At 64.5% G+C, this 51,443-nt stretch carries 43 protein-coding genes and 1 pseudogene (1 of these 44 only partly in view); 23 read left to right on the forward strand and 21 right to left on the reverse strand.

Annotated elements, in window-relative coordinates; genetic code table 11:
* The 5 genes from ftsA to recN form a co-directional block, all read left to right on the forward strand.
* Window positions 1-115, forward strand: partial view of a cell division protein FtsA gene (ftsA, locus tag PVW27_RS09615; protein WP_274557209.1) — the 3' end only. 1,220 nt of this gene lie to the left of the window's left edge; the window shows 115 of its 1,335 coding nt (coding positions 1,221-1,335); the start codon falls outside the window, past its left edge; its stop codon occupies window positions 113-115.
* Window positions 116-289: 174 nt separating this feature from the next.
* Window positions 290-1,960 carry a cell division protein FtsZ gene (ftsZ, locus tag PVW27_RS09620; protein ID WP_274557210.1) on the forward strand — a complete coding sequence of 557 codons (1,671 nt, stop codon included), beginning with the start codon at window positions 290-292 and terminating at the stop codon, window positions 1,958-1,960.
* A 232-nt stretch (window positions 1,961-2,192) separates the two neighbouring features.
* Window positions 2,193-3,113, forward strand: a complete 921-nt coding sequence (gene lpxC / locus PVW27_RS09625; RefSeq protein WP_274557211.1) for a UDP-3-O-acyl-N-acetylglucosamine deacetylase — start codon at window positions 2,193-2,195, stop codon at window positions 3,111-3,113.
* Between the two features lie 141 nt (window positions 3,114-3,254).
* Window positions 3,255-4,103, forward strand: coding sequence for an outer membrane protein assembly factor BamD (locus tag PVW27_RS09630; protein WP_274557213.1), 849 nt, complete (start codon window positions 3,255-3,257; stop codon window positions 4,101-4,103).
* A gap of 53 nt (window positions 4,104-4,156) precedes the next feature.
* Complete coding sequence (gene recN / locus PVW27_RS09635) at window positions 4,157-5,812, forward strand: DNA repair protein RecN (RefSeq protein ID WP_274557215.1); 1,656 nt, start codon at window positions 4,157-4,159, stop codon at window positions 5,810-5,812.
* Between the two features lie 66 nt (window positions 5,813-5,878).
* Here the strand turns inward: recN and PVW27_RS09640 are convergent, their stop codons facing one another.
* On the reverse strand, window positions 5,879-7,252 hold the full coding sequence (locus tag PVW27_RS09640) for an FAD-binding oxidoreductase (RefSeq protein ID WP_274557217.1): 1,374 nt from the start codon (window positions 7,250-7,252) through the stop codon (window positions 5,879-5,881).
* Between the two features lie 134 nt (window positions 7,253-7,386).
* Here PVW27_RS09640 and PVW27_RS09645 point away from each other — a divergent pair, with 134 nt between their 5' ends.
* A complete protein-coding gene (locus tag PVW27_RS09645; protein ID WP_274557219.1) occupies window positions 7,387-9,075 on the forward strand; it encodes a chloride channel protein in 1,689 nt (562 codons plus the stop codon).
* 106 nt (window positions 9,076-9,181) lie between these two features.
* Here PVW27_RS09645 and PVW27_RS09650 read toward each other — a convergent pair whose 3' ends face one another.
* The 4 genes from PVW27_RS09650 to cobS all read right to left on the reverse strand — a co-directional run bounded on the left by PVW27_RS09650 (window position 9,182) and on the right by cobS (window position 14,358).
* Window positions 9,182-9,526 carry a DUF427 domain-containing protein gene (locus PVW27_RS09650; RefSeq protein WP_274557221.1) on the reverse strand — a complete coding sequence of 115 codons (345 nt, stop codon included), beginning with the start codon at window positions 9,524-9,526 and terminating at the stop codon, window positions 9,182-9,184.
* Between the two features lie 58 nt (window positions 9,527-9,584).
* On the reverse strand, window positions 9,585-11,387 hold the full coding sequence (locus PVW27_RS09655; protein WP_274557222.1) for an aminopeptidase P family protein: 1,803 nt from the start codon (window positions 11,385-11,387) through the stop codon (window positions 9,585-9,587).
* Window position 11,388: 1 nt separating this feature from the next.
* The gene (gene cobT / locus PVW27_RS09660) at window positions 11,389-13,263 is read right to left on the reverse strand and encodes a cobaltochelatase subunit CobT (protein ID WP_274557224.1); all 1,875 of its coding nucleotides are present in this window, start codon (window positions 13,261-13,263) and stop codon (window positions 11,389-11,391) included.
* 108 nt (window positions 13,264-13,371) lie between these two features.
* On the reverse strand, window positions 13,372-14,358 hold the full coding sequence (gene cobS, locus PVW27_RS09665) for a cobaltochelatase subunit CobS (RefSeq protein WP_274557226.1): 987 nt from the start codon (window positions 14,356-14,358) through the stop codon (window positions 13,372-13,374).
* 350 nt (window positions 14,359-14,708) lie between these two features.
* On the opposite strand from cobS, the gene msrB reads away from it, so the two are divergent.
* Together msrB and PVW27_RS09675 are read left to right on the forward strand one after the other, a co-directional pair.
* Entirely contained in the window at window positions 14,709-15,185 is a 477-nt protein-coding gene (gene msrB, locus PVW27_RS09670) for a peptide-methionine (R)-S-oxide reductase MsrB (protein WP_274557228.1), read from the forward strand.
* A gap of 114 nt (window positions 15,186-15,299) precedes the next feature.
* Window positions 15,300-15,776 carry a MarR family winged helix-turn-helix transcriptional regulator gene (locus PVW27_RS09675; RefSeq protein WP_274557230.1) on the forward strand — a complete coding sequence of 159 codons (477 nt, stop codon included), beginning with the start codon at window positions 15,300-15,302 and terminating at the stop codon, window positions 15,774-15,776.
* Window positions 15,777-15,819: 43 nt separating this feature from the next.
* On the opposite strand, the gene PVW27_RS09680 is transcribed toward PVW27_RS09675, so the two are convergent.
* A complete protein-coding gene (locus PVW27_RS09680) occupies window positions 15,820-16,446 on the reverse strand; it encodes a J domain-containing protein (RefSeq protein WP_274557232.1) in 627 nt (208 codons plus the stop codon).
* Between the two features lie 75 nt (window positions 16,447-16,521).
* Between PVW27_RS09680 and PVW27_RS09685 the strand changes: the two genes are divergently transcribed.
* Entirely contained in the window at window positions 16,522-16,779 is a 258-nt protein-coding gene (locus PVW27_RS09685; protein WP_274557233.1) for a BolA family protein, read from the forward strand.
* A gap of 39 nt (window positions 16,780-16,818) precedes the next feature.
* Here PVW27_RS09685 and PVW27_RS09690 read toward each other — a convergent pair whose 3' ends face one another.
* The 3 genes from PVW27_RS09690 to gatB form a co-directional block, all read right to left on the reverse strand.
* Window positions 16,819-17,247, reverse strand: coding sequence for a DUF4177 domain-containing protein (locus PVW27_RS09690; protein ID WP_274557235.1), 429 nt, complete (start codon window positions 17,245-17,247; stop codon window positions 16,819-16,821).
* Between the two features lie 128 nt (window positions 17,248-17,375).
* A complete protein-coding gene (locus PVW27_RS09695) occupies window positions 17,376-17,855 on the reverse strand; it encodes a thioesterase family protein (RefSeq protein WP_274557237.1) in 480 nt (159 codons plus the stop codon).
* A gap of 24 nt (window positions 17,856-17,879) precedes the next feature.
* Window positions 17,880-19,391 carry an Asp-tRNA(Asn)/Glu-tRNA(Gln) amidotransferase subunit GatB gene (gatB, locus tag PVW27_RS09700; protein WP_274557239.1) on the reverse strand — a complete coding sequence of 504 codons (1,512 nt, stop codon included), beginning with the start codon at window positions 19,389-19,391 and terminating at the stop codon, window positions 17,880-17,882.
* 160 nt (window positions 19,392-19,551) lie between these two features.
* Between gatB and PVW27_RS09705 the strand changes: the two genes are divergently transcribed.
* Window positions 19,552-20,271, forward strand: coding sequence for a transglycosylase SLT domain-containing protein (locus tag PVW27_RS09705; protein ID WP_274557241.1), 720 nt, complete (start codon window positions 19,552-19,554; stop codon window positions 20,269-20,271).
* On the opposite strand, the gene PVW27_RS09710 is transcribed toward PVW27_RS09705, so the two are convergent.
* Window positions 20,250-20,684 (reverse strand): hypothetical protein, encoded by a 435-nt coding sequence (locus PVW27_RS09710; protein WP_274557242.1) that lies wholly within the window; start codon window positions 20,682-20,684, stop codon window positions 20,250-20,252. The two genes, PVW27_RS09705 and PVW27_RS09710, sit on opposite strands and share 22 nt — an antisense overlap.
* A gap of 55 nt (window positions 20,685-20,739) precedes the next feature.
* Complete coding sequence (pepN, locus tag PVW27_RS09715; protein ID WP_274557244.1) at window positions 20,740-23,292, reverse strand: aminopeptidase N; 2,553 nt, start codon at window positions 23,290-23,292, stop codon at window positions 20,740-20,742.
* 154 nt (window positions 23,293-23,446) lie between these two features.
* Between pepN and PVW27_RS09720 the strand changes: the two genes are divergently transcribed.
* From PVW27_RS09720 to PVW27_RS09745, 6 genes are all read left to right on the forward strand, one after another.
* Entirely contained in the window at window positions 23,447-24,964 is a 1,518-nt protein-coding gene (locus PVW27_RS09720) for an FAD-binding domain-containing protein (RefSeq protein ID WP_274557245.1), read from the forward strand.
* Window positions 24,965-24,969: 5 nt separating this feature from the next.
* The gene (locus PVW27_RS09725; RefSeq protein WP_274557289.1) at window positions 24,970-25,137 is read left to right on the forward strand and encodes a DUF2256 domain-containing protein; all 168 of its coding nucleotides are present in this window, start codon (window positions 24,970-24,972) and stop codon (window positions 25,135-25,137) included.
* A gap of 114 nt (window positions 25,138-25,251) precedes the next feature.
* Window positions 25,252-27,390 (forward strand): malate synthase G, encoded by a 2,139-nt coding sequence (locus PVW27_RS09730; protein WP_274557247.1) that lies wholly within the window; start codon window positions 25,252-25,254, stop codon window positions 27,388-27,390.
* Window positions 27,391-27,408: 18 nt separating this feature from the next.
* Window positions 27,409-27,831, forward strand: coding sequence for a GlcG/HbpS family heme-binding protein (locus tag PVW27_RS09735; RefSeq protein WP_274557249.1), 423 nt, complete (start codon window positions 27,409-27,411; stop codon window positions 27,829-27,831).
* A 164-nt stretch (window positions 27,832-27,995) separates the two neighbouring features.
* Window positions 27,996-28,769, forward strand: coding sequence for a gamma-glutamyl-gamma-aminobutyrate hydrolase family protein (locus tag PVW27_RS09740; RefSeq protein ID WP_274557250.1), 774 nt, complete (start codon window positions 27,996-27,998; stop codon window positions 28,767-28,769).
* A 102-nt stretch (window positions 28,770-28,871) separates the two neighbouring features.
* A complete protein-coding gene (locus tag PVW27_RS09745) occupies window positions 28,872-29,420 on the forward strand; it encodes a flavodoxin domain-containing protein (protein WP_274557252.1) in 549 nt (182 codons plus the stop codon).
* A gap of 125 nt (window positions 29,421-29,545) precedes the next feature.
* Here the strand turns inward: PVW27_RS09745 and PVW27_RS09750 are convergent, their stop codons facing one another.
* The 3 genes from PVW27_RS09750 to PVW27_RS09760 all read right to left on the reverse strand — a co-directional run bounded on the left by PVW27_RS09750 (window position 29,546) and on the right by PVW27_RS09760 (window position 34,945).
* Entirely contained in the window at window positions 29,546-32,044 is a 2,499-nt protein-coding gene (locus tag PVW27_RS09750) for a Hint domain-containing protein (RefSeq protein WP_274557254.1), read from the reverse strand.
* A 193-nt stretch (window positions 32,045-32,237) separates the two neighbouring features.
* Window positions 32,238-34,478: a xanthine dehydrogenase family protein molybdopterin-binding subunit gene (locus PVW27_RS09755; protein WP_274557256.1), complete on the reverse strand. Its 2,241-nt coding sequence runs from the start codon at window positions 34,476-34,478 to the stop codon at window positions 32,238-32,240.
* A 2-nt stretch (window positions 34,479-34,480) separates the two neighbouring features.
* Window positions 34,481-34,945, reverse strand: coding sequence for a (2Fe-2S)-binding protein (locus PVW27_RS09760; RefSeq protein WP_274557258.1), 465 nt, complete (start codon window positions 34,943-34,945; stop codon window positions 34,481-34,483).
* A 108-nt stretch (window positions 34,946-35,053) separates the two neighbouring features.
* On the opposite strand from PVW27_RS09760, the gene PVW27_RS09765 reads away from it, so the two are divergent.
* Complete coding sequence (locus tag PVW27_RS09765; RefSeq protein WP_274557259.1) at window positions 35,054-35,659, forward strand: TetR/AcrR family transcriptional regulator; 606 nt, start codon at window positions 35,054-35,056, stop codon at window positions 35,657-35,659.
* 59 nt (window positions 35,660-35,718) lie between these two features.
* On the opposite strand, the gene kynA is transcribed toward PVW27_RS09765, so the two are convergent.
* The 3 genes from kynA to PVW27_RS09780 form a co-directional block, all read right to left on the reverse strand.
* Window positions 35,719-36,555, reverse strand: coding sequence for a tryptophan 2,3-dioxygenase (gene kynA / locus PVW27_RS09770; RefSeq protein ID WP_274557261.1), 837 nt, complete (start codon window positions 36,553-36,555; stop codon window positions 35,719-35,721).
* A gap of 185 nt (window positions 36,556-36,740) precedes the next feature.
* Entirely contained in the window at window positions 36,741-37,934 is a 1,194-nt protein-coding gene (gene kynU / locus PVW27_RS09775) for a kynureninase (RefSeq protein ID WP_274557263.1), read from the reverse strand.
* A gap of 91 nt (window positions 37,935-38,025) precedes the next feature.
* Window positions 38,026-38,787, reverse strand: coding sequence for an SDR family NAD(P)-dependent oxidoreductase (locus tag PVW27_RS09780; RefSeq protein ID WP_274557265.1), 762 nt, complete (start codon window positions 38,785-38,787; stop codon window positions 38,026-38,028).
* 142 nt (window positions 38,788-38,929) lie between these two features.
* Between PVW27_RS09780 and PVW27_RS09785 the strand changes: the two genes are divergently transcribed.
* The 5 genes from PVW27_RS09785 to PVW27_RS09805 all read left to right on the forward strand — a co-directional run bounded on the left by PVW27_RS09785 (window position 38,930) and on the right by PVW27_RS09805 (window position 45,044).
* Window positions 38,930-39,883, forward strand: a complete 954-nt coding sequence (locus PVW27_RS09785) for an MBL fold metallo-hydrolase (protein ID WP_274557266.1) — start codon at window positions 38,930-38,932, stop codon at window positions 39,881-39,883.
* Window positions 39,884-39,886: 3 nt separating this feature from the next.
* Window positions 39,887-40,369, forward strand: a complete 483-nt coding sequence (locus PVW27_RS09790) for a methyltransferase family protein (RefSeq protein WP_274557269.1) — start codon at window positions 39,887-39,889, stop codon at window positions 40,367-40,369.
* A 125-nt stretch (window positions 40,370-40,494) separates the two neighbouring features.
* The gene (locus PVW27_RS09795) at window positions 40,495-42,069 is read left to right on the forward strand and encodes a Re/Si-specific NAD(P)(+) transhydrogenase subunit alpha (protein ID WP_274557270.1); all 1,575 of its coding nucleotides are present in this window, start codon (window positions 40,495-40,497) and stop codon (window positions 42,067-42,069) included.
* Window positions 42,070-42,081: 12 nt separating this feature from the next.
* Window positions 42,082-43,578: an NAD(P)(+) transhydrogenase (Re/Si-specific) subunit beta gene (locus PVW27_RS09800; RefSeq protein ID WP_274557273.1), complete on the forward strand. Its 1,497-nt coding sequence runs from the start codon at window positions 42,082-42,084 to the stop codon at window positions 43,576-43,578.
* Between the two features lie 185 nt (window positions 43,579-43,763).
* Window positions 43,764-45,044: a DUF3422 family protein gene (locus PVW27_RS09805; protein WP_274557274.1), complete on the forward strand. Its 1,281-nt coding sequence runs from the start codon at window positions 43,764-43,766 to the stop codon at window positions 45,042-45,044.
* Here the strand turns inward: PVW27_RS09805 and PVW27_RS09810 are convergent.
* From PVW27_RS09810 to PVW27_RS09825, 4 genes are all read right to left on the reverse strand, one after another.
* Window positions 44,980-46,041 carry a YeeE/YedE family protein gene (locus PVW27_RS09810; protein ID WP_274557276.1) on the reverse strand — a complete coding sequence of 354 codons (1,062 nt, stop codon included), beginning with the start codon at window positions 46,039-46,041 and terminating at the stop codon, window positions 44,980-44,982. The genes PVW27_RS09805 and PVW27_RS09810 overlap by 65 nt on opposite strands.
* 214 nt (window positions 46,042-46,255) lie before the next feature.
* The gene (locus PVW27_RS09815; protein ID WP_274557278.1) at window positions 46,256-47,170 is read right to left on the reverse strand and encodes an ABC transporter permease; all 915 of its coding nucleotides are present in this window, start codon (window positions 47,168-47,170) and stop codon (window positions 46,256-46,258) included.
* Window positions 47,163-48,170: an ABC transporter permease gene (locus tag PVW27_RS09820; protein ID WP_274557280.1), complete on the reverse strand. Its 1,008-nt coding sequence runs from the start codon at window positions 48,168-48,170 to the stop codon at window positions 47,163-47,165. Before PVW27_RS09820 ends, PVW27_RS09815 begins: the two co-directional genes overlap by 8 nt.
* Before the next feature lie 91 nt (window positions 48,171-48,261).
* Window positions 48,262-49,962 (reverse strand): peptide ABC transporter substrate-binding protein, encoded by a 1,701-nt coding sequence (locus PVW27_RS09825; protein ID WP_274557282.1) that lies wholly within the window; start codon window positions 49,960-49,962, stop codon window positions 48,262-48,264.
* A 295-nt stretch (window positions 49,963-50,257) separates the two neighbouring features.
* Between PVW27_RS09825 and PVW27_RS09830 the strand changes: the two are divergent.
* Window positions 50,258-51,334, forward strand: a pseudogene (locus tag PVW27_RS09830) (ATP-binding cassette domain-containing protein); the annotation flags it as partial.
* Window positions 51,335-51,443: the final 109 nt, after the last annotated feature.

Consider the following 51,443-nt stretch of genomic DNA (forward strand, 5'->3'; position numbering starts at 1 on the left):
GTGCCTGTTCGCCGCGCATCCGCAGGACGAGTGGTGGGACTTCGAGATTCCCGTGGATCGCTACCCTGCACGATCTCTCAAGAGGGCTGTAAAATGGTTCAAGGACAACTGGTAACCGCAATATCTGGCATGTTGAGCGAAATCCCGCGTGAGGCGAGCATTTCTTCGCCACATTTTGTGGTTAATTCGCGTTTTTTTGGTGACGTTCAGACCCACACAGGTTAACATCCGTGTGGATTAGGCAAAATAATGCCCGTGAATACGGGCCGAAACCTCAGGCGGACAGATCATGACATTGAACCTTTCGATGCCCGGACATGAAGAACTGAAGCCCCGGATCACCGTATTTGGTGTCGGCGGTGCTGGCGGCAACGCGGTCAACAACATGATCGAGAAAAAGCTGACGGGCGTCGAATTCGTGGTGGCCAACACCGATGCGCAGGCCTTGCAGCAAAGCAACGCCCCCAGCCGCATCCAGCTGGGCGTCAAGGTCACCGAAGGTCTGGGGGCAGGGGCCCGTGCCGCCGTGGGCGCCGCCGCCGCCGAGGAATCGATCGAACAGATCGTGGACCATCTGGCCGGCGCGCATATGTGCTTCATCACCGCAGGCATGGGCGGCGGCACCGGCACCGGGGCGGCCCCCATCATCGCGCAGGCCGCGCGCGAGCTGGGTGTTCTGACCGTGGGCGTGGTGACCAAACCCTTCCAGTTCGAAGGTGCCAAGCGGATGCGTCAGGCCGAAGAAGGTGTCGAGGCGCTGCAGAAGATGGTCGATACGCTGATCATCATTCCGAACCAGAACCTCTTCCGTCTGGCCAATGAGAAAACGACCTTCACCGAAGCCTTCTCGATGGCCGATGACGTGCTCTATCAGGGCGTCAAGGGCGTGACCGACCTGATGGTCCGTCCGGGTCTCATCAACCTCGACTTCGCCGATGTCCGCGCCGTCATGGACGAAATGGGCAAGGCGATGATGGGCACGGGCGAAGCCTCGGGCGAAGATCGCGCCATTCAGGCCGCCGAAAAGGCCATCGCCAACCCGCTGCTGGATGAAATCAGCCTGCGCGGCGCCAAGGGCGTGCTGATCAACATCACCGGCGGTCACGACCTGACCCTGTTCGAACTGGACGAGGCCGCGAACCGCATCCGCGAGGAAGTGGACGCCGATGCCAATATCATCGTCGGCTCGACCCTGGATACCGACATGGAAGGCATGATGCGCGTCAGCGTTGTCGCCACGGGCATCGACGCCGTCGAAGTGAACACCGACATGCCGGTCCCCCGCCGCCGCATGTCCCAGCCGCTGAGCCAGCCGACACCCGCTCCGGTCGAGGCCCCGGCGGCACAGGCCCGTCCGGCCGCACCTGCACCCGTGCAGGAACCCGCGCCGGCGCCGCAGCAGGCCCCGCAGCGCCCCGCCGCTGCCGCCCGCACGCCCGAGCCCACGTTCTTTGAAGATCTGGACGTGGATCAGGTCGCCGCAAGCGAGCAGATGGAAGACATCTTCGCCGACGACGCGCAGTATGACGACTCGCTGCCGCCGCCCGCCTATCAGCCGCGCCAGACCCAGGCCCCGGCTGCCCGCTATGAGGATGAGGCACAGAATTTCGTGGCGCCCCGTCCGGCCCCTCCCGGCACACCCTCGCCCGAGGCGATGGCCCGCCTGCATCACGCCGTCAACAAGGCCGCACCGCAGTCGCAGCGTCCCGTGGCCCAGCCCCAGCCGGAACCCGAGCAGCGCCCGCGCTTCGGGATCAATTCGCTGATCAACCGCATGACCGGCCATTCGGCCGAGTCGCAGGAACGCGCCCCCGCGCATCCCCCGCGCCAGCAGCCGCCGGTTCGCGCGCAGGCGCCGCAGGGCTATGCCCAGCAAGCCCGCGCCACCCCGTCCGAAGCCACGGATCCCGATCAGGAACGGATCGAGATTCCGGCCTTCCTGCGGCGTCAGGCGAACTGATCACGCAACATTTGCGTGACTGATCCGATCGCGAAAGACCGCCTCCGGGCGGTCTTTTTCTTTTTGTTTCATAGGGCTTTAGGTCTGTTCCGCCGCAGTGCGGCAACTATCCGCCCATCCCCTGCGCGGATGTTTCAAACCGTTACAAAGATTGAATTGTTACCAAAGCGTCACATCCCTATTTTCCTGTCACAGCGGGAGAACACCGCGACAGCAGACCCAGAGGCTTGACGTGCAGCATACTTTGAAATCGGCGATACGCTTCGATGGGGTCGGATTGCATTCGGGCCAGCCGGTCTGCATGGTGATCCGTCCCGCAGCGGCCGAGCACGGCATCTGGTTCCGTCGCAGCGACGTGCTGTTCGGCGATGCCATGATCCCCGCCCGCTGGGATTCCGTCCGCCAGTCGCCGCTCTGCACCTTTCTGGAAAATGAACAAGGCGTCAGCGTCTCGACCGTCGAGCATGTGATGGCCGCGCTTGCAGGATGCGGCGTGCACAATGCGCTGATCGAGGTGGATGGGCCTGAAGTGCCGATCCTTGACGGCAGTTCCGCCTCCTTCGTCCGGGCCATCCTGAACCGTGGCCTGCGCCAGCAATCCGCACCCGTGCGCGCGATCCGCGTTCTGGAAACCGTCGAAGTGCGTCGTGGCGATGCCTGGGCGCGTCTGTCGCCCGCCGATCGTCTGGTGATCGACTTCAGCATCAAGTTCGACGATGCCGCCATTGGCGAGCAGTCCAAGTCCCTGCCGATGTCCAATGGAAGCTTCGTGCGCGAACTCTGCGACAGCCGCACCTTCTGCCGTCAGGCCGATGTGGACATGATGCGCGCGCAAGGGCTGGCCCTTGGCGGCACGCTTGAGAATGCCGTGGTGGTCGATGGCGACCGTATCCTGACACCCGGTGGCCTGCGCCACAGGGACGAGGCCGTGCGCCACAAGATGCTGGACGCGCTGGGGGATCTGGCGCTGGCTGGCGGGCCGTTGCTGGGGGCCTATACCGGCCACCGCGCGGGCCATGCCCTGACCAATGATCTGCTGCGGGCGCTGTTCGCCCGCCCCTCGGCCTATAGCATGGTGGTCTGTGACGCGGCGATGACCGCGCGTCTGCCCGGTGTGGACATCCACATGGACGAAATTCCCGCAGTCGCATAGGCTGCATGCTGCCGTCATCGGACAGCATGGGACCGAGTATTTGCGCCAAAGGCGTTTTGCACCGGAATTTTCTGTGCTAGGACCGTCGGTAACGGCAGGGCAAAGACCTGCTGACGTGACCAGACAAGGGTGAGAGCAAGCATGACAGGCGGGTCCCGGGCAAAGGTGATCGGTGGCGTTCTACTGGCTGTTTGGCTGGCCGGATGCGACAGCGTGACGGAACGCGCAGGGCGCGGATCGATTCCCCTCGACGGTTTCACCGCCGAACAGATCTATGAGCGCGGCGAATTCGAGATTGACCGCAGCCGCCCCGAAGACGCGGCCTTCTATTTCGCGGAAATCGAACGCCTCTATCCCTATTCCGAATGGGCCAAGCGTGGCCTCATCATGCAGGCGTTTTCCTACCATTCCGCCCGTGACTTCGAAAACAGCCGCGCCGCTGCGCAGCGCTATATCGACTTCTACCCGGCGGATGAGGATGCGGCCTATGCGCAATATCTGTTGGCGCTGTCCTATTACGACCAGATCGACGATGTGGGCCGCGATCAGGGCCTGACCTTTCAGGCGCTCCAATCGCTGCGCACCGTGATCGAGGTTTATCCCGACAGCGAATATGCCTCCTCTGCGGTGCTCAAGTTCGATCTTGCCTTCGACCATCTGGCCGGGAAAGAGATGGAGATCGGGCGCTACTACCTCAAGGGCGCGCATTACACCGCTGCGATCAATCGCTTCCGTGTCGTCGTGCAGGACTTCCAGACCACCAGCCACACCGCCGAAGCGCTGCATCGTCTGGTCGAGGCCTATCTCTCGCTGGGTCTGACCCAGGAGGCGCAGACCGCGGGTGCGATCCTTGGCCATAACTTCCGCTCCACCACCTGGTATGAGGACAGCTTCAAGCTGCTGACCGGGCGCGGGCTGGAACTGGAAGCGGCGGGCGACAGCTGGCTGGCGCAGATCTACCGTCAGACGATCCGGGGACAGTGGCTGTGATGCCTTGCCCTGCGGTCTGTGGCCGTCTGGCATGAGCCGGGGGCACTGGGGACATGCTGCGCGCGCTTGAAATCCGCGACATGCTCATCATTGACCGGCTGGACCTGACCTTCCAGCCGGGTCTGAACGTCCTGACCGGCGAAACCGGCGCAGGCAAGTCGATCCTGCTTGATTCCCTTGGCTTCGTTCTGGGCTGGCGCGGCCGGGCCGAACTGGTCCGGCAGGGGGCCGAGCAGGGCGAGGTTGTCGCGGTGTTCGACCTGCCCGACGGGCACGCCGCCCATGCCGTGCTGGAAGAGGCGGGGCTGCCCAGCGGCCCGGAACTGATCCTGCGCCGGATCAACACCCGCGATGGGCGCAAGACATCCTGGATCAATGACCGCCGCTGCTCGGGCGAGGTGCTGCGCGCCCTCTCGGACCGGCTGGTGGAACTGCATGGCCAGCATGACGACCGCGGCCTGCTCGACCCCAAGGGCCACCGCGCCCTGCTGGATGCCTTTGGCGGGGTGGCCCCGCTTCTGGACACCACGCGCGAGACATGGCGCGCGCGGTCGCGCCTGTCCAGACGCCTGACCGAGGCCGAGGCGGCCATCGCCGCTGTGCGCGCCGAGGAAGACTATCTGCGCCACGCCGTCGCCGAACTGGACGCGATGGACCCGCAGCCGGGCGAGGAGGCCGAACTGGACGCGCGCCGCCGCCTGATGCAGGGGGCCGAGCGGATGCGCGAGGATATGGCCCGCGCCCATGCCGCCCTTGGCCCGCAGGGGGCCGAAGGGGCGATGGGTGACGCGCTGCGCTGGCTGGACGGTCTGGCCGACCGGGCCGAAGGGATGCTCGACGCCCCCCTTGAGGCACTCGGGCGCGCGCTGAACGAGCTGGCGGATGCGGTGCAGGGCGTGGAACGCGCGCAGGATGTCCTCAGCTTCAATCCGCATGAGCTGGAAGAAACCGAGGAACGTCTCTTCGCGATCCGGGCGCTGGCGCGCAAGCATGACGTGCTGGCCGATGATCTGGGCCAGTTTGCCCAGGGTCTGCGCGACCGTCTGGCGGCCCTTGACCGGGGCGACGCCGATCTGCGCGCGCTCAGGACCGAACTGGCGCAGGCCGAGGCTGCCTTCGATGCGGCGGCCCGCGCCCTGACCGATGCGCGGGCCGAGGCGGCAGGGCGGCTGGATGCGGCCGTCACGGCGGAACTGGCCCCGCTCAAGATGGAACGCGCGGTCTTTCGCACCGAGATTGCCGCCGCCGAACCCGGACCGGAGGGGCGCGACAGCGTGACCTTCAGCGTGGCCACCAACCCCGGTGCGCCTGCCGGACCACTGGCGCGCATCGCCTCGGGCGGGGAACTCAGCCGGTTTCTGCTGGCGCTGAAAGTCTGCCTCAGCGACAGCAATGCCGGAATCACCATGATCTTCGACGAGATCGACCGCGGTGTCGGCGGCGCGACGGCAGATGCCGTGGGCCGCAGGCTGGCCGCGCTGGCCGAGGGCGGGCAGGTGCTGGTCGTCACCCATTCACCGCAGGTCGCGGCCCTTGGCGCCCATCACTGGCGTGTGGAAAAGCGGGTGCGGGACGAGATGACGACGACCACCGTGGTGCCGCTGGACGCATCCGCCCGCGTGGACGAGATCGCGCGCATGGTCGCCGGCGACACGATCACCGACGAGGCGCGCGGCGCCGCCCGCGCGCTGCTGGCGGGCACGGTCTGACGCGTCACATGCCGCGCCTGATGCGCCGTTGTTTTTGAGTATTTTTGGCAAGATGAAGCGGGGGGCTTAGCCCTGCCGCAGCATCTTGCCGGGGTTCATGATATTGCCGGGGTCCAGTGCCAGCTTGAGGCTGCGCATCACATCCCATCCCGCCCCATGTTCGGCCTGCATGTAATCCAGCTTGCCCAGACCCACGCCATGCTCGCCCGTGGCCGTGCCCCCCAGCGCCAGCGCCCGTGTCACCATGCGATGCGACAGATCATGGGCGGCGGCGACCTCGGCGGGGTTCTGATCGTCATAGAGCAGGATCGCATGGAAATTGCCGTCCCCCACATGGCCCAGGATTGGCCCCGCAATCGGCGAGGCCGCGATATCCGCCTGCGTCTGCGTCACCGCCTCGGCCAAGCGCGAGATCGGCACGCAGATATCGGTCACCAGCGCGACGCTGCCGGGGCGGGAGGCCTTGATCGCGTAATAGGCATTGTGCCGCATCGCCCATAGGGTGCTGCGATCCTCGGGCCGGGTGGCCCAGTCAAAGCCGGTGCCGCCATGATCCGCGACGATCTCGCCCAAGGTTTCGGCCTGTTCGCGCACGCCACTGTCCGAGCCGTGGAATTCCACCATCAGATGCGGCGTCAAGGGAATATCCGTGCCGGACCATGCGTTGACGGCGGCCACGCTGGCCGCGTCGATGAATTCGATCCGCGCCATGGGCAGACCCATCTGGATCGTGTCGATCACGGCGGCGACCGCCTCGTCCATCTGCGCAAAGCCGCAGATCGCCGCCGCAGTCGCTTCGGGCTGGCCCCGCAGCCGCAAGGTCAGTTCGGTGATCAGGCCAAGCGTTCCCTCGGCCCCGACGAACAACCCCGTCAGGTCATATCCCGCCGCCGTCTTGCGTGCGCGCGTGCCCGTGCGGATGATGCGCCCATCGGCCAGCACCACCTCCAGTCCCAGCACATTGTCCCGCATCGTGCCGTAACGCACCGCAGTGGTGCCGCTGGCCCGCGTCGAGGCCATTCCCCCGATCGAGGCATTGGCGCCGGGATCGACCGGAAAGAACAAGCCCGTGGCCCGCAGTTCGGCATTCAACGCCTCGCGCGTGATGCCGGGCTGCACGACCACATCCATATCCTCAGGATTGACCTGCAACACCTTGTTCATCAATCGAAAATCCACACAAACCCCGCCATGGGGCGACTGCGCCTGCCCCTCAAGCGAGGTGCCCGCACCATAGCCCACCACAGGCACGCCATGGGCCGCGCAGATCCCCACGATCGCCGCCACCTCGGCCGTGCTCTCGGGATAGACCACCGCATCGGGCGGCATGGACGGGAAATGCGTCTCCGAGCGGCCATGCTGGTCCAGTTCGGACTTGGACCGGGTGGCGCGTTGTCCTAACAAGGAGGTCAGATCGTCAAAGGCTGTCGGGCGGGTCATCGGGGTCTCCGAAAGGGGCGGGTGCACCGACCCTAGGCCAAGGCGACCAGACGGGGAAGGGGCAAGACCATGGTCAGAGCGAGGGATGGATGGCCCGAAAGGCAAGCGACCCCGTGCAGGACGGACATCGTCTGATGCCGCAGACCCTGAGGGCGCAGCTGTCGCAGCTTCTGACTCAGGCGCGGCAATTTCTGGCCGAGGTCTGGCGCGTCTTGCGCCAACGCGGCCCCAGCCAGTTCCAGTTCTGGCTGATCGCCCTGATCATCGGCATTGCCGCCGGTTTCGCCGCCCTGCTGTTCCGTAAGGGGATCGAAGTGCTGCAGGCGGTTCTCTACGGCACGGATGACGTGGCGATGCTGCACAGCTTTGCCCTGACCATGCCCTGGTATTGGGTTCTGGTCCTGCCGATCGCGGGCGGTCTGGTGGTCGGGCTGATCCTGCACCGCTTCACTCCGGATGCGCGGGTGCGCTCGGTCGCGGATGTGATCGAGGGAGCCGCGCTGCAGGACGGGCGGGTCGAGCATCGTGCGGGCCTTGCTTCGGCGGCGGCCTCGCTCATCACCCTGTCCACCGGCGGGTCGAGCGGGCGGGAAGGTCCTGTCGTGCATATGGCCGCCGTCATCTCAAGCTGGGTCAGCGAGCGGATTCGCGCGGACGGGATCACCGGGCGCGACCTGCTGGGCTGTGCCGTCGCCGCCGCCGTCTCGGCCAGTTTCAACGCGCCCATCGCGGGGGCGCTTTTTGCGCTGGAAGTGGTGCTGCGGCATTTCGCTGTGCATGCCTTCGCGCCCATCGCCATTGCCGCCGTGGCGGGCACCGTGATCAACCGGATCGAATATGGCGGCGTGACCGAATTCGTGCTGCCGGGGATCAACACGCTGGAATTCTATGGCGAACTGCCCGCGTTCCTGATCCTCGGGCTGCTCTGCGGGCTTGTGGCCACGGTGCTGATGCGCGCGATCTTCGTGGCCGAGGACATGGGCAACCGCATCCAGACCGCAACCGGCCTGCCGCGCTGGCTGCGCCCGGCGGTGTCGGGGGCCATGCTGGGCGGGCTGGCGATCTGGTTTCCCCATATCATCGGCGTCGGCTACGAGACGACATCCGCCGCCCTGACCGGCCAGCTTCTGCTGTGGGAGGCGGTCGTGTTCTGCATACTCAAGGTGCTGGCTGTCGCCATCACCATGGGCGGGCGCATGGGGGGCGGGGTCTTCTCGCCCGCGCTGATGGTGGGCGCGCTGACCGGGCTGGCCTTCGGCATGATCGCCACGGCCATCTTCCCCGACGTGTCGGGGGCCAGCACGATCTATGCGCTGGCGGGCATGGGGGCGGTCGCCGCCGCCGTGCTGGGCGCTCCGATCTCGACCACGCTGATCGTGTTCGAGATGACCGGCGACTGGCAGATCGGCATCGCGGTCATGGTGGCGGTCTCGCTCTCCACGGCGCTGGCCTCACGGCTGGTGGACCGGTCCTTCTTTCTCACCCAGCTCGAACGGCGCGGCGTGCATCTGGCGGCCGGGCCGCAGGCCTATCTCTTGTCGATGTTCCGCGTCGCGGCCGTGATGCGCAAGGTCGGCGATCCCGGCATGGCGGATGAAACCGCCTGCCGCGAGATGATCGAGGACGGCATCTATGTCGAGGCGACCGCCACGCTCGAGGCGGCGCTGCCCCTGTTCGACCGCGCCGGAGTTCCCTTCCTGCCGGTGGTCACCCGTGTCGAGGGCAATGAAGAGCCGCAGCTATGGGGCGCGCTCTTCCATGTGGACGCGCTCAAGACCTATACCCGCGCGCTTGCCGCCACGGCGGCCGAGGAACATAGCTAGGCATCGCGCCCCGTGATCGGCGCGCGCTGCTGCGGCTTCTTCTTGCTGAAAATATCCATGACCACGCCCGCCACCTGTCGCGTGACGGGCAAGGACAGGGATCTTGTCAGACCTGCTCGACCGTCACCGTATCCGAGGCATAGAAGGCCAGATGGTCCTTGATCCGTTCCATCCCCGGCTTGGGGTCCTCATAGGACCATGCCGCGTTCTGCAAGGTCGTGCTTTTCGTCACGATCGAGAAATAGCTGGCATCGCCCTTGTGCGGGCAATGTGTCTTGTGGTCGGTGCGGTCCAGAAAGGCCATGGCGATGTCGCCGCGCGGGAAATAGATCACGAAGGGCATCGCGCCTTCGGTCAATTCCAGCGCGTCATTGGACTCGCCCAGGACCGCGCCACCGGCGCGGACCACCCAGGTTCCTTCGGCTTTGCGGATCGTAATGTGATCGGTCATGGTCTTCCCCCGTTTTCAATCTTCTGTGCCCTGCCTGTGTGACGCTGTCATGTCAGCGTCACAGCGGAGCGGTCGCCCCGGCCAGCCAGATGCGCGCCGCTTCGGACAGGCGCGGTGCTATCTTGTCGTGACATGCCGCGTGATAGGCGTTCAGCCAGGCCCGCTCCTCGGCGGTCATCAGGCCGGGCAGCACCAGCCGCCGGTCGATCGGCACCCATGTCAGCGTGTCGAAGCTGAACATGGCCCGATCATCGGCGCCGGCAAGGGCAGGGGCCTCGCGCACCACGATCAGGTTCTCGATCCGGATGCCAAAGGACCCTTCGCGGTAATATCCCGGCTCGTTGGACAGGATCATGCCGGGCTGCAAGGGCACGTCCGAGATGCGGCTGATCCGCTGCGGGCCTTCATGCACGCAAAGATAGACGCCCACACCATGACCGGTCCCGTGGTTGAAATCCAGCCCCGCCGCCCAAAGCGGCGCGCGGGCAATGGCGTCGATGTCGCGCCCCGCCAGCCCCTTGGGAAAGCGCAGGCGCGAGATCCCGATCATCCCCTGCAACACGCGGGTGAAACAGGCTTTTTCCGTATCGCCAACCTCGCCCACGGGCAGGGTGCGGGTGATATCGGTGGTCCCGTCCAGATATTGCCCGCCGCTGTCCACCACGATCAGATGTCCCGGTTCCAGCCGCGCATTGCTGCTGTTCGAGACGCGGTAATGCATGATCGCGCCATTGGGACCGGTCCCTGCGATCGTCTCGAAACTGATGTCGCGCAGGGCATTGGTCGCGCGGCGGAAACCTTCCAGCGCGGTGGCCACCTCGATCTCGGTCAGCGACCCCGCCGGCTGTGCGTCGAACCAGCACAGGAATTCCACCATGGCGGCGGCATCGCGCAGATGCGCCTCGGTCGTGGCGGCGATCTCGGCCGGGGTCTTGGTCGCCTTGGGCAGGATGCAGGGATCTTGCCCCCAGACGCAGGGAACCCCCGCCTCGGCCAGTTCCATCGACACCCAGAGAGGGGCCGTCGCCCGGTCCACCCGCACCGGGCCAGTCAGACTGCGCAATCCCGCGCCAAAGGCCGTCACCGGGCGCAAGGTCACATCCGTGCCCAGATGCGCGCGCAGGGCGTCATCGCATTTGGCGGGATCGGCGAACAGCGTCAGATGGCCGTTGTCATGCAGCACGGCAAAGCCATGCGGCACCGGGTTGCGCGGAATATCCGCCCCCCGCACGTTCAGGAGCCAGGCAAGGGAATCGGCCAGGGTCAGGACGGCCGCGCTCTGCCCGGCCTTGCGCAAGCCTTCGGCCAGCCGCGCCCGCTTGGCGGCGCTGGTCTCGCCTGCCAGATCATCAGGATAGGGCGTGATCAGCCCCGCAGGCGGGGCAGGCTGGTCGGTCCAGATCCGGTCCAGGGCATTGGGGCCGGGCCGCAGCGTGATGGCCGTGCCCGCCAGCGCCTCCTCCAGCTTGCCGATCTCGTCCGCGGTGTGCAGCCAGGGATCAAACCCGATCACCCCGCCATTGGGCAACTGCGCGCGCAGCCAGTCGGCCAGCCCTGTCTCGGGCCAGGGCACGGGCGTGAAATGCGCCAGATCCACCTGACCTTTCACCTGCGTGCGGTAGCGTCCGTCGATGAAAACGCCCGCCACATGGGGCAGCACGCAGGCAAACCCGGCCGAGCCGGTGAATCCCGTCAGCCAGGCTAGCCGCGCATCGTGCGGGGCCACATATTCCCCCTGATGCGCATCGGCGCGCGGCACCAGAAATCCGGTCAGCCCCTCGCGCGGCAACAGATCGCGCAGCGCGGCCAGCCGGGGCGGGCCCTGCTCGGGGCGGGCACTGTCCTCGAAACTCTGGAACATGCTACATCGCCCTCTTCATGCCGATCATCCGGGCACGGGCGCGCGGGTCGCTGTCGAACAGCCCCGCCAGCTGCTCGGTCATGGCCCCGGCCAGCTGGTCCACATCGGTGATCGTGACCGCATGCTGGTAATAGCGCGTCACGTCATGGCCGATACCGATGGCGATCAGTTCCACAGCCTTGCGTTTTTCCACCATGGCAATCACGTCGCGCAGGTGCTTTTCCAGATAGTTCGCAGGGTTCACCGAGAGGGTGGAATCGTCCACGGGCGCGCCATCCGAGATCACCATCATGATCTTGCGCGCCTCGGGCCGGGCCATCATGCGCCGATGCGCCCATTCCAGCGCCTCGCCGTCGATGTTCTCCTTCAGCAAGCCTTCCTTCATCATCAGCCCCAGATTGGGCCGCGTCCGCCGCCATGGCGCATCCGCGGATTTATAGATGATGTGCCGCAGATCGTTCAGACGCCCCGGTTGCTGCGGGCGCCCCTCGGCCAGCCATTTCTCGCGGCTTTGGCCACCTTTCCACGCGCGTGTGGTGAAGCCCAGGATTTCCACCTTGACCGAGCACCGCTCCAGCGTCCGCGCCAGCACATCGGCGCAGATGGCCGCGATGGAAATCGGCCGCCCCCGCATCGAGCCGGAATTGTCCAGAAGCAGCGTCACCACCGTATCGCGGAATTCCGTGTCCTTCTCGACCTTGAAGGACAGCGGCGTCGTCGGGTTCGCCACGACACGCGCCAGACGGCCCGCATCAAGGATGCCTTCTTCCATGTCGAACAACCACGAGCGGTTCTGCTGCGCCTGAAGGCGGCGTTGCAGTTTGTTGGCCAGACGGCCCACAGCGCCTTTCAACGGCTCCAACTGCTGATCCAGATAGGCGCGCAACCGTTCCAACTCGACCGGGTCCGCCAATTCCTCGGCGGGAATTTCCTCATCGAAATCGGTGACATAGACGGCATAGTTCGGATCGGCATCCGAGACGGGCTGCGGCGCGGGCGGCTCCAGCGGGGCCTCGCCATCGGGCAGTTCAGTATCCTCGCCCATCTCCTGATCGGCCAACTCGTCCATGCTGACCTGCGCCTGTGACGCGTCCTGGCTGTCCTCCTGCGACTGCTCGGGGCTGGCCTCGGCCTCTTCCTGCTGCTGGTCATCCTGACCGCTGCTGTCGGGGTTTTCCTGCTGCTCGGCGCTGTCCTCGGCATCGTCCTGATCGTCATCAGGCTGGTCGGGATCATCGCCCAGCTGATCGCCGTAACCCAGATCTTCGATCACCTTGCGGGCGAACCGTGCAAAGGCCGCCTGATCGTGCAGCTTGTCCTGCAAACCGTCCAGCGTGCCGCCCGCCTGATCCTCGATGAACCCGCGCCATAGCTCCATGACGTTCTGCGCGCCCGCCGGAAGCTGCCGCCCCGTCGCCAGATGCCGGATCATATACCCCGCCGCCGTCGCCAATGGCGCGTCCGAGGCTTGGGTGATCTGCTCATACCCCGCCCGCGCCGCCTCATGTGCGATCTTGGCGTCGATATTGCCAGCGGTGCCGGGCATGTCGCGCGCGCCCATCGCCTCGCAGCGCGCGGTCTCCATCGCCTCATAAAGGTCCCGCGCCATCGCACCGGGCGGCGCGTAGCGCGCATGCAGCGCGTCATTGTGGTAACGGCGGTGTAGCGCCAGCGCATCGGCCGTGCCACGCGCCAGCATCACCTCGTCCCGCGTCATGCGGCGGCTGACCTGCGGCAGACGCATCGCATCACCCGACAGGCCCGAGGGATCGACCGAATAGCTGACCGTCAGATCAGGGTCATGGGCCATGACCTTGGTGGCCTCGGCCAAGGCTTTCTTGAACGGATCGGCGGGGTTGTCGGTCGGTTTGCTCATCTCACCTCTCCGGTCGCGGGGCGGCCCTTGGGCCAACGGCGCTGCTCCTCCGCCCTGCTGGCCCGCGTCGCGAGGACAACCCGCAGGGATGGACCGAGCGTGCCGCGATCACTTCATCGACATCGAGGCCGCCGATTCCGGCAGTTCCTCGTCGAACAGACGCTGATAGAACTCGGCCACCGTCTGCCGCTCCAGCTCGTCGCATTTATTCAGGAAGGACAGCCGGAACGCATAGCCGACATTGCGGAAAATCTCGGCATTCTGCGCCCATGCGATCACCGTCCGCGGGCTCATCACGGTGGACAGATCACCATTCATGAAGGCCGTCCGCGTCAGATCGGCCACCGTGACCATCTGCTTGATCACTTTGCGACCCTTCTCGGTGTTGTAATGCGGGTTCTTGGCCAGAACGATATTCGTCTCGGCCTCGATGCTCAGATAGTTCAGCGTCGCGACCAAGGACCAGCGGTCCATCTGGCCCTGGTTGATCTGCTGGGTGCCGTGATAAAGCCCCGTCGTATCGCCCAGACCCACGGTGTTGGCGGTGGCGAAGAGGCGGAAATATTTATGCGGCGTGATGACCTCGTTCTGGTCCAGCAGCGTCAGCTTGCCATCCACTTCCAGCACGCGCTGGATCACGAACATCACATCGGCGCGGCCCGCATCATATTCGTCGAACACGATCGCGGTCGGGTTGCGCAGCGCCCAGGGCAGGATGCCCTCGTGGAATTCGGTGACCTGCACCCCGTCCTTCAGCTTGATCGCATCCTTGCCGATCAGGTCGATCCGGCTGATATGGCTGTCAAGGTTCACCCGCACGCAGGGCCAGTTCAGACGGCTGGCGACCTGTTCGATATGGGTGGATTTGCCCGTGCCGTGATAGCCCTGGATCATCACGCGGCGGTTGTGGCTGAAGCCCGCAAGGATCGCCAGCGTGGTGTCGGGATCGAACTTGTAGGTGCTGTCATTCTCGGGCACGCGTTCGGTGCGCTCGGGGAAACCCTTGACGATCATGTCGGTGTCGATGCCAAAGACCTCGCGGACCGAGATGTCTTCGGTGGGTTTTGCGTTGATATCGATCATGCCATCGGCCATGGAACTGTCCTTCCCGTGTCGGGCCCCTGGCCCTCATCCATCTGCGTGATTTCGCTTACAGGTTTGGTGCAACATAATGCGGGCAAGGGCAAGGGGGGCTGCTGTTTTCCGTCACGGCCCTGACCGGCCCGTCGGTGCCCTGTGACAGGACCGGACAGAGGCGGTGGCACATCTGCCCGATTGGCGCATGTGATTGAAACTATGCCCCCCACCGCAGCGTGTCTTCCCTGTGGTCCGCAAGCCTTGGGGCCATGTTCGCGTGCCTCCCGGTCACGTGAACGTGCACCGTCCGCCCTTGCGGAACGGCGGGCGGTGCACGCATCTTGAACCCCACAGGGAAGGAAAACCCCATGAACAGACGCAGCTTTACCATCCTAACAAGCGCGGGCCTGACCTATGGCCTGTTCGGCGCCGGGCGCGGATCGGCGCAGGCCGCGCAGTTCGAGGTGACCCGCACCGAGGCCGAATGGCGCGCCATGCTCACCCCCGCCGAATACCGCGTGATGCGCGAAGAGGGGACGGAACGCGCCGGTTCCTCGCCGCTCGACAAGGTCTATGATCCCGGTGTGTACCACTGCCGGGGCTGCGACCTGCCGCTATATGATGCAAGCACCAAATATGACAGCGGCACCGGATGGCCCAGTTTCTATCAGGCGCTGCCGGATGCGATCGGCACCAGTCAGGACCGCAAGCTTTTCATGCTGCGCACCGAATGCCATTGCCGCCGCTGTGGCAGCCATCTGGGCCATATCTTCGATGATGGCCCGCAGCCCACGGGCAAGCGTCATTGCCTGAACGGTGTGTCGCTGGTGTTCAAACCCGCCTGACGGGTCCGATCCGGCAGGTCTTTGAACGGCCTTTGCGACAATCGCTTGTGGAACTGGTCGCGGGCGATATAGTCGTCAGACCGATATCAGACCTGCCAGACTGGACCGGCGACAATGGCGAAAGCTCCTCAGCCCGACGCGATGCTGTGCTTCAACCTCTATGCGGCCAGCCACGCCTTCACGCGCTACTACAAGCGGCTCTTGTCGCCCCTCGGGCTGACCTATCCGCAATACTTGGTCATGCTGCGCCTGCACAAGGCGGATGGGCAGCATGTCGGCAGCCTTGCGCGCGATCTGTGCCTTGAAACGAATACGCTCTCGCCCCTGCTCAAGCGGATCGAGGTGATGGGCCTTGTCCGCCGCGCCCGCAGCAGCGAGGACGAGCGGAGGGTTGATCTTTTCCTGACGGAAAAGGGAAGGACGGTCGCGGCACGCTGCGCCGAAATTCCGTGGCAGATCGTGGCCGAACTCGGGCTCGATCTGGATCAGGTGCGCCAATGCTCGGACATGCTGCTGGACCTGCGCGCCAGACTGGCCGCGCGCGACAGCGGGACCGAAGACATGCCCGACCTGTCAGAAGAGCACGGCTGAACGCCGCCGGACCTTGCCCGCCTTGCCGTTCAGGTGACGGTGATCACTTGAAGTTGCGGCTGTCCTTGATCTGATCCCAGGCCCAGACCACCTCTTGCAGCTGCTCTTCCTGACTGCGATCCCCGCCATTCATGTCGGGATGCAGCACCTTGATCAGCGCCTTGTAGGATTTGCGCACCTCGGCCTTGGTCCAATGGTCCTTGGCCTCAAGGATCTCGATGGCGCGCCGCTCCGTCGGTGGCAGCTTGCGGGTGCCGCCCGTGATCGACTTTCCGGGATTGCGCGTGGCATTGTTGCCCAGCACCTGATGCGCGTCCTCGATCCCCAGCCGCGCCCAGGCGCGCGCCTCGGGGTCACCCAGGGGCTTCGTCGCGCGCTCCCAGACCTTGTCCTTGGACAGTTGCGCGTTGATCTCGGCCTCGGTGGTGCCGTCAAAGAAGTTCCACTTCAGATTATACTCGCGCACATGGTCCTTGCAGAACCAGAAATAGTCATCCAGCACATCCGGCGCCTTGGGCGCGCGGAACTTACCGGCCTCCTGACAGCCGTCGTGATCGCAGATGCGGCTTGAGGTTTCGACAGCACCCGACATGCCTCGCCGACCACGAGGATTCTTCTTCTTGGCCGACGACACGGACATGTCGAACCCGAAGGGATCTGGCTTGGACATAGGTTCACCTTTTCGACTCGGAGCACAGAGTTTAGACTGTTTGCACAAGGATTGAAGGGGGCACGGGGTAAATTTATGAGCAGGACGGAAGAGATCAGATCGGCGCTTGAGACGGTGTTTTCGCCGCAACGTCTTGAAGTCATTGACGAAAGCGAGCAGCATCGTGGTCATGCAGGCTATAGCGACGGCGGCGAGAGCCATTTCCGGGTCATCATCCGGTCACACCAGTTCGCCCCCATGACCCGCTTGCAGCGTCACCGCGCCATTCACGCGGCCTTGGGGCCGCAATTGATCGGGCGGATTCATGCGCTGGCGCTGGATGTGACGGGCTGATCCGGTCCATCCCGGCATGAGGCGATGCCGCCGCGCGCCTCAGTCGCGCGAGGTGTCGCTGCCGTCCTTCACCAGACTGCCCGACAGGGTCCTGGGCGAGGGCACCGGCGGGGCCTTGGGCGACGGTTCCGACACTGCGGACAGGGCAGGGCGGATGAAGCGCACGGGCGCGTCCCCCGCCTGCTCGGGTGCCGCGACAGGCTGAACGTCGCGCGGCTGGAACGCCTCAAGCGCGGTTTCCGTCTTGCGCCGGAACACAAGCATGTTGTGATAGACGGTCTTGCGCCCGGTCAGCCCGGCGCGTTCCTCGGATGGCAGCGTCTCGGCGCGCTGAAACTCCCATCCGTCCTGGGCCATGCTGTTCATCGCCTCTTGCAGGGTCAGGGCGAACCGCTCCTCGACCGTCTTGGCCCCCTTGGCCTTGGTACCCTTGGTCGGGGCGGGAATGACGCGGTATTCATAGCTCATGGGCGGGGTCCTGACATCTGGATCGAGGGCTTGTAGCAGCCAAAGGCCGCAGGTTCCAGCGCGATGCACAGCAATCTCGCCCCATGGGCGGTTCTTCGCAACGCCACCGTCCGGCGCCCCGCGCGCGGCTATTTGCGCTTCAACGCGATGCCGCGCCCCACGCGTTCCGGCCGGGGCAGGGTGTCATGCGCCGCCTGCAACGCCGCCAGCTTGGCGCGGATGTCGTCTGGCATCACCGCCACGCGCGGGCCGGACATGTCGATATGCAGCCCCAACGCCTCGCCCGTTGCGGCCAGCCAGCCATCCTCGTGCCACAGCTCCTGATAGGTGTGAAACCGCTTCTCGTCATGGGCGATCAGCTGAAAGGTGCAGCGCACCTTCGCGCCCAGATGCAACTCGCGCACATAGCAGATGTGGAATTCCGCCGTGAAGGTCGAATGACCCCGCGTCTTGATGTAATCCGGCCCGAACCCCATCAGGGCATAGGCTTCATCCGCGCAACGGTCGAACAACACGTTGTAATAGGCCATGTTCATATGGCCGTTATGGTCGATCCATTGCGGCTCGACCTCCATCACGGATGATGTGAAAGGCGCGGGAATACTCATCGGTCTCTCCTGTCGCCGGGGCGGTCAAAGACCCAGCTTGTCCATCACCAACTGGTTGACGGTCGCCGGATTGGCCTTGCCACCCGTGGCCTTCATCACCTGACCCACAAACCAGCCTGCCAGTTTCGGGTTCTGCTTGGCTTTTTCCACCTGCGCCGGGTTCTCGGCGATGATCTGATCGACCGCCGCCTCGATGGCACCGGTATCCGTCACCTGCTTCATCCCGCGCGCGTCCACGATCTGCGCCGGATCACCGCCTTCGGTATAGACGATCTCGAACAGGTCCTTGGCGATCTTGCCCGAAATCGCCCCAGAGGCGATCAGATCAATGATCCCGCCCAGTTGCGCCGGGCTGACCGGGCTGCCCGAGATATCCAGACTGTCCTTCTTCAGGCGCCCGAACAGCTCGTTGATCACCCAGTTCGCTGCCATCTTGCCATCACGCCCCTGCGCCACGGCCTCGAAATACCCCGCCGCGTCCAGTTCCGCCGTCAACACGCTTGCGTCATAGTCGGTCAGGCCGAAATCACCCATGAAGCGCGCCTTCTTGGCGTCGGGCAATTCAGGCAGACGCGCCTTGATGTCATCGACCCAAGCCTGCTCGATCTCCAGCGGCAGCAGATCGGGATCGGGGAAGTAACGGTAATCATGCGCCTCTTCCTTGGAGCGCATCGACCGCGTCTCGTTCTTCTCCACATCGTAAAGCCGCGTTTCCTGCACGACCTGACCGCCCGCCTCGACGATGGCGATCTGGCGCCGCGCCTCGACCTCGATGGCCATCTGGATGAACCGCATCGAGTTCATGTTCTTGATCTCGCAGCGCGTGCCAAGATGGCTGAAATCGCCTGTCGCCTGATATTTCTCATACTGGCCGGGCGCGCAGATCGACACGTTCACATCGGCGCGCAGGTTGCCGTTCTGCATGTTCCCGTCACAAGTGCCCAAGTAACGCAGAATCTGGCGCAGTTTGGTCACATAAGCGGCGGCTTCTTCGGGGCCGCGAATATCGGGGCGGCTGACAATCTCCATCAGCGCCACGCCCGTGCGGTTCAGGTCCACAAAGGACATGTTCGGGTCCATGTCATGGATCGACTTGCCCGCATCCTGCTCCAGATGAATCCGCTCGACCCGCACCAGACGCGCGACACCGGGGCCCATCTCGACCAGAATCTCGCCCTCACCCACGATGGGATGATAGAGCTGGCTGATCTGATAGCCCTGCGGCAGATCGGGGTAGAAATAGTTCTTGCGGTCAAAGGCCGACCACAGGTTGATCTGGGCCTTCAGGCCCAGCCCCGTGCGCACCGCCTGTTCGACGCAGAATTCGTTGATCACCGGCAGCATCCCCGGCATGGCGGCATCGACAAAGGCCACATTGGCATTGGGTTCATTGCCGAATTTCGTGGACGCGCCCGAGAACAGCTTGGCGTTCGAGGACACCTGCGCATGGACCTCCATCCCGATCACAAGCTCCCAATCCTGCTTGGCCCCGGCGATCACGCGGGGTTTCGGGGTCTCGTAGGTCAGATCAAGCATCGGTCCGGTCCTTTGGTCTGGAATGGCAGCGTTCTAGGACAGGGGCAGGGGCGGGGCAAGAGGGCAGAGGCCCCGCCGCAACCGCCCCTGATGGGCAAAGCGGCGCCTATGCGGAAAAACCGGGCTTTCGCGACTCGACCGCGCAGGGCAACCTGCACCGATGCTGCCACGCCTGCTGCCCTTGCTGATCTGCCTGTGCCTTGCCCTGCCTGTCACGGCCGAGCAAGCGGCCCTGTCACAGGCCACCATCGCCACATCCGGCACCCTCGTCCCCACCGTGACGCGCCCGCGTGCGCGCAGCGAGGCATTGCCACGCATGGCATGGGGCCGGACGTCGGGCACGGCGCTCTGGACGCGCGCGGCCCTTTCGGCGCTTCAGGGGCATGCCGCCCCGCTGGCGCAGACCGTGCCGGGCGACATCGCCGACTGGTGCCCGGCCTACCCACAAGCCGATGCGGCGCAACGGCGCGCCTTCTGGGTGGGGCTCGCCTCGGCTCTGGCGCGGTATGAAAGCGGCCATCGCGCAGCCGCTGTCGGAGGCGGCGGGCTCTATCACGGCTTGTTGCAGATCCTGCCCGCCACGGCGGCGGGCTATGGCTGCGACGCGCGCAGCGGGGCCGCCTTGCAGAACGGGGCGGCGAACCTTTCCTGCGGCTTGCGGATCATGGCGCGCACCGTGGCCCGCGACGGGGTGATCGCCGTGCAAGCCGGTCGCTGGCGCGGGGTGGCGGCCGACTGGGGGCCGATCCGCAGCGCGGACAAGCGCGCACAGATGCAAAACTGGCTGAAAAGCCAAAGTTATTGCCGCCCGCTTTCCGCGGTCCGCCCCAAGGCGCGGCCCGCCGGGCTGCACATCGCTCAGAGCAGCGAGAAAGGGTGACGCTCCACCCTGATCCCCGCCCGGATCACCGCGGCTTCCAGTGCAGGCACCTGTGGCAGACAATCCTGCGGCAACCGGATACGCCGATCATCCCGCAACACGACCGAGACACGGTAGCTCAGGTCCAGCCTCCGATCCAACCGCACGGCCTTGATCCGCGCCAGCGGAATCCTGTCTGACCGCGCACCGCTGAACCAGTGCAGGCTGTCCTGCGTCAGCGTCAGACCCGAGGCACGATCCGTCACCAGATCCCACAGCGCGGGCAGGGTGAACAGTCCCAGCCCCGCCACGATCCAGAGGGCGGCGTCCAGCAGCACCACCAGCAGAAGCAACACCCCCCAGACCCCCGCCAGGACCAGCGCCGTGCGCGGGTTGCGCCCACGGCTGTGATGATCCAGCAGGGCCTGAGTCACGGGGCAGGCCGGGGCTGAGTATTTGACGCAAGATGAAGCAGGGGGCCGTCCTCTGTCATGATCCCAAGATACGGCTCACCATCTCGGTGGTATCGCGGCTGAGGCTGGGGGTCTCCAGAATACGCTCCAGCGCGGCGCGGGCATGGGCCTGCCGCGTGGCGTCATAGCGGGTCCATGTCTCGAAGGCGGCGCACATGCGGGCGGTTGTCTGCGGGTTCACCGGGTCCAGCTTGATCAGCCAATCGGCCAAGGTGGCATAGCCTTGCCCCGTGGCATGGTGGAACCCCGCCGCGTGCCCCGCCAGCGCGCCGAATGTGGCGCGGAACCGGTTGGGGTTGCGCATGTTGAATTCGGGATGCCGCGCCAGTGCGGCGGCGCGACTGGCCGCGTCCTCGGGCCGCGCATGGCTGACGGTCAGGGCGAACCACTTGTCCATCACCAGCCGGTCATGGCGCCATTGATCGTGGAAGGCTGTGCTCTCCGCCTCGCCGATCTGGTGCGCCATCAGGCAGGACAGCGCGGTCAGTTGCTGGGTCATGTTGTCGGCGGCGGCGAATTGCGCGCGCGCGGTTTTCCCGGCGTCCAGACGCGTCAGCAGCGACAGGACCAGCCCTTGCAGATCGCGCTTGCCCGCCGCGCCGGCCTCCGGGTTGTAGGGGCCGGGCACCGTCATCTCGGCATAAAGGGCGGGCAGCAGATCCGCCATATGCGCGGCCATGCTCTGGCCCAGACGGTCGGCGGCGTCGTAGATGGCCTGCGGATCGGGTGTATGCCCCGCATCATGCAGCGCCTGCGCGATGTCGTCCTGCGAGGGCGGCCGCATCGCCAGCGCGCGGAAGGCCGGATCAAGGCTGTCGTCGCGCAACACGGCGCGCAGGGCGTCCAGATAGGCGCGGTCGGCCTCCGCCCCGGTCAGGGCCATCCGCATCAGCGTCTCGCGGCCCAGGGCGCGGCCCGCCTCCCATTTGTTGAACGGGTCGGTGTCATGGGCCAGCAGGAAGGCGCGTTCCGCATTGTCCATGTCCCGCTCCAGGATCACCGGGGCCGAGAAGCCCCGCAGGATCGACGGCACGGGCTTGGCCGCCAGCCCGTCGAAGCGGAAGCTTTGTTCCGCCGCGGTCATCTCCAGAACAGTGGTCGGCCGCACCTCATCGCCATTGGGGTTGAGCAGCCCCACCGCCACCGGGATCACGCGCGGCGCCTTGTCTGGCTGGCCCGGCGTGGGGGGCGTGTGCTGGCGGAAGGTCAGCGTATAGGTGCCGTCCTGCCAACTGTCGGTCACGCTCAGCCGCGGGGTGCCCGCATCCGTATACCAGCGCTTGAACTGCGCCAGATCGCGCCCCGTCACATCCTCGAACACCCTGAGCCAATCCTCGATCGTGACGGCCTGCCCGTCATGGCGCGCGACATATTCCTGCAAGGCCGCCGCATAGGCCTCATCCCCAACCAGCGTCTTGAGCATCCCCACCAGTTCCGCCCCCTTTTCATAGACCGTGGCGGTGTAGAAATTGTTGATCTCGACAAAGCTTGCCGGGCGCACGGGATGCGCCAATGGCCCGTTATCCTCGCGGAACTGCCGCGCCCGCAGCGCGATCACATCCGCGATCCGCTTGACGGGGGCCGAGCGCATGTCGGAGGTGAACTGCGCATCGCGGAACACCGTCAGCCCTTCCTTCAGGCATAGCTGGAACCAGTCGCGGCACGTGATCCGGTTGCCGGTCCAGTTGTGGAAATACTCATGCGCAATGATCGCCTCGATCCGCTCGTAATTCGCATCCGTCGAGGTGTCGGGCGAGGCCAGAACGCAGCTTGAGTTGAAAATGTTCAACCCCTTGTTCTCCATCGCGCCCATATTGAAGTCATCCACGGCGACGATGTTGAAAATATCCAAGTCGTATTCCAGCCCGTAAACCTCTTCCTCCCACCGCATCGACCGTTTCAGCGCGTCCATGCCATAGGCGCATTTGCCCTCATCCCCCGGACGCACCCAGATGTTCAGCGCCACATCGCGCCCCGAGGCGGTGGTGAACCGATCCGCATGTGCCACCAGATCACCGGCCACCAGCGCGAACAGATAGGATGGCTTGGGCCATGGATCGTGCCACTCGGCCCAGCCCTCGCCAGTCGCCACCGGGTTGCCGTTCGACAGCTTGACCGGCGTGGCCCCCTCGATCCGCACGGTGAAGACCGCCATCACATCGGGCCGGTCGGGATAATAGGTGATCTTGCGGAACCCTTCCGCCTCGCATTGGGTGCAATACATGCCGTTCGACAGATACAGCCCCTCAAGGGCGGTATTGGCGGCAGGCGCGATCTCGACCTCGGCCTCAAAGGTGAAGGGCGCGTCTGGCAGGTCGCAGCTCAGACCCTGCGGCGTCACCTCGGGCGTGACCGCCGCGCCGTCGATCCGGGCGCTGATCAGTTGCAACTGCTCGCCATGCAGAAAGAACCGACGATCCGCACTGTCCGGGTTGGGGCGAAAGCGGATACGGCTGATCACGCGGGTGCGGTCAGGGTCCAGCCGGAAGGTCAGATGCACAGCCTCGACCAGATAGCCGAAAGGGGTATAGTCGGACAGATATACGGGCTGGGGGGCGGCGTCTTTCATGATGCTCCTCGGGGATGCTGTTGCGCCCGAGGGTAGGGCGCGGGGGGCGCCTTCGCAATGGGCGCGCGCGCAGGCCGCTGTCGGATATGAGTATTTTTGGCAAGATGAAGCAGGGTGGCGTTGCTTTTGGCATGGCACCGCTAGATCGCAGGGGATGACGGGCACGATACTCTGGTTCAAGCGGGATCTGCGGGTGGCGGATCATCCGGCGCTGGCGCGGGCGGCGCAGATCGGTGCGCCCGTGCTGCCGCTCTATATCGTCGAGCCGGGACTTTGGGCACAGTCCGATGCCGATGCGCGGCATTACGGCTTTCTGCGCGAGTCTCTGGTCGATCTGAAGGATCGGTTGGACCGGATCGGCTTGGCGCTGGTGATCCGGGTGGGCGAGGCCGTGACAGTGCTGGAGGATTTGCGCGCGCGCCACGCCATCACCCGGCTGATCAGCCATGAGGAGACCGGCAACGGCTGGACCTATGCGCGCGACCGGGCGGTGGCGGCCTGGGCGCGGGGGCAAGGCGTGGTCTGGGAAGAACTGCCGCAATCCGGCGTGGTGCGGCGGTTGCGGGGCCGCGATGGCTGGGCCGCCGCGCGGGACCGCGTCATGGCGGGGCCGGTGGCTGTGCCGGGCCGCGTGACGATGCTGGCGGATGTCGCCTCAAGCGCGCTGCCGGGCGCGGCGGCGCTGGGGCTGGGCGCGGATGCCCCGCAACGCCAGCGCGGCGGGCGCGCCGCAGGTCTGGCGCGTCTGGACACATTCCTGACGGAACGCGGGCAGGATTACCGCCGCGCCATGTCCTCGCCGTTGCAGGGGGCGACGGCCTGCTCGCGCCTGTCGCCGCATCTGGCCTTTGGCACCATCTCGGCGCGCGAGGCGGAACAGGCGGCCGCGCGGCGCGCCGTGCAGGTGCGGGGCACCGGCGATGGCTGGCCGGGATCGGTGCAATCCTTCCGCGCGCGTCTGGCATGGCGCGATCACTTCATGCAAAAGCTGGAGGATGAACCCGCGCTGGAATGGCGCTGCCTGCATCCCGCCTATGAAGGGTTGCGGCCCGCCATGCCCGATGCCGCGCGTCTTGCGGCGTGGCAAAAGGGCGAGACGGGCCTGCCCTTCGTCGATGCCTGCATGCGGTCGCTGGCAGCCACGGGCTGGCTCAATTTCCGCATGCGCAGCATGGTCATGGCGGTGGCCAGCTATCATCTCTGGCTCGACTGGCGCGCCACGGGGGCGCATCTGGCGCGGATGTTCACCGATTACGAGCCGGGGATTCACTGGAGCCAGGTGCAGATGCAATCGGGCACCACAGGCATCAATACGCTGCGGATCTACAACCCCGTGAAACAGGGCATGGATCAGGACCCGACAGGGGCGTTCACGCGGGCTTGGGTGCCCGAACTCGCGGCGGTGCCCGATGCCCTGCTGCAAGAGCCGTGGCGCTGGGACGGGGCAGGGGGATTGCCCTATCCCGCGCCCATCGTGGATGTGAAACAGGCTGCAGCCTGGGCGCGCGACCGGGTCTGGGCGGTGCGTCAGGGCGACGGGTTTCGCGCGCAGGCCGCACAGGTGGTGCGCAAACATGCCAGCCGCAAGGATGCCAAGGGACGCTTCCGCCGCGATCCGGTGGCGGTGAAGCAGGCGAAGAAGGACAGCCGGCAGATGGGCTTTGATTTCTGATGGCGATGCGGCGCAAATCCGACCTTCCGCAAAAGACCTGCGCTACCTGCGGTCGGCCCTTCACATGGCGCAAGAAATGGGAACGCGTCTGGGAGGAGGTCCGCTATTGTTCCGACCGTTGCCGGGGCACGCGCGGCAAGGCGAAGGAGACGTCCCGAAAGCCTTCACCATGAGGTGTTATTGGTCAGGTTTTCTGACCGCCTCTGTTGCCTATCGGAAACTTTGGTCCTAATAAGCGACGCATCACGGGTATGCGGCGGAATGCCGTGCGAAAAGGGAGCAGAACCATGTCAGATCGCGTCACCACACACGGACTTCAGGTGGACCGTCAACTGTTCGATTTCGTCGAGGCGCGCGCCTTGCCGGGCACCGGGCTTGCCTCCGAGGCGTTCTGGTCCGGTTTCGCGGGCCTGATCCGCGACATGACCCCCAGAAACCGTGCGCTGCTGTCGAAACGCGCGGATCTGCAGGCCAAGATCGACGCATGGCATATCGCGCGGCGCAACCAGTCGCATGACCCGGCCGCCTACAAGGCCTTCCTCGAGGAGATCGGCTATCTGCTGCCCGAAGGCCCGGATTTCAAGATCGAGACCACCAATGTGGACCCCGAGATCGCCACGATCCCCGGCCCGCAGCTTGTCGTGCCGATCACCAATGCCCGTTTCGCCCTGAACGCCGCGAATGCCCGCTGGGGCAGCCTCTATGACGCGCTCTATGGCACCGATGCCATGGGGACCACGCCCCCCAAGGGCGGCTATGACCGTGGCCACGGCGCCCGCGTCGTCGCCCGCGCCCGCGTCTTTCTGGACGAGGCCTTCCCCGTGCAGGGCACCAGCCACGCCGATGCCCGCCGCTACCATGTGCAGGACGGCCAGCTGCTGATCGACGACCACCCGCTGATGACGCCTGCCAAATTCGCAGGCTACCGCGGCCACCCCAAGGCCCCCGATGCCGTGCTTCTGGTCAATAACGGCCTGCATGTCGAACTGATCTTCGACCGCACCCATCCCATCGGCGCGCGCGATCAGGCGGGGCTGGCCGATGTGGTGCTGGAATCAGCCATTTCCGCCATCATGGATTGCGAGGATTCGGTCGCCTGCGTGGATGCCGAGGACAAGGTGCTGGCCTATGGCAACTGGCTGGGCCTCATGCAGGGCGATCTGGAGGAGACGTTCGAGAAGGGCGGCAAACCCATGACCCGCCGCCTTGCCGCCGACCGCACCTTCACGGCACCCGATGGCAGCACCATCACCCTCAAGGGCCGCGCGCTGCTCTGGGTGCGCAATGTGGGTCACCTCATGACCAACCCCGCCATTCTGGACGCCGAGGGGAACGAGGTGTTCGAAGGTCTGATGGACGCGATGATGACCGTCATGATCGCCATGCATGACCTCAAGAAACGCGGCAATTCCACCCTCGGGTCTGTCTATGTCGTGAAACCCAAGATGCACGGCCCCGAGGAAGTGGCCTTCGCGGATGAGATTTTCGCCCGCGTCGAAGACGTGCTGGGCCTGCCCCGCAGCACCGTCAAGATCGGCGTCATGGACGAGGAGCGCCGCACCTCCGTCAACCTCAAGGAATGCATCCGCGCGGCGAAAACCCGCGTCGCTTTCATCAACACCGGCTTTCTTGACCGCACGGGCGACGAAATCCACACCTCGATGGAAGCCGGTCCCTTCAGCCGCAAGGATTTCATCAAGCGCAAGGGCTGGATCACCGCTTACGAAGACCTCAACGTCGATATCGGTCTGGAATGTGGCCTGTCCGGCAAGGCCCAGATCGGCAAGGGCATGTGGGCCATGCCCGACATGATGGCCGCGATGCTGGAGCAGAAGATCGGCCACCCCAAGGCAGGCGCCAACTGCGCCTGGGTGCCCAGCCCGACAGCCGCCACGCTGCACGCGCTGCATTACCACAAGGTCGATGTCTTCGCCGTGCAGGCGCGTCTGGCCAAAGGCGGTCGGCGCGGTCATGTGGAAGGCATCCTCGATATCCCGCTGGCGGCCTATCAGAAATGGACCGACGCCCAGAAGATCGCTGAGGTCGAGAATAACGCCCAAGGCATCCTTGGTTATGTCGTGCGTTGGATCGACCAGGGCGTCGGCTGCTCCAAGGTGCCCGATATCAACGATGTCGGCCTGATGGAGGATCGCGCCACCTGCCGGATCTCGGCCCAGCATGTGGCCAACTGGCTGCATCACGGCATCGTCAGCCGCGATCAGGTGATGGCCGCGATGCAGAAGATGGCCGCCGTGGTGGACCGTCAGAACGCCTCCGACCCGGCCTATCGCCCGATGGCCCCCGGTTTCGACGGCATCGCCTTCCAGGCGGCCTGCGATCTGGTGTTTGAGGGCCGCGTGCAGCCGTCGGGTTACACCGAGCCGGTTCTGCACCGCCGTCGGCTTGAATTCAAGGCAGCGCATTAAGCGCGAACGGAGGACAGCATGACGATCACACTGGAACAGGCGCAGACCATGATTGCCGTGGCGCGCGACAAGGGCCGCGAGATGGGGCTGAAACCCCTCTCCGTGGCCGTGCTGGACGCGGGCGGGCATCTGCTCGCCTTCGCACGCGAGGATGGGGCCAGCCCCGGACGGTTCGAAATCGCCCGTGGCAAGGCTTACGGGTCGATCATGCTGGGCATGCCCGGATCGGCGCAGATGGCGCGGGCCGAGGGGCAGTCCTATTTCATGGCCGCCATGAACGGCACCTTCGACGGCAAACTCGTGCCGGTGCCGGGTGGCGTGCTGGTGAAACAGGGCGACACGATCATCGGCGCGGTCGGCGTGACCGGCGATACCTCGGACAATGACGCGGCCGTGGCCGTGGCAGGGATCGAGGCGGCAGGCTTCACCGCCTGGGCCTGACCGCGCTCCGGGGCGCGATTGTCAAACGAACGGCATCAAAGCGCCGCTTAATCGGGCATTTGAAACAAAGCGGGGCAGAAAGGCCCCGCTTTCGTGTTTCCATGTGGTGCGGAAACCTATATCTTGGGATGTAACAGGCGCGTAACACCATCAGGACAGCAGGCATGGCACGACCCGTCGTCGGCATTATCGGCAACCATCATCTGATCAACGACCAGTATCCGGCCCATGCCGGGGGGGCGATGAACTCCGAGGCGGTGTCCTGTGTCGCGGGATGCATGCCGTTGCTGATCCCCGCGGACCCGCGATTTGTCTCGGTGGATGAGCTGCTGGACTCCTGTGACGGTTTCCTGCTGACGGGCGGACGGCCCAACGTGCATCCCAATGAATATGGCGAGGACGAGACCGAGGCCCACGGCGCCTTTGACCGGGCGCGGGATGCCATCGCCCTGCCACTTGTGCGCGCCTGCGTCGAACGTGGCCAGCCCTTCCTCGGCATTTGCCGCGGCTTTCAAGAGGTCAACGTGGCGATGGGCGGCAGCCTTTATCCCGAAATCCGTGATCTTCCGGGCCGCATGAATCACCGCATGCCCCCCGATGGCACGCTGGAAGAGAAATTCGCCCTGCGCCATGCCGTGACCTTCACCGAAGGCGGGGTGTTCCATCGTCTGATGGGCGCGCAAGAGGTGATGACCAATACGCTGCACGGGCAGGGGATCTGCCGCCCCGGCGCGCGGATTGTCATTGACGGCTACGCCCCCGATGGCACGCCCGAGGCGATCTATGTCAAGGATGCGCCCGGATTTACCCTGTCTGTTCAATGGCATCCCGAATGGGACGCCGCGAATGATCCGGTTTCGCGGCCACTGTTCACGGCCTTTGGTGACGCGGTCCGGGCATGGGCTGCGCGCGGGGCCAAGGTCCTGAAGTCCGCCTGAACCCCATGCGGCCCGATCTGGCCGCAATTTGCGCCAGCGCAAAGAATCGTCTTTTCATGCTGTGCTATCCTTCTGGTTGTTCATAACCCGGAGGGTGCCGCCATGACCGTTCTGATCGCCTATGCCACGACCGAAGGGCAGACCCGCAAGATCGCCCGTTTCTGTGCCGATCACCTGATCGCGCGCGGGCTCAGCGTCGAATTGCTGCCACTGGCTGATCTCGAGGACGAAGACCATGTCGACATGGCCCGTTTCGATGCCGCGATCCTGGCGGGGTCGCTGCATGGCATGCGGTTGCAGCCACAGCTCGTGCGCTTTGCCGCCCGCCACGCTGCCGCGTTGAACGACCGGCCCGGACTGTTCCTCATGGTCTCGCTGGCGGCGGCAGGAAACGATCCGCAAGAACACAAGGATCTTGCGCGGTTATCGTCGGAATTCGCAGAAACCTCCGGCTGGGCCCCCGGAAAAGTGGTGCATGTTGCTGGTGCATTCCGCTTCACGCAATATGACTTCTTCAAAAGCCTCGCGATGCGCTGGATCGCCCATAGCAAGGGCGAGGTTGTCGATCCCCATGCCGACCGGGAATATACCGACTGGGCCGCGCTGGCCGACCTCATGGCGCGCTGGCCCGATGCGGGGCCGAAGGGTTAAAATTTCCTGAATCCTCGGCGGCAAGCCTTTGATTTCATTGATGCTGTAAAATGTCCCATGATGGGACACTCCAAGGGGCATCTGATCCGGCGCTCGCCCCCCCGGATCAAGGACGGGCTGTCGGGTCAGCCCTGCATCAGAAGCTGGGTCTCATGCCGGCGCAGGCAGGTGCGCGCCGTCTCGCCATAGCCCGAGGGATCGGCCCGCAGTTCCGGAAAGCATTGGAACAGATCGTCCCGGCTGGCCTCCGACAGGGCCTGCAACCCGACATGGCCGGGATGAAAACTCTCGGTCGCGGCCCCCTCGGCAAAGATGATCTCGTGCCGGTCGAACAGAAGATGCAGATAGGTCACCTGCGGGCAAGTCACCTGCGTGATCGTCCGCCCATTGACCAGATGCTTGGCCGACAACAGAACTTCGGGCGTGTCGAAATAAAGCGTGGCCGCCGTTGACCGGTGCAGCATCCGATGCTGCGGCGACACCAGCAGCGGCGCGCTATTGCCCAGAACACCCGCCTCAAACCGGATCGGGGCAAAGTCCCCATGCCCCACCACCTCCCGCCGCCCGGTCCAGCGCAGGGGTTGCAGGCCGTTGTCGCGGGTCACCACCAGATCGCCGGGGCGAAGATCCTCGACCGGGCGGGGTCCCTGATCGGTCAGGATCCGCGTGCCAGCGGTGAAACAGATGATGACACCTTCCATGTTCGAGAAGGTCACAAGGGTGCCATCCGTCAGCGTGGCGCTGCCCGACAGGGCATTGGGGTCGGTGCTGGTGTAGACCACATCCTCCCAGTCCACCAGACCGCCGAAATTGATCGTGTCGCCACCCGGTTCATCCGCCTCGCCGCCGTCGATGGTGATCGTGCCGCCGCCCATCGCCGAAGGGTCAAGCAGGAAGGTATCGTTTCCGGCCCCGCCAAAGACCGTGTCGCCTGCGCCCACATGGATCACATCGTCGCCCGCGCCGCCGTCGATCAGGTCAGCCCCTGTTCCGCCGATGATCGTATCGTTGCCGTCCCCGCCAAAGAGCGAGTCGTCACCGCCGCGCCCGTCCAGAAGGTCGTCGCCATCGCCGCCATAGAAGACATTCGTATAGTCGGCGCCTTGCCCGTCGAATCCGATCAGCGTGTCGTTCCAGTCCGACCCGATGATCCCGTCGATCCCGCCGGTGATCGTGTCATTGGCCGCGTCCCCACCCGAGACGGTGTTGGTGGACAGATCTACGGACACACCCGCGCCCGAGGCGGAGTAGTCCACCACATCCATTCCCGATCCGCCCGAGATGGCATCAGCGCCCGCGCCACCGACGAAGGTATCGTCCCCGTCGCCGCCGAACAGTTGGTTGATCCCGCCGCCGCCGCTCAGCAGGTCGTGGCCCGCATCCCCCTGAAGCGTGTCGTTGCCGGGGCCGCCGAAAAGCTGATCGTCGCCGCTGCCGCCGGACAGGGAATCCGCCCCGGCCTCGCCATGAAGCGTGTCATTTCCGTCGCCACCCGAGAGGGTATCATCGCCCGCAACCTCGGGGATCGTGGTGAAGTGCACGTCCGAAACCCAGATGCCCTGCGTCCCGTTCAGACCGTTGGAATAGGAGATGCTGATCTGGCTGACGGGACCGGTGATCTGGACCAGCGCCGAGCCGGAGGCGCTGTTGGGATTGTCCGCCAGATTGTTGGCGCGGATCGTATTGCCCGAGACGGTATCGCCCGCGCCGGGGGTGATCGACACGGTGACCGGGTTCCCGTTCACGTCCAGGGCGTTGACGGTGATCAGGTCGCGGTGATTGCCGCCGCCCCAGTCGATATCGTTGATGCGGAACTGCACGTTCTGCACCTGATCGGACATTCCGCTATCTGCCGTCGCCGCGAAGTCGATGACGGTGGTCGATGTCGCCCCGTCGCCATTGCCGAAAAGATAGAGGCTGGAGGTCGGGTCGAACGGTTCGCCGCCGGCGACATAGGTCGGATCGTTGGATTCGACCTGAAAGGTGGGGTTGTTGTTGCCGTTGTTCACAAAGCTGACCGACACGTTCATCGTGCCGGTATCCTGCGTGAAGCCAGCCGCGAGATTGGCCCCGTCCGCACCTTGTGCGGTCCAGTCCAGCACCTCGGTCGTGGCGCTGGCCTGCGGCGCGTTCATGTCGCCGTGGATCACGTCATCGCCCGCGCCCCCGTCGATCACGTCATTGCCGCCACCGCCCTTGATCGTGTCATGGCCTGCACCGGACAGCACCGTATCATTGCCCGCGCCTGCGTCGATCTGGTCGGCACCCGCGCCCGGGCTGTCGCCATCGTCATCGGTGAAGCTGCTGTCGATCAGCTCTGCCCCGTCCGAGCCCGTCACAACGCCATCCGAAGCGCCATAGCTGGGGGCCGTTGTGGCGCTGGCCGAGGAGATGGTCGTGACCGGGCCATAGTCGGGGACGAAATAGACAAAACCGTCACTTCCCAGAAGATAGGCACCCGGTTCCACGGCATTGACGAAGGTCTGGCCATTCCATGTGCCGGACCATGTCCAACTGCCCGCACCTATGGTGCTGGCCGTGGTAAACGTCAGGAGCGGACCGCCGATCGCATCGCCGCTGTCCAGCGACCCGTTCCCGAGGCTGACCCTGTACCCGTTGGGCATATCGTGAACTCCGTTCGCGCGACCTGCGGCAGGTTCTCTCCGCAGGATGTTTCGTGTCTGGATACAGTCGGGTCCGGGCTAATTTTCGTAGAATTGGCGGCATTTTAGCGACCGACACGGCTGCACATGACAAAGCCCCGCCACAATTGCGGCGGGGCTTGTCCTGATCCCGAGGTTTTCTTGACGCTGATATCTAAGTCAAAAGGTCGAATTGTTCCATGAGGGGCAGGCTGCGGGCGCGGGTTCCGGTCAGATCGAACAGGGCATTGGCCAATGCAGGCATCGCGGGAGGCGTTCCCGGTTCACCCACACCGGACATATGCCGGTTCGTTTCCAGAATCCGTGTCTCTATCAACGGGCAGTTGTGCAGCCGTAGAGCATCGTAATCCGGGAAATTGCCCTGTTCCACCGCGCCATCGGCAAAGGTGATCTGCCCGAAAATGGCGGCAGAGAGGCCATAGATCATGCCGCCTTCCAACTGTGCGCGGATATTGCCGGGATCCAGCGCCAGCCCCACGTCCGCCGCGATCCATGCGCGGTTGATGCGGATCAGACCGCCTTCGTCGATCACCTCGATCACCTGTGCCACCGGACAGCCGAAGCTGTAGGTGAAGCCGACGCCGCGTCCGATTCCATCGGGAGTCTGGCCTGTCCAGCCCGACATCTCGCGCACGGCTTCCAAGGTGCCGGCCGAAGGCGCATGGGCCTCGCGCATCATCGAGAGGCGGAACTCCAGCGGGTCAACTGCGGCGGCATGGGCCAGCTCGTCAATGAAGGTGTCGTGGAAGAACCCGTTGAAGGAATTGCCCACCGCGCGCCAGAAGCCGACGGGGATGTCCATCTCGGCCAGATAGCCGCGGATGCGGTAATTGGGAATGGCATAGGGTTGATCGAACGCGCCTTCCACATGGCCCTTGTCCGGGCCGGGAGGGGCGAAGCCCGCCAGCCGCTGGCCCGCCTGCCGCGTGGTGGATTGCGCGGCGATCTGCCCGTCCAGCAGCATTGCGCGCCCGTCCCGCACCGCGCCACGGAAACGCGCGATGGCGCCGGGGCGGTAGAAGTCGTGGCGCATGTCTTCCTCGCGCGACCAGGTCAGTTGCACGGGCGTGCCCGGCATCGCGGCGGCAAGGCGTGCAGCATATACCGCATAGTCGCTTTCGCCGCGCCGCCCGAAGCCGCCCCCGAGCAGGGTTGTGTGGACCGTCACCTGTTCAGGGGACAGGCCCGTGGCCTCGGCGCATTTACCCTGGATGATGACGGGGGCCTGATTGCCGCACCAGATGGTCAGGCCATCGGCCGTCACATGGGCGGTGGCATTCATCGGTTCCATCGTGGCATGCGCCAGATAGGGCAGGCGGTATTCGGCTGTCACCTCGGTTGCGCCTTGCGGAAGCTCATCGGCGTTGCCGTCATTGCGCAGGGTGGAATTGGGCTTGCCGTCGAAGGTGGCCGCGATCACGGCGAAGGCGTCCTCGGTCGTTTGCGGCGCAGAGGACGCGGCCCAGTCGATCACCACCGCCTCGGCCGCCTGCATCGCGATCCATGTGTTATTTGCCACCACGGCGATGCCGTCGCCCAGATCGACCACACGCTCCACGCCTGCCATGGCCAGCGCGGGGGCGGGATCAAAGCTGCGCATCCCGGCACCCAAGGCGGGGTTGCGGCGCAGGGCGGCGAAGCGCATCCCCTCAACCCGCACGTCGATGCCGAAGGTGGCGGTGCCTGTGACCTTGGCGGGGATATCCAGACGCGGCATGGATTTGCCCAGATATTTCCATTCGGTTGCGGGACGCAGCAGGATATCCTGCGGCGGGTCGATCCGGGCCGCGTCGGAGGCCAGATCGACATAGGACAGGCGGGTGCCATCGGGGGCTATGACATGGCCATCTTCTGTCGTCAGGTCGGCGCGGGAGAGGTTCAGGCGTTGCGCCGCCGCCTCCTTCAGCGTCTCGCGCGCGGTCGCGCCTGCCATGCGCATCTTGTCGAACCCGTCCACGGTCGAGGTGGAGCCGCCCGTGACTTGCAGGGACATCATCTTGGGCAGCACGGACAGCGCCTGTTTCAGGCTGTGCTGCATGTCGGTCAGGGCGTAATCCTTGAAGGGCATGCCCGCGCCCATCAGCGCGCCGTTGAAATAGGCCTGCGCGGGTGGGCCGTGCAGGGTGGTGATATCCTCCCATGCCACGTCCAGCTCCTCGGCCACCATCGCGGCGAGGGTGGAGTGGATGCCTTGCCCCATCTCGGCGCGGGGGGTGATGATCGTGACGCCATCGGCATTGATCAGCACGAAAGGATTGAGCGCTGCACCCTGTTCGGGCGAGAGGGGATTGGGCGGCGTCTGGCGGGCCTTGTAGACGCCAAAGGCCACGCCACCCACGATGGCGACGGATCCGATCAGAAAGGAACGGCGGGCGATTTTACCGATGCTGGCCATGCTCACGCCTCCTTGAGCGCGCGGGCGGCGTCATGGATCGCGGCGCGGATACGGGGATAGGTGCCGCAGCGGCAGAGATTGCCCTGCATGGCGGCGTCGATGTCGTCATCGGTGGGTTCGGGTGTTTCGGTCAGCAGGCTGGCGGCCTGCATGATCTGTCCCGACTGGCAATAGCCGCATTGCGCCACCTGATGCGTGACCCAGGCCTGTTGCAGCGCGTGCATCGCGTCGGGCGTGCCCAGCCCTTCGATCGTGGTGACATTGCCCCAGACATCCCCCAGCGCCACCTGGCACGAGCGCACGGCCTGCCCGTCGATCTGCACGGTGCAGGCCCCGCAGGCGGCCACGCCGCAGCCGAATTTCGTGCCGGTCAGCCCGATCTCGTCGCGCAGCACCCACAGCAGGGGCACCTCGGGCGGCAGGTCGACGCTATGGTCGGTTCCGTTGATGGTCAGTGTCGTGGCCATGGGGTCGCTCCGGGCTGGAAAGGCTGTGTTCTGACAAAGTGGGCGAGATATGTCAGTTTGTCAATCTGGCAAATTGACGAAATGGATCAATTCTGTCACATGGTCAGCATGCCAGAGCAGACAGACAGCCCATTCACCCAGGACCCGCGCCAGAAGGCGATCCTCAAGGCCGCGTTCGAGGCCTTTTCCAGTTATGGGTTCCGGCGGACCTCGATGGAGGACATCGCCCGCGGGGCGGGCATGTCGCGGGCCGCGCTCTATCTGCATTATCGCAACAAGGAGGATATCTTCCGCTCCTTGACCCAGTTCTACTATGACGATGCGGTCGCGCAGGTCGAAGGCGTCCTGACCCAGGACCTGCCCATCGCCGAGGCTCTTGCACGGGCTTTCGAGGCTCAGGCAGGGCAGATCTTCGAGGCGCTTTTGTCCTCGCCGCATGGCGACGAGTTGCTGGATACCAAATATGCCCATGGCGCCGATATCGCGCAGGCGGGCGAGGCGCGGCTGGTCGCGGTCTATGCGGGCTGGTTGCGCGACAAGGCGGCTGCCGGGCAGATCAGCCTTGCCGTCAGCGAGAATGACCCGGCCGTGCTGGCCGCAACCATGCTGGCGGCGTTGCAGGGGTTGAAGACGCCGGTGCCGACCCCTGCCGCCTATCGCGCGGCCGCAGCGCTTCTGGCCGGGGTATTCGCCCGCGCCCTTGAGCCGCGCTGAACCGGCCTGCCTCTTCTTGCCTCAAATATCCAATCCGGACCGGGCCACAGCGCCGTCCGTCACAGATCGGTGCGCAGGTGCCAAAGCTCGGGGAACAGTTCCACCTCGAGCATCCGCTTGAGGTAGCTGACCCCGCCGGTGCCGCCGGTGCCGCGCTTGAAGCCGATCACGCGTTCGACCGTGGTCACGTGATTGAAGCGCCAGCGGCGGAAGTAATCCTCGAAATCCATCAGCTTCTCGGCCAGCTCATACAGCTCCCAATGGGTCTGTGGCGCGCGGTAGACGGTGATCCAGGCCTGTTTGACGGCCTCGGAGGGGGTATGGCTTTGCCTGATGTCGCGGTTCAGCACGTCATCCGGCAGCGGCACGGTCTGGTGCAGCAGGCGCAGCGCCACGTCATAGAGGGAGGGCTGGCGCAGCTCTTCCTCCAGCAGGGCCAGAATGGCGGGGCGATGCGCATGGGGGCGCAGCATGGCGTGGTTGCGATTGCCCAGCATGAATTCGATCTGGCGGAATTGATGCGACTGAAAGCCCGAGGATTGCCCAAGCGCATCGCGGAAGGCGGTATAGTCGCTGGGTGTCATGGTGCGCAGCACGTCCCAGGCGTTGTTGAGCTGTTCGAAGATGCGCGCGACGCGGGCCAGCATCTTGAAGGCGGGGCGCAACTGGCCGGCTTGCAGCGCGGTGCGGGCGGCGGCGATCTCGTGGATGGCAAGGCGCATCCAGAGTTCGGAGGTCTGGTGCTGGATGATGAACAGCATCTCGTCATGGGTGTCGGTCCATGTCTTCTGCGCGTTCAGGATCAGGTCCAGCGACAGGTAATCGCCATAGGACATGCGCCCGTCGAAGGTCATCTGCGCACCCTCGGCGGCGGGATCGTAGGGGGTCTGGGTCATGGTGGCCTCTGGTTCTGCTGCGCGGCGCTGTGGATTGGGCGTCGCAATGGATATTTGAAGCAAGAAGAAACAGCAGGTCGAGGGTCAGGCGTTCAGCGCCGCGCAATTGGCCAACCGCCGCCAGAGAGCGGCCCAGCCCGCAGGGCGGCAGAGGGGCAGGCTTTCGGTGGCGGCGCGCATGGACATCAGGTCACACGGGCGCGGGTCTTGTATTCGGGCCGGTCCCACAGGCTGTTGGTCATCACATCGGCGATGATGTTGATGGCCTTGTTCACATCGCCCTCGTCGATGAAGAGCGGCGTGAAGCCGAAGCGCATGATGTCGGGCGCGCGGAAATCGCCGATGACGCCGCGCGCGATCAGGGCCTGAATCGCGGCATAGCCATCGGCAAAGCGGAAGGAGACCTGGCTGCCGCGCTGGGACGCGTCGCGCGGGCTGGCCAGTGTCAGCATGGGGCAGGTGGCCTCGATCCCCTTGATGAATTGCTCGGTCAGCGCGACGGAGGCGGCACGGATGTCGTGCATGGTCGTCATGTCCCAGATGTCCATCGCGGCTTCCAGTGCGGCCAGCGCGATCACCGGGGGTGTGCCCACACGCATCCGCTCGATGCCCGAACCGGGGCGGTAGGAGGTGGCGAAGGCGAAGGGTGCCTCGTGACCCAGCCAGCCCGACAGGGCGGGGCGGGCGGTATCGGCATGGCGGGGGGCGACATAGATGAAGGCGGGGGCACCAGGGCCACCGTTGAGGTATTTGTAGGTGCAGCCCACCGCGAAATCCGCGCCGCATCCGGCCAGATCGACGGGCAGCGCACCCGCGCTATGCGCCAGATCCCAGATCGTGAGCGCACCTGCGGCATGGGCGCGGGCGGTCAGGTCGGCCATATCATGCTTGCGGCCCGTGCGGTAATCGACCTCGGTGATCAGGGTCACGGCGACCGCGTCGGTGATGTTGTCCGCCACGTCCTCGGGCGCGACGACGCGCAACTCATAGCCTCGGCCCAGTGACGCGATCAGCCCTTCGGCCATGTAGAGGTCCGAGGGGAAATTGCCGCTGTCGGACAGGATCACGCGACGGTCGGGGCGCATCTCCAGCGCCGAGGCAAGCGCCTGATAGACCTTGATCGAGAGCGTGTCGCCCATCACCACATGGCCCGGTTCCGCCCCGATCAGGCGGGCGATGCGGTCGCCCACACGGGTGGGCTGGTCCATCCATCCGGCCTTGTTCCAGCCGGTGATCAGCATCTCGCCCCATTCCTTGTCGATGACGCGGCTGACCTGCGCGGCGGCTTTGCGCGGCAGCGGGCCCAGCGAGTTGCCGTCCAGATAGATCATGCCTTCCGGCAGATGGAACATGGCCTTGGTTGCGGCGAAATCGGTCATGGTGGCCTCGAAACTATTTTAGGCTTAAAGCATTTCTCCGGAATAGGCGGTGCACCCCGGTTTGTCCACCGAAAAACCGGAGTCCGGCCGGTCAGCGCACCTGACCGCCCGCCATTTCGATGCATTGCGCGTTGATCGAACCTGACAGCGGATGGCAGAGCCACAGGGCGGCGGTCGCCACTTCCTCGACCGCGATGAGGCGGCGGTGGCGGTTGCTGTCGGCCATGGCCTGACGCGCCTGTTCGGCGGTCATGCCGGTGCGTTTGGCGATGGATTCCGATTGCAGCGCGACGATATCGGTTTCCACATAGCCGGGGCAGAGGGCGTTGAAGGTGATGGGGCCGCCCATGTGTTCCTCGGAATAAGAGCGGACAAGGCCGATCACGCCGTGTTTCGACGCGGAATAGGCGCCCGCCCCCTTGAGGCCACGCAGTCCCGCGAGGGAGGACACCACGATCACGCGGCCCCAGTCGGTGCCCAGCATGCCGCGCATCGCTTCGCGGATGGTCAGGAAAGCGCCGTCCAGATTGGTACGCATGATGCGGTGCCAGAAATCGAGTTCGGTCTTTTGCAGGCTCTTGCCCTCGGCAATCCCCGCATTGGCGATCAGGATCTGGATCGGACCACGCGCGGCGACGGCTTGTTTGATGCCGTCCACGATCTGCGCCTCTTCCATCACGTCCATGACCAACGGGTGCAGGCCGGGCGTGGCTTTCGCCGCCGCCTCCAGCACATCGGCGCGGCGGCCCGTGATGGTGACCTGCGCGCCCTCGGCGGCCAAAGCCTGCGCGATGGCAAGGCCGATGCCCGTTCCCCCGCCGGTGACCAATGCGTGTTTGCCTGTGTGGATCATGTTGTTCTCCCTTTCGGGGGGCAGAGTACGTGTCATGTGGCGCGTGGCAAGGGGCAGGCTGCCCCGCGCCGCAAGGTCACTTTACAATGACATTCGTGTCTGTGAATGTGATCCGAGCAAGATTCAAGGGAGGGGAGACCCGATGAGACAGTTCATGATCCAAGCCGCCGTTCTGGCGCTGTTGGCAGCACAAGCGATGGCGAGCGAGGATATCGCGGACAAGTATCCGCAATCCGAGCTCTACAACAAGCCCGTCGAGGTGATCCCGCATGTGTGGTCGGCCATCGGGGCCACCGCGCCGCCGACCTATGAGAATGCGGGCCATAACAACAACCTGTCCTTTGTCGTGACGGGTGACGGGGTGGTCGTGGTCAATGGCGGTGCCTCGGCCCGGCTGGCGGCCGCGCTGCATGACGAGATCAAGGCGATCACCGATCAGCCTGTCAAGTTGGTGATCAACGAAAACGGGCAGGGCCATGCCATGCTGGGCAATTCCTACTGGGCCGATCTGGGGGTGGATATTCTGGCCCATGTGGACGCGATTGCCGAGGTCGAGGCCCATGGCGGGGCGATCTTGGCCGGGATGCAGGGCTATAACAAGGACCGGGCAGAAGGCACGCGCGTCGCCGTGCCGAACCTGTCCTTCGAGGACCGTCACACGTTCACCATGGGCGATGTGGCCTTCGAGGTGCTGCATCTTGGCCCGGCGCATGGTCCCGGTGACACGCAGGTCTGGATTCCGCAGTGGGACATCATGATCGCGGGCGACATTGCCTTTCACGAGCGCATGCCGCCGATCTTTGCGGATACCTGCACCTCGTGCTGGATCGAGACATGGGAGACGGGGCTGGAGCCGTTGAACCCGACCTATCTGATCCCCGGCCATGGCCATCCGACCAATCTGGCGCAGGTGCGCCGCTATACGCGGGATTACCTTGTGGACCTGCGTGAAAAGATTGGCGCTCATATCGAGGAGGGTGGCGATCTGGCCAGTGCCTATTACGTGGATCAGGAGCGCTGGACGCATCTGGACACGTTCGAGGAACTGGCGACCAAGAACGCGGGCCGGGTCTTCGAGGAGATGGAGTTCGAATGAGCCATGACAAGGGGCCCGAGCGCCTTTGGCACCATGCTGAAATGGATTGACCTGCCGCCCGTCTGGCTGGCCGCGATGATCGCTCTGGCCTGGGCGCAGGCGCGTTTCGCGCCGACGGGGCTGTCCTTTGGCGGGGCCTGGGCCGATTTCGCGGGTGGCCTTCTGGTGGGCGGCGGGCTGATCCTGATGGTGCTGGCCGTGCATGAGATGCGAAAGGCGCGCACCACGATCATTCCGCATCTGGAAGCGGCGAAACTGGTGCAGTCGGGCATCTTCAGCCGGACCCGCAACCCTGTCTATCTGGGCGATGTTCTGGTGCTGGCGGGGCTGATTCTGCGCTTTGACGCCGTGCTGGCGCTACCATTGGTGCCGGTATTCCTGTGGATACTGGAAAAGCGTTTCGTGATCCCCGAGGAAAACCGCCTCAGACGCAAATTCCGGGCCGATTTTGCCCGCTATTGCCAGAAAACCCGCCGATGGATTTGACAGTCCGGCGCAATAAGTGCATCGCAGGACCGATCTTCTTGTGAAATATTGTTGCGCCGCACTATAACCAAGTTTCCGGTTGCGGCGCGACCGGAGCAAGACCTGCGAAAAGGGGGACGCGAGACGTGAAAATCGGTACGCCAAAGGAAATATTCGAGGGTGAGGCCCGCGTGGCCATGACCCCTGACTCGGCGCTTCAGTTGCAGAAACTGGGCTATGATTGTGTGATCGAATCCGGTGCCGGCATGGCTGCGGGTTTCTCGGACAAGGCCTATGCAGATGCGGGCGTCGAGGTGGTCAAGACCGCTGCCGCCCTGTGGAAGGCCGCCGATGTGGTGGCCAAGGTGCGCCCGCCCTCCGAGGCGGAAGTGAAGAAGTTGAACGAGGGACAGACCCTGATTTCCTTCTTCTATCCGGTCGCCAATGAAACGCTGATGAAGCAGGCCGCCGCCAAGGGGGCGAATGTGATCGCGATGGACATGGTCCCGCGCATCAGCCGCGCGCAGAAGATGGACGCGCTGTCGTCCATGGCGAATATCGCAGGCTACCGTGCGGTGATCGAGGCGGGCAACAATTTCGGCCGCTTCTTCACCGGCCAGATCACGGCGGCGGGCAAGGTGCCCCCGGCCAAGGTTCTGGTTGTGGGTGCAGGGGTGGCCGGTCTTGCCGCCATCGGCACGGCGACCAGCCTTGGTGCGATCACCTATGCCTTCGACGTGCGCCCCGAAGTGGCCGAGCAGGTCGAATCCATGGGCGCGCAATTCGTCTATCTGGATTTCGCCGAAGCGGTGCAGGACGGTGCGGCGACGGGCGGCTATGCGGCCCCGTCTTCCCCCGAATTCCGCGAGGCGCAGCTGGCCAAGTTCCGCGAACTGGCCCCGGACATGGATATCGTGATCACCACCGCGCTGATCCCCAACCGCGAGGCGCCCGAACTGTGGACGCCCGACATGGTCGCGGCGATGAAGCCCGGTTCCGTGATCGTGGATCTGGCCGCCGAGCGTGGCGGCAACTGCAAGCTGACCAAGATGGACGAGAAGATCGTCACCGAAAACGGTGTCACGATCATCGGCTATACCGACTTCCCCAGCCGGATGGCCGCGCAATCCTCGACGCTGTATGCCACGAACATCCGCCACATGATGACCGACCTGACCCCCGGCAAGGACGGGCAGATCGTGCACAACATGGAGGATGACGTGATCCGTGGCGCGACCGTGACGTTCAACAAGGACGTGACCTTCCCGCCGCCGCCGCCGAAGGTGGCCGCGATTGCCGCGCAGAAACCCAAGGAGAAGGCCAAGGAGCTGACGCCCGAGGAGAAGCGCGCCAACGAGGTTGCCGCCTTCAAGGCGCAGACCCGCAATCAGGTGACGCTGCTGGCCGTCGGCGCTGTGCTGTTGCTGGCGGTGGGTCTGGTGGCCCCGGCCAGCTTCATGCAGCATTTCATCGTCTTCGTGCTGTCGGTCTTTATCGGCTTCCAGGTGATCTGGAACGTTGCGCACAGCCTGCATACGCCGCTCATGGCGGTGACCAATGCCATCTCGTCCATCATCATTCTGGGCGCGCTGATCCAGATCGGGTCGTCCTCGATGCTGATCACGCTGTTGGCGGCGCTGGGCATCTTCATGGCCGCGATCAACATCGTGGGTGGCTTCCTCGTGACACGGCGCATGCTCGCCATGTTCCAGAAATCCTAAGGAGCAGGCATCATGGAATTCGGATTTACCATCGCGGCCTATGCTGTCGCAGCTGTTCTGTTCATCCTGTCTCTGGGTGGACTGAGCGGACAGGAAAGCGCGAAACGCGCGGTCTGGTACGGGATCGTCGGTATGGCGATTGCGGTCGTGGCCACGCTGATGGGACCGGGGCAGGGCCTTTGGGGTGCCTCTCTTGTGCTGATCGCGCTGGGCGCGGCTGTCGGCTATCAACTGGCTACCCGCGTGCAGATGACGCAGATGCCCGAACTTGTGGCCATCATGCACAGCCTTGTCGGTCTGGCGGCGGTGTTCGTGGGTTTCAACGCGGACATCATGATCAACGACATCGCGGCCATCTACGCAGCGAACAACCAGATCATGGGGGCTGTGGCCGATAATGGTTACACCGCCATCGGTCTGCCGAAAGAGGTCTATGACGGGCTGTCGTCTTTCGGCCAGTTGATCGCCAAGAAGACCTCTGTCGAGATTGCGATCCTGCGGGTCGAGCTGGTTCTGGGGATCTGGATCGGTGCGGTGACCTTCACCGGGTCGGTGATCGCCTATGGCAAGCTGGCGGGCAAGGTCAACTCCTCGGCCAACAAGCTGCCCGGTGGCCATGTGCTGAATGCCACGGCGGCGGGGCTGTCGCTGCTTCTGGCGGTCATGTACATGAACGGTGCAGGTAGCTGGACGCTGGTTCTGCTGACCCTGCTGGCGCTGTTCATCGGCTATCATCTGATCATGGGGATCGGCGGCGCGGACATGCCGGTGGTTGTGTCCATGCTCAACAGCTATTCCGGCTGGGCGGCAGCGGCCATCGGTTTCAGCCTTGGCAACGATCTGCTGATCGTGGTCGGCGCGCTGGTCGGCTCCTCGGGTGCGATCCTGTCCTATATCATGTGCAAGGCGATGAACCGGTCGTTCATCTCGGTCATTCTGGGTGGCTTCGGCGGTCCGGCGGGCGAGCAGATGGCGGTCGAGGGCGAGCAGATCGCGATCGACGTGGACGGCGTGGCCAATGCGCTGGAAGAGGCTGACAGCATCATCATCATCCCCGGCTACGGGATGGCGGTGGCGCAGGCCCAGCAGAGCGTGTCGGAACTGACCAAGCGCCTGCGCGCCAAGGGCAAGACCGTGCGTTTCGCGATCCACCCCGTGGCGGGCCGTCTGCCGGGGCACATGAACGTGCTGCTGGCCGAGGCCAAGGTGCCCTACGACATCGTGCTGGAGATGGACGAGATCAACGACGACTTCCCGGATACCGATGTGGCCATCGTGATCGGCTCGAACGACATCGTGAACCCGGCCGCGCAGGATGATCCCAACAGCCCCATCGCCGGGATGCCGGTTCTGGAGTGCTGGAAGGCCAAGCAGGTGTTCGTGTCCAAGCGCGGACAGGGCACCGGCTATTCGGGGATCGAGAACCCGTTGTTCTTCAAAGACAATACGCGGATGTTCTATGGCGATGCCAAGAAGTCGCTGGATGAGCTGTTGACCAAAATCAGCTGAACCGGATGCCATTTGCCGACAGAAAAGGCGCCCCTTGGGGCGCCTTTTTTCGTGGCATCGCAATTGCTTGCACGAAAAATAGGCTCCCGTATACCATCGTGTTCCGTAAAGGTTTGATATAAAACAACTTTATCTTTTACTTAACCGGGCTAGCGTATAAGGTCAGCGCAACTCAGGAGTTTTCCATGTCGCCTATCCAGGACCATCCGCTGCGTTATGAATTGGCCAACGAGCTGCATGCCAGGCCATTTCCCTCGATCGATGCGCCCGGGTCGGCGGTCTATCTAGCGATCAAGAAGCAGCAGGATGCGGCCAGCCGGGATCGGGGCACGGATCTGGCGCATCTGACGGAATTGCTGGATCGTTTCGGCGCGGCCCATCCGCAGCCGGGGGCCACGCATTATTTCGGCCGGATCGGGCGGCATATGCTGAAATGGGAAAGCCATACGGAATTCGTGACCTACACGGCCTTCACCGAAAGCCTGAGCAGCCGCGCCTTTGATCCCACAGATTTCGAGGTGTTTCCGGCAGAATGGTTGTCGCGCGCACCGGGGGTGCGTGTCACCTCGGCGCTGATCCGGATGGAAGAGACGGGCGACAAGGAGGCGGTCATCGACAAGCTGAATGACTGGTTCGTGCCCGAAAGCCTGGCCGTCAGCCGCGTGCTGGACGACAGCGCCATTGTGGCGGGAGATTTCCGCATAGATCCTGCCGGGCACATGCGCTTTGCCATCTTCGTCTCGCCCAAGACAGGCGCGCGGCGGGTGGGGCGCGTTGTGCAGCGGTTGTGCGAGATCGAGACCTACAAGACCATGTCGATGCTGGCCTTCTCGCAGGTCAAGGCGATGTCGGGCACGCTCTCCTCCATCGACGCGCAGTTGACGCAGTTGATGGATGACATGACCCGCAACGAAAAGCCTGCCGATCAGACATTGGCGGGGCTGCTGGAAGTGTCTGCGATGCTGGAAAACAAGGTGGCGCGGGCGGCCTTCCGCTTTGGTGCGGCGGCGGCCTATGAGGCGATCGTAAACCAGCGGATCGAGGTGCTGCGGGAAGAGCGGTTCGACGGGCGGCAGACCTTTGCGGAATTCATGATGCGCCGCTACGATCCCGCGATGCGGACGGTCAAGGCGTCTCAGGCGCGGCTGGCGGCGATGGCCGACCGGGCGATGCGGGCCGGGGAATTGCTGCGGACGCGGGTGGATGTGGAGCGGTCTGCCCAGAACCAGAAGCTGCTGGAAAGCATGAACATCCGCGCCGACATGCAGTTGCGCCTGCAAAAAACGGTTGAGGGGCTGTCTGTGGTGGCCATCAGCTACTATGCGGTGTCGCTGATGGCCTATGCGGTCTATCCGGTGGCAGAAGCGGTCAATGTCAGCAAGGGGACATTGACCGCGCTGCTTATTCCGCCGGTAATGCTGCTTGTCTGGTGGCTTGTGCGCCGGGTGCAGAGGAACCTGCATTAAGCAAGCGGTTGGCCACAAGGCCACCCGTCGCAATGGCGGCGATGGCAAGGATCGCGGCGATGGACAGGGTCGGGATCCCCGACAGGCCCGCGCCCACGGTGCAACCGCCGGCCAGAACGCCGCCCACGCCCATCAGCGCGGCACCGGACATATACCGCCCGGTTTCGCGCGGGGTGCCGAAGCTGACCCATGCGAATTCGCCGCGGATCAGGCTGCTGAGCAGGGCCCCTACCACAACCGCACCAATCAGCGCCGCGCCAAAGGTGGCCGAGATCGAGGTGGAGGCGACGGTGAAGAACAGCGCCTCAGCCGCGGCAGAGGTGAAGGACAGGCTTTCCATCGCAATCGGATCGAATTCATCCAGCAGGATATATCCCGTGCCGACCCAGCCCAGCGGCACCAGCGCGCCGATCAGCGCAGCCAGCGCCAGTGTCCCCGCGCGGTTGCCCGAGCGCAGCGCATAGACCAGCGCCGCCAGCACGATCACGGCGGTCCAGACCAGCGGCGCACCCGGCAGGGCGGCGCTGTCAAGCGACCATGTCACCGATCCCAGCGCGGTGCGAACCGGGGCCAGCACACCCTTGAGCGTCGCATGGGCGACGACGGCGAAGACCACGAGCACGAGGGCGGCGCGCAGGTTGCCCGATCCGGTCAGAACGGTCAGGCGCGACACGCAGCCACGCGTTAGCACCATGCCCGCGCCAAAGAGCAGGCCGCCCGCGACAATGGCCAGCACGGGCAGGTCAGCGGCCATGAAGCGATGGTCGGCAAAGCCGATCCACCCCAAGGCGACGGCCCCTTGCGTGCCCAGCACGGCCACGGCCAGCGCGGTCAGCCAGACGCCTGTAGCCTGACGACGATCCTCGCCCACGATGGACCGGCGGAAACAGAAGCGGGTGATCTGCGCCAGCACGCCGAACACAAGTCCGAGGGCGAGGGCGAAATAGACAGCCGCCTGCGGGGCGGTCAGCGTCTCGAAGCCGAGGGATTCGAACATGGGTTTTCTCCGCTATCTGGAATTCTGTCCCATGTGCGCGGGTTTCTCATTATAATCAAGAGTGCGTGGCGGAGGAAAAACGTTCTGAAGTAGAACGTTTTTCCTTTATTCGGCCGATGCCGGGGAAGCATGTTCGCACTGTGCCCGCAGGCCGAACGCAAAACCCGCGCTAGTGGCGCGGGTCGCATGGTCGTTCTTTTTTGCCTCTGGCCGCTTAACGTCCCCGGATACGCGGGTCCAGCGCGTCGCGCAGGCCGTCACCCAGATAGTTGACGCTGAGCACGGTCAGCGAGATCGCCAGACCGGGCCAGAGGACGCGCTCGGGATATTGCTGCATGTAATCGACCGCATCGAACAGCAGGCGTCCCCAAGTCGGGAAGTCTGGCGGAAAGCCCAGACCCAGAAAGGACAGCGCGCTTTCGGTGATGATCGCGTTGGCGATGCCCAGCGTGGCCGAGACCATGATGGGGGACATCACGTTGGGCAGGATGTGGCGCGTGATCATCCGGGTGTTGGTGGTGCCGATAGAGCGCGCCGCCAGCACGAATTCGCGTTCCTTCAGGGCCAGCACATCGCCGCGCACGATCCGCGCCGTGGGCATCCAGCTTGTGATGCCGATGGCGGTCACGATCAGGATGAAGATTCCGGTTTCCGGCCCGAAGGCGGCGTTCAGCGGTTCACGGAACAGAAGCACCATCACCAGCAGCAGCGGCAACAGCGGCAGCGCCAGAAACAGATCGGTGGTCCGCATCAGCAGGTTGTCCAGCTTGCGGAAATAGCCAGCCATCACACCGATCAGACTGCCAAGGATCAGGGCCAGCAGCATCGCGGTGATCCCGACCGAGACAGAGGTTTGGCCCCCCGCCATCATCCGGGCCAGCATGTCGCGGCCCAGTTGGTCGGTGCCCAAGGGGTGCGCCCAGCTTGGCCCCTGATTGCGGGCGCGGATGTCGATGAAGGTCGCGTCATAGGGCCAGAACCACGGCCCGATGAACACGGCCAGAACGATCATGAGAAAGACGATGCCGCCCAAAAGCGCGCCGCGATGGGATTTGAACTGGTCCCATATGTCACGCCACTGGCTGCGCGGCGGGGTGGTGGGGATCGGCTGGTTGATGAGCTCAGTCATAGCGGATCCTCGGGTCCAGGATGCCATACAGGATGTCGGCGATCAGGTTGAAGACGACGATGAGCAGCGCGAAGATGAAGGTCAGGGTCTGCACCATCGGCAGGTCATTCGCCTCGATCGAGGTGATGAGCAACTGGCCCAGACCGTTCACCTTGAACACCTGCTCGGTGATGATGGCCCCGCCGAATACCTGCGGCACACCCAGCGCGATCACGGTGACCACAGGGATCATCGAGTTGCGCAGCACATGCACCAGCACCACGGTCTTTTCGCCCAAGCCCTTTGCGCGGGCGGTGCGGACGTAATCCTGATTGAGATTGTCCAGCATCGAGGCGCGCATGAAGCGGCTGATCTGTGCCGCGTTATAGAGGGCCAGCACCGAAACAGGCATGATCATCTGCCGGAGTTGCACGATGAAACTGTCCCAGTCCGTCACCTTGTGGGTGGTGTCATAAATGGACGGGAACCAGCCCAGATTGACCGAAAAGACGACGATCAGCAGCACGCCGGTAAAGAAGGTCGGCACCGAAAAGCCCACCATCGACACGAATGTGCCGATCTGGTCGAAAGCCGAATATTGCCGATAGGCCGAATAGATGCCGATGGGCAGGGCGATCATCACGCCCAGCACATAGGACATGCCCACCACCCAGAGAGTCTGGGGCAGGCGCTGCACCACGATATCCATCACGGGGCTGCGGGTCTGCCATGACAGGACGCGCAATTGCCCTTCGGAAAAGGTGGTGCCGAAGATGTGGTCGATCAGGACCTGAGGCTCGACCCAGAAGAACTGCACCAGCCATTTGAAGAACTGGATATGCACCGGGGCGCCAAGGCCAAGGGCCTCGCGCATCTTCTCCTTGACCTCGGGCGGGACGGTCAGGGGCACCTGGGCCATCGGATCGCCGGGGGCCAGTTGCAACAGCATGAAGATGACGAGGGAAATGAACAGAAGGGTCGGGACGGCCAAGACCAGTCGCCGGATGGTAAAGGTCAGCATGGGCGGCGCCTTTGCGGGTCGCTGTGAGATCTACCGGAAACTCGACGGCCCCGCCCCGGACGTGCCGGAGCGGGGCCGCGATGTCAGGTGCTTATTTGATGCGGTGCCAATCGGCGACGTTCCACAGCTCGCTGTCCCAGGTGTTCAGGACCACACCGCCCAGCGTGTTGGAATGGGCCGAGACGCGACCACGATCCACCAGCGGGATGATGACATTGGCTTCCTTGGTCAGCATGTCGTTCAGCTTGCGTGCGATTTCGCCGCGCTTCTCCAACTCGCCGGTGCGGGACAGTTCCGCGACCATCGCGTCAAAGGCCGGATCGCAGAAGCGGGTGATGTTCTCGCCCTGCCACTGGCTTTCGGGACGCGGAGCCTTGGAGCACAGCTGTGCGGCCAGATAGGCTTCGGGATCGGTGCCGTCGAAGTTGTTGGCATACATCTGCACGTCGGCATAGAACTTCTGGAAGGTGTCGGGGCTGCCCGGATCACCACCGAAGAAGACCGAGGCGCTGACGTTGCGCAGTTCGGTTTCGACGCCGATTTCTTCCCACCACTGCTTGATCAGCGCCTGAAAGTCCTGACGGACGGCGTTGGTCGAGGTCTGGAACAGCAGCGACAGGCGCACGCCATCCTTGGCGCGGATGCCATCGGCACCACGGACCCAGCCGGCTTCGTCCAGCAGGGCATTGGCGCCTGCGATGTCATGGGTCAGACAGTCGGTGTTGTCCGAGGCGTAAAGCGCCGGAGCGGGCACCAGGTTGCAGGTCGGGCGACCAGCCTGACCATAGCCGATCTCGACCAGAAGGTTACGGTCGATGGACATGGACAGGGCCTTGCGCACCGCCGGGTCCGACAGGAACGGATGCGGATGCTTGGCCGTGGCACGCTCGCCTTCCGGCAGCGAGGGCGAGGGGTCGGTCATGTTGACCATGATCCGCTCGACCAGCGAACCGAAGGCCGCGATGGTCTTGCCTTTGCCGGCGGCCGACATCTGCTCGATCACCTCGGGGGCAAGCTGCAGGTTCCAGGCATAGTCGAATTCACCCGTTTCCAGAACCGCGCGGCCTGCGGCCGTCGCATCGCCGCCGCCCTTGAAGGTCATGGTGGCGAAGGCGGGTTTGGCCGGATCGCGGTAGTTCGGGTTGGCTTCCAGAGAGATCACGTCATTGGGACGGAACTCGGTGACGCGGAAGGGGCCGGTGCCGATCGGGTTGAAGTTGGCCTCGGTGCATTCGGGGGCCTTGGCGCCCAGGCAATCCGCGAATTGCGCGGCCTGGATGATCGGGGCCTGCGCGCCCATGAAGGGACCGTAGGGGTTCGGCTTGGCTTCCGAGAAGGTGACCTTGACGGTCAGATCGTCGATCACCTCGACGGCAGTCACGCCTTCGAACTTGGCCGCCTGCGCACAACCGCCTTCGGGATGCATGCAGTAATCGGCGCTGAACTTCACGTCATTTGCGGTGACGGCGGTGCCATCGGACCACAGCAGGTCCGGCTTCAGTTTCCAGGTGATCGATTTCAGATCCTCGCTCACGCCGCCATTCTCGAGCGTGGGGATTTCCTGTGCAAGGAAGGGCACCATCGCGCCGGTCTCGTCATAGCGGCCCAGCGGTTCGATGATCATCGAAGACGATTCGAGGTCCTTTGTGCCGCCCGAGAGATAGGGGTTCAGGATCGACGGTGCCTGCCAGTAGATGATGTTCACATGGCCGTCCGCGCCGCGCTCTGCAAAGGCTGCGGTGGCGAGGGCAACAAGGGCTGCCGCGCCAAGCAGCGTTGATTTCAGGGTCATTTCTCACTCCATGTTGGACACGTCAGTGTCTCTCGTTTTTTTCCCGGACAGGGTTGCGGCGATTGCCTTGCCCCCGGACCAGATCGGCACCCCGAGGCGTCCGGCGGTGTTTGCGCTACCGACCTGACCTCTGGGTGAGTTTCATCACAAACCCTTGCTGTGGAAAAATCAAGCACGCGTTTTTGAACTTGCCCCGGCGTCGACCAAGGGGCGAGGGGGCGTGAAAGGGGTTTGACAGGTCAAGACTGCTGTCTGTAGCGTCGCGGATCAGGACCCGAGACACAGGATTGCAGGCATGCTGGACCAGCCGATTGAACGGCCCATCGCACGGATCGAAAATCTGCGTGTGGAATTCCAGACCAAGGATGGAATCGTGGTCGGGGTCGAGGATGTCTCATTCTCGATCAATCCCGGCGAAACCGTGTGTGTGGTTGGTGAATCAGGCTCGGGCAAGTCGGTGTCCAGCCTGTCCCTGATGCGTCTGGTCGAGTTCGGCGGCGGCAAGATCGCAGGTGGACAACTGCTGTTCGAGCGCAAGACCGGCGGGCAGGTGGATCTTGGCAAGACCGATCAGGACCTGATGCGGACGATTCGCGGCAATGAGATCGGGATGATCTTTCAGGAGCCGATGACGGCGCTGAATCCGGTCTTCACCGTGGGGCGGCAATTGACCGAAGGGCTGCGCCTTCACAAGGGGATGACCAAAAAAGAGGCAGAGGCGCGGGCGCTTGACCTGTTGCGGCAGGTGCGTATCCCCGAACCCGAGCGGCGGCTGAAGCAATATCCCCATGAGCTGAGCGGGGGGATGCGGCAGCGTGTCGTGATCGCCATGGCACTGGCCTGCGAACCGCGCCTGTTGATCGCGGATGAGCCGACCACGGCGCTGGACGTGACCATTCAGGCCGAGATTCTGGCCCTGATCGACCGTCTGAAGCGGGAAACCGGCACGGCGGTCATGTTCATCACGCATGACATGGCCGTTGTGGCCCAAATGGCTGACCGGGTGGTCGTCATGTATCGCGGCAACAAGGTCGAAGAGGGAACTGTCGAGGAGATCTTCGAGAACCCGCAGCATGACTATACCAAGGCGCTACTGTCGGCCGTGCCCAAGCTGGGCGAGATGACGGGCAAGTCCCTTCCCGAACCGATGCGCCTGCTGGGATCGACAGGACCCGCCGCCGTGCCGATCCCCGGCACCGAGACGCCGCTGCTGACGGTGCGGAATCTGGTGACACGGTTTTCCGTGCGCGGCGGGTTGTTCCGGCGCACGGTGGCCAATGTCCATGCGGTCGAGGATGTGTCTTTCACGCTGAACAAGGGCCGGACCCTGTCGCTGGTCGGCGAAAGCGGCTGTGGCAAGAGGTGGTTCGGTTGATCTGAACAGTTTCCAGGCGTTTCGTAAGTGGTTTTCCGCCTTGGTTATGCCGCTACCGCCTCGGGGCGCGGCTGGTTGAAGTAGGCCTGATCGGGGGTTTTCCCGT

This window comes from Seohaeicola sp. 4SK31, assembly GCF_028802875.1.
In the GTDB taxonomy this organism is placed as follows: domain Bacteria; phylum Pseudomonadota; class Alphaproteobacteria; order Rhodobacterales; family Rhodobacteraceae; genus Seohaeicola.

Bases quoted from the DNA above. Each gene is read 5' to 3' on its own strand.
- ftsZ (WP_274557210.1), top strand. From the start codon at position 290: ATGACATTGAACCTTTCGATGCCCGGACATGAAGAACTGAAGCCCCGG.
- PVW27_RS09630 (WP_274557213.1), top strand. From the start codon at position 3,255: ATGACAGGCGGGTCCCGGGCAAAGGTGATCGGTGGCGTTCTACTGGCT.
- recN (WP_274557215.1), top strand. From the start codon at position 4,157: ATGCTGCGCGCGCTTGAAATCCGCGACATGCTCATCATTGACCGGCTG.
- PVW27_RS09640 (WP_274557217.1), bottom strand. From the start codon at position 7,252: ATGACCCGCCCGACAGCCTTTGACGATCTGACCTCCTTGTTAGGACAA.
- PVW27_RS09645 (WP_274557219.1), top strand. From the start codon at position 7,387: ATGCCGCAGACCCTGAGGGCGCAGCTGTCGCAGCTTCTGACTCAGGCG.
- PVW27_RS09650 (WP_274557221.1), bottom strand. From the start codon at position 9,526: ATGACCGATCACATTACGATCCGCAAAGCCGAAGGAACCTGGGTGGTC.
- PVW27_RS09655 (WP_274557222.1), bottom strand. From the start codon at position 11,387: ATGTTCCAGAGTTTCGAGGACAGTGCCCGCCCCGAGCAGGGCCCGCCC.
- cobT (WP_274557224.1), bottom strand. From the start codon at position 13,263: ATGAGCAAACCGACCGACAACCCCGCCGATCCGTTCAAGAAAGCCTTG.
- cobS (WP_274557226.1), bottom strand. From the start codon at position 14,358: ATGGCCGATGGCATGATCGATATCAACGCAAAACCCACCGAAGACATC.
- msrB (WP_274557228.1), top strand. From the start codon at position 14,709: ATGAACAGACGCAGCTTTACCATCCTAACAAGCGCGGGCCTGACCTAT.
- PVW27_RS09675 (WP_274557230.1), top strand. From the start codon at position 15,300: ATGGCGAAAGCTCCTCAGCCCGACGCGATGCTGTGCTTCAACCTCTAT.
- PVW27_RS09680 (WP_274557232.1), bottom strand. From the start codon at position 16,446: ATGTCCAAGCCAGATCCCTTCGGGTTCGACATGTCCGTGTCGTCGGCC.
- PVW27_RS09685 (WP_274557233.1), top strand. From the start codon at position 16,522: ATGAGCAGGACGGAAGAGATCAGATCGGCGCTTGAGACGGTGTTTTCG.
- PVW27_RS09690 (WP_274557235.1), bottom strand. From the start codon at position 17,247: ATGAGCTATGAATACCGCGTCATTCCCGCCCCGACCAAGGGTACCAAG.
- PVW27_RS09695 (WP_274557237.1), bottom strand. From the start codon at position 17,855: ATGAGTATTCCCGCGCCTTTCACATCATCCGTGATGGAGGTCGAGCCG.
- gatB (WP_274557239.1), bottom strand. From the start codon at position 19,391: ATGCTTGATCTGACCTACGAGACCCCGAAACCCCGCGTGATCGCCGGG.
- PVW27_RS09705 (WP_274557241.1), top strand. From the start codon at position 19,552: ATGCTGCCACGCCTGCTGCCCTTGCTGATCTGCCTGTGCCTTGCCCTG.
- pepN (WP_274557244.1), bottom strand. From the start codon at position 23,292: ATGAAAGACGCCGCCCCCCAGCCCGTATATCTGTCCGACTATACCCCT.
- PVW27_RS09720 (WP_274557245.1), top strand. From the start codon at position 23,447: ATGACGGGCACGATACTCTGGTTCAAGCGGGATCTGCGGGTGGCGGAT.
- PVW27_RS09725 (WP_274557289.1), top strand. From the start codon at position 24,970: ATGCGGCGCAAATCCGACCTTCCGCAAAAGACCTGCGCTACCTGCGGT.
- PVW27_RS09730 (WP_274557247.1), top strand. From the start codon at position 25,252: ATGTCAGATCGCGTCACCACACACGGACTTCAGGTGGACCGTCAACTG.
- PVW27_RS09735 (WP_274557249.1), top strand. From the start codon at position 27,409: ATGACGATCACACTGGAACAGGCGCAGACCATGATTGCCGTGGCGCGC.
- PVW27_RS09740 (WP_274557250.1), top strand. From the start codon at position 27,996: ATGGCACGACCCGTCGTCGGCATTATCGGCAACCATCATCTGATCAAC.
- PVW27_RS09745 (WP_274557252.1), top strand. From the start codon at position 28,872: ATGACCGTTCTGATCGCCTATGCCACGACCGAAGGGCAGACCCGCAAG.
- PVW27_RS09750 (WP_274557254.1), bottom strand. From the start codon at position 32,044: ATGCCCAACGGGTACAGGGTCAGCCTCGGGAACGGGTCGCTGGACAGC.
- PVW27_RS09755 (WP_274557256.1), bottom strand. From the start codon at position 34,478: ATGGCCAGCATCGGTAAAATCGCCCGCCGTTCCTTTCTGATCGGATCC.
- PVW27_RS09760 (WP_274557258.1), bottom strand. From the start codon at position 34,945: ATGGCCACGACACTGACCATCAACGGAACCGACCATAGCGTCGACCTG.
- PVW27_RS09765 (WP_274557259.1), top strand. From the start codon at position 35,054: ATGCCAGAGCAGACAGACAGCCCATTCACCCAGGACCCGCGCCAGAAG.
- kynA (WP_274557261.1), bottom strand. From the start codon at position 36,555: ATGACCCAGACCCCCTACGATCCCGCCGCCGAGGGTGCGCAGATGACC.
- kynU (WP_274557263.1), bottom strand. From the start codon at position 37,934: ATGACCGATTTCGCCGCAACCAAGGCCATGTTCCATCTGCCGGAAGGC.
- PVW27_RS09780 (WP_274557265.1), bottom strand. From the start codon at position 38,787: ATGATCCACACAGGCAAACACGCATTGGTCACCGGCGGGGGAACGGGC.
- PVW27_RS09785 (WP_274557266.1), top strand. From the start codon at position 38,930: ATGAGACAGTTCATGATCCAAGCCGCCGTTCTGGCGCTGTTGGCAGCA.
- PVW27_RS09790 (WP_274557269.1), top strand. From the start codon at position 39,887: ATGACAAGGGGCCCGAGCGCCTTTGGCACCATGCTGAAATGGATTGAC.
- PVW27_RS09800 (WP_274557273.1), top strand. From the start codon at position 42,082: ATGGAATTCGGATTTACCATCGCGGCCTATGCTGTCGCAGCTGTTCTG.
- PVW27_RS09805 (WP_274557274.1), top strand. From the start codon at position 43,764: ATGTCGCCTATCCAGGACCATCCGCTGCGTTATGAATTGGCCAACGAG.
- PVW27_RS09810 (WP_274557276.1), bottom strand. From the start codon at position 46,041: ATGTTCGAATCCCTCGGCTTCGAGACGCTGACCGCCCCGCAGGCGGCT.
- PVW27_RS09815 (WP_274557278.1), bottom strand. From the start codon at position 47,170: ATGACTGAGCTCATCAACCAGCCGATCCCCACCACCCCGCCGCGCAGC.
- PVW27_RS09820 (WP_274557280.1), bottom strand. From the start codon at position 48,170: ATGCTGACCTTTACCATCCGGCGACTGGTCTTGGCCGTCCCGACCCTT.
- PVW27_RS09825 (WP_274557282.1), bottom strand. From the start codon at position 49,962: ATGACCCTGAAATCAACGCTGCTTGGCGCGGCAGCCCTTGTTGCCCTC.